The following is a 57671-nucleotide window of genomic DNA, read 5'->3' on the forward strand; positions in this document are numbered from 1 at the left end:
TGTATGTTTTTAACGATCCGGGAAGCCAAAATCTCTTTCAACTTCCAAACTTCGCTGCGATCAGCGAAGCCTTGAATTATGACACGTTTTTTAAAGACCTGTCAAACTTTGTGGTCTTTCGACCCCCGCCAACTTCGCAAACCACCATCTCTCGACAACAGTCCGCCTCCGCCAGCGAAGCCTTGAAGTATACATCGGTTTTGAACCTCCTGACTACTCCAGGCAAGGAAATTTCTTTCCTTCTCGCCGCAGCCATCAAGTCCCGGCTGGGAACTGGCTTTCGCTGCAGCAAGCCCGCAAGTATAGCGGAAAAATCCCTCATGTTTGGCTCGCCGGCCCTCTTTTCAGAACGAAGGACTTACCAGCGCCATTTTTCCACCAGCTTGTCCGGCGTCAGGCTGTCGTAGCCTTCGAAAGGCTGATGGATCCATGGGTTGGTAGGCAGGAACTCCACGGAGTAGTCCGGAGTGAAGGTCGACAGCCCCTTGGTCCAGATCACGGCACTGCGCAGTTCGGTGATGGGCGCGTAGTTGCTCCTGAGCATGCGGACCACGGCGTTCAGCGTGTGCCCCGAGTCCGCCAGGTCATCCACCAACAGCACTCGCCCGGCGATTTCCCCCTTGGGCGTGGTGATGAAGCGCGCAAGGTCCAGATGCCCCTGCACGGTGCCCGCCTCTGCCCTGTAGGAACTGGTGGACATGATGGCAAGAGGCTTGTCGAAAATGCGGCTCAGGATGTCGCCAGGACGCAAGCCTCCGCGAGCCAAGCACAGGATGGTGTCGAACTCCCAGCCGGACTGGTACACCTTCAATGCCAGTTTTTCGATGAGGCTGTGGTACTCGTCATAGCTCACATAGAGATGCTTACCGTCTTCTGTCAGCATTCATTGCTCCTCAGTTGATAGCTATCGACGCTTTATACGCATGCACCATGGCCATATTTCTTCGGATTTCCTTATGCTGCGGCATAGGGGTTGTGCATCAGGATGGTGTGATCGCGGTCGGGACTGGTCGAGACCATGGCAATGGGCACGCCCGTCACCTGCTCGATACGCTCCAGATAGCGGCGGGCGTTGGCCGGCAGGTCGTCATAGCACGTCACCCCGACCGTGGACTGCGTCCATCCGCCCATCTTTTCGTAGATGGGCTGGCAGCGGGCGATCTCCTCGGCGCCCATGGGCAGCAGGTCCAGGCGCTCGCCATCGAGCTCATAGCCCACGCACAACCACAGTTCCGGCAGGCCATCGAGCACATCCAGCTTGGTGATGCACAGCCCCGACAGGCCGTTGACCTGCGCACTGCGCTTGAGCAGGGCCGCGTCGAACCAGCCACAGCGCCGGCTGCGACCCGTGGTCACGCCTTTTTCGGCCCCCACGGTGCTCATGTGATAGCCCGGCGTGCCCGGCGTTTCCCAGTCCAGCTCCGTGGGGAACGGGCCGCCACCGACGCGCGTGCAATAAGCCTTGGTGATGCCCAGGATGTAGTGCAGTAGGCCGGGGCCCACGCCCGAGCCCGCGGCGGCATTGCCCGCCACGCAGTTGCTCGACGTCACATAGGGATAGGTGCCGTGGTCCACATCCAGCAGCGTGCCCTGGGCGCCTTCGAACAGCAGGTTGGCACTGGCCGCGTGGGCTTCGTTGAGTTCGCGCGACACGTCGGCCATCATCGGCTTGAGCATTTCGGCATGGCGCATGGCTTCGGCAAAGACCGGCTCGAACTGCACCTGCCCGTCCTTGATGTAGGGCGTGAGCGCATCGCTGAACTGGAAGCCGCCCGAGCCCAGGAAGGTGGTCAGCACATGGTTGTGCAAGGCCAGCAGTTCACGCAGCTTGGCCGCGAAGCGCTCCGGATACTTGAGGTCCTGCACGCGCAGCGCGCGGCGTGCAATCTTGTCCTCGTAGGCCGGGCCGATGCCGCGTCCGGTGGTGCCGATCTTCTCGACGCCGCCGTGCTCGCGCGCGGCCTCGCGGGCTACGTCGAGCGCCGCATGGAACGGCAGGATCAGGGGGCAGGCCTCGGAAATGCGCAGGCGCGGGCGCACCTCGACGCCGGCCTTTTCCAGCCCCTCGATTTCCTCGAACAGCTTGGCCGCCGACAGCACCACGCCATTGCCGATATAGCACTTCACGCCGGGGCGCATGATGCCGCTGGGGATCAGGTGCAGCGCCGTCTTGACGCCGTTGATGACCAGCGTGTGGCCCGCGTTGTGCCCGCCCTGGAAGCGCACGACGCCCTGCGCGCTTTCGGTCAGCCAGTCCACCAGTTTGCCCTTGCCCTCGTCGCCCCACTGGGTGCCGACCACGACGACGTTGCGACCCTTGCTTGCTTTCATGTCAAACCCGATTCAAATGCAGAAAAATTCAAAGGGCCCGGACGACCCAACGCCCTCCCACCTGGACCAATTCACGGTCGCAGTGGAATTCATCGACCTCGCTGCCATGACCCGGCAGCATGCACACCACGGTCTCGCCCTGCTGGCGCAAGGCAGCGATCGCGGCATTGACATCCTGGGCCTCTCCCCAGGGCGCCCGGATGGCGGCCTTGAGCGGACGCGGCGAGACCACGCCGACCAGTTGCTTGACGTCCAGGCTGAAGCCCGCCGCCGGACGGTTGCGCCCGAAAACCGCGCCCACCTCGTCATAGCGCCCGCCACGCACGAGGGCATCGCTCGCCCCCTGGGCATAGACTGCAAAGCGCGCGCCACTGTAGTACGCATACCCGCGCAGATCGGCCAGATCGAACGTCACCCGTGCGCTTTGCACGCGTGCCGCAATGGATCTCAAATCCGATAGCGCCTGGCGCACGCCAGATATGGATTTGAGTGCGATTTCAGCCTCATCCAGCACGGAGGCGTCGCCATACAGCTGCAGCAGGGCGAGCAGCCCCTCGCGCGCGTTCGCGGGGAAGTCGCGCGCGAGGGTGGCCAGTTCGCTGGCGTCCTTGGCAGCCAGCGCCGCATGCACCCTGGCCAGTGTCTGAAGGCCTACCGGCAGACCGGCGAGCAGGCTGCGCACGATGCGCACGTCGGCCAGATCCACGCTGACGTCCTGCACATTCGCGCTGCGCAGGCACTCCAGCGACAGCAGAACGGCCTCGATATCGGCCTCGATGCCCGGGTGCCCGTAGATTTCCGCGCCGAACTGCAGCGGCTCACGCGTCGCGTGGGGGCGGTCCGGCCGCGTGTGCAGCACAGGGCCGCAATAGCACAGCCGCGTCACGCCGCGCCGGTTCAGCAGATGGGCGTCGATGCGCGCCACCTGCTGCGTGGTATCCGCACGCAAGCCCAGAGAGCGGCCCGAGAGCTGGTCCACCAATTTGAAGGTCTGCAGGTCCAGCGCCTCGCCGGTACCGGTCAGCAGCGAGTCCAGATGCTCCAGCAAGGGAGGCATGACCAACTCGTATCCGTAACTGCAGGCCGTATCCAGCAGCCCGCGGCGAAGTTCTTCGATGTGCCGCGCCTCGGAGGGCAAAACATCGGCAATGTGATCCGGCAGGACCCAGGCAGACATGGGAGGGGGGAGGCTGTTAAAAAGACGATTCTACCGGCTCGGTGAAGGGCATCCCTGCCGGATGACGCAACGGCTACAGGAGCAGAAGCACCAGGCCACCCGCGGCGATGCTCAGCAGCGCGCAGAAGCGGATCTGCCCGTCGCGCAACTGCAGGATCTGCGTGAACATGCGCCGCCAGCCCGCGGGGGATATGAAGGGGAAGACCCCCTCGATCACCAGAACCAGGCCCAGGGCCGCCCAAAAGCTGGCTTCCCAATCCATGGGTGCTTCCGCCCAGCCTCAGCGCAATCAGGGCTTGCGCGGCGCTGCAGGCGCAGTTGCTCCGGCCCCCGCACCGCGGAAGGCCTTGAAGAACTCGGTGGACGACGGATCGAGCACCACCAGGTCGCTCTTGCGATTGAAGCTCGCCTTGTAGGCCTCGAGGCTGCGGTAGAACTGCGCGAACTGGGGGTCGCGGCCGAAGGCCTGGGCATACAGCCGCGAGGTTTCGGCATCGCCTTCGCCCTTGACCTTCTGCGCATCGCGGTAGGCATTGGCGATGATGATTTCGCGCTGACGGTCGGCATCGGCGCGGATCTTCTCGCCCTCGGCGGCACCGGTGGAGCGCAATTCATTGGCCACGCGCTTGCGCTCGGCCTCCATGCGGCGGTACACCGACTCGGTGATCGCCTCCACATAGTCCACGCGGGTGATGCGCACGTCCACCACGTCCACGCCCCAGGGCTTGGCGCCGCGCACGGCCTCCAGCACCTCGCGCTTGACGTCGGACATGAGCGCATCGCGTTTGACCGACAGCAGTTCCTTGACGGTGCGGCGGTTGACCTCTTCCTGGAACGCGTTGCGCACCACGCGGTTGAGCTGCAGGGCGCCGGCGTTCTCGTCCAGCCCCACGTTGCGGATGTATTCCGACGGCTCGCTGATGCGCCAGCGCACATACCAGTCGATCACCACGCGCTGCTTCTCCGCCGTCAGCATGGACTCGGTATCCGAGCTGTCCAGCGTCAGCAGGCGCTTGTCGATGTAGCGCACGTTCTGGAACGGGGGCGGCAGCTTGAAGTACAGGCCCGGCTCGGTGAGCACGTCCTTGATCTGGCCCAGGGCATACACCACGCCGAACTGCCGCTGGTCCACCACGAACATCATGGAGCTGGCCAGCGCCAGCAGCACGAGAAGGGTCGAGGCAATGAATCCGATTCTGTTCACACGGATCTCCTATCGGGACTCGCGCTCGCGCGAGCGGCTGGCGTCGCGCGAACGGGTGTCGCCCTGGAATTGGGAAGACGATGCCGGCGGCACGCTGCCGGAGCCGGCTGCCGGCGGTGCTTCGTGCGCCGCGGCGGGCGGCGTCTGCGACACGCTCTGCATGATCTTGTCGAGCGGCAGATACAGCAGGTTCGAACCCTGGCGCGACTCCACCAGGACCTTGGTGACGTTGCTGTAGATCTGCTGCATGGTTTCGATATACATGCGGTCGCGGGTCACCTGCTGCGCCTTCTGGTATTCGGTCAGGATGTCGCTGAAACGCTGCGTATCGCCTTGCGCCTGTGCCACGACACGGGCCTTGTAAGCGGCGGCCTCTTCCGCGAGCCGCGATGCCGTGCCGGCCGCGCGCGGAACCACATCGTTCGCATAGGCCTGCGCTTCGTTCTTGGCACGCTCGCGCTCCTGGCCGGCCTTGAGCACATCGTCGAATGCCGCCTGGACCTGCTCGGGCGGGCGCACGCCGCCCTGCTGCAGGTTGATGCCGACCACCTCCACGCCGATCTTGTAGCGGTCCAGGATGGTCTGCATCAGATTGCGCACGCGCGGGGCGATCTGGTCGCGCTCCTCGGCGAGCGCCGTGTCCATCCGCATCTTGCCCACGACTTCGCGCACCGCCGTTTCGGCCACCTGCACCACGGCATCGGCCGGGTTGCGGCTCTCGAACAGCCACGCGCGCGCGTCATTCAGGCGGTACTGCACGGCGAACTTGATCTCGACGATGTTCTCGTCCTCCGTCAGCATGGCGGATTCGCGCAGCCCCGTGCTCTTGATGATGGTGTCACGCCCCACGTCCACCGAGCGGATCTGGGTCACGAACACCAGCTCGTGGCGCTGGATGGGATAAGGCAGGCGCCAGTTGAAGCCGGCATTGACCGTGCTTTTGTATTTGCCGAACTGGGTGATCACGGCCTGCTGGCCTTCCTGCACGATGAAGAAGCCCGTGCCCAGCCAGATCAGGACGGCAATGACGGCGATCAGGCCCACGCCCACGCCGGCGTTCTTCATGTCGGGCTGAAAGCCGCCGCCATTGCCGCCGCCCGGTGCCGACCCGCGGCCACCGCCATTGCGCCCGCCAAAAAGGCCGCCCAGCTTGCGGTTCAGGTCCTGCCAGAGCTCGTCGAGGTCGGGCGGCTGGCCCGAGGAGTTCTGCCCACGCCCTCGGCCACCCTGCGGCTGGTCCGTGGAAGGGCGCTCCGGCTCCGGGCGTTGGCCCCCTTCGCCCTTGTCGTCCCCACGGCCCCAGCGCGGGTCGTTGAGGTTGAACATCCCCCGGATGCGCTCGGGCAGCAATGCCCAGCGGGAGGCGCGGTTATGAAGGTTCATGCGCAAGTTCTCTTGTTCTCTGTACACCTGTAACGTCCGGCATTGTGCCCAATCAGTCCGGAGGGCCTGGTAATTCAGCAGTCTCGCCAGGGGTCATGTCGCGCGCCGCGGCTTCCTGGGCCATGTGGGCCAGCAGTTCGCGCAGTGCCGGGATTCCCTCGCCCTGGCGGGCGCTCACGAAGATGCGCGGCACCTGGCGCCCGTCGAGTTCATACATGTCCTGCAGCCGTGCGGGCCTGGTCTCGGCGGGCATGGCATCGAACTTGTTGAACACGAGCAGCTGCGGAATCTCCGCCGCGCCGATCTCGGCCAGCACCCGCTGCACCTGCGCGATCTGCTCGGGGTAGCCGGGGTTGGCGGCATCCACCACATGCAGCAGCAGATCGGCATCGACCGCCTCCTGGAGCGTGGCCTGGAAGGCATCCACCAGGCCATGGGGCAGATCGCGGATGAAGCCCACCGTATCGGACAGGGACACCGATCCCACGGCCTCGCCCAGGTAGAGCTGGCGCGTCGTGGTATCGAGCGTGGCGAACAGCTGGTCGGCGGCATACGCCCGGGCCTTCACCAGGGCGTTGAACAGCGTGGACTTGCCGGCATTGGTGTAGCCGACCAGCGATATGTTGAACGTGTCACGGCGCTCGCGCTGGCGGCGCTGCGTGGCCCGCTGGCGCTTGACCTTGACGAGCCGCTCGCGGGTGCGCTTGATGGCCTCGCCGATCATGCGGCGGTCGAGTTCGATTTGCGTCTCGCCCGGGCCGCCACGCGTGCCGATACCGCCGCGCTGGCGCTCCAGGTGCGACCAGCGCCGCACCAGCCGCGTGCTCAGGTACTGCAGCCGCGCCAGTTCCACCTGCAGCTTGCCCTCATGGCTGCGGGCGCGCTGGGCAAAGATTTCCAGGATGAGCAACGTCCGGTCGTTGACCGGCATCTGCAGATGGCGCTCGAGGTTGCGCTGCTGTGCCGGGCTCAGGGCCTGGTCGAACAGCACCTCCTTGGCGCCATGCATTTGCGCCAGGGTCTGGATCTCGCCGGCCTTGCCGCTGCCCACGAACAGGGCGGCGTCGGGGGCCTTGCGCTTGCAGGTCAGGCGCGCCACCGGCTTCAGGCCCGCCGTCTGGGCCAGCAGCCCCAGTTCCTGCAACTCGGCGTCGAAATGGGGAAGGCCGAAATCCACGCCGACCAGGAGGACCGGCGTGAAATCGGTATCGGGCGATGGGTTGGAACTCAAGGCTGCAGGCCCTTGCATGCGAAGCGCTTGCGCCCCGGTTGCAGCCTCGGGCTGCGGCGCGGGCTTATTGGCCGTCCCCGTCGGCGGCCTCGGCCGTCGAGAAGTTGACGGCGCGGCCCGGAACGATCGTGGAGATGGCGTGCTTGTAGACCATCTGGGTCACCGTGTTGCGCAGCAGCACCACGTACTGGTCGAAGGATTCGATCTGACCCTGCAGCTTGATGCCGTTCACCAGGTAGATGGATACCGGCACATGCTCGCGACGCAGCGCGTTCAGGAAGGGATCTTGAAGAAGCTGACCTTTATTGCTCACGATATTCTCCGTGTTCAAGAGTGTTGTTGTAAACCGGCACCTTACCACAGTCAGGGTGCCGTACGCGGCTCAGGGGATCAGGATTCGTGCTTGTCGGCGTACGGATTGCTGGAGCTCTTGAGCTCTATGCGCAGCGGCGTCCCGACGAGGTCGAACTCCTTGCGGAACCGTCCTTCGAGAAAGCGCTTGTAGGCGTCCGTGACATGCTCCAGGGAGTTTCCGTGGATCACGATCACCGGAGGATTCATGCCGCCCTGGTGCGCATAGCGCAGCTTGGGCCGGAACATGCCGGAGCGCTTGGGGCTCTGGAACTGCACAGCCTCCTGGAGCAGCCGGGTCAGCACCGGCGTGGGCATCTTGCGGTTGGCGGACTTGTAGGCCTGCACGATGGAGGCCCACAGCGGCCCTATGCCCTGGCGCTTCATGGCCGAGATGAAGTGCAGCGGGGCGAACTTGAGGAAGGACAGGCGCGTTTCTATGGAACGTTCGAGCTGCTGGCGGCCATAGTCGTCCACCGCGTCCCATTTGTTCACGGCGATGACCACGGCGCGGCCGCTCTCCAGGATGTAGCCCGCGATGTGCGCATCCTGGTCCGTCACGCCCTGGGTCGCATCGAGCAGCAGCAGCACCACGTTGGCCGACTCGATGGCCTGCAGGGTCTTGACGACAGAGAACTTCTCTATCGCCTCGAACACCTTGCCCTTGCGGCGCAGGCCTGCGGTGTCGATCAGCTCGAATTTCTGGCCATTGCGCTCGAAGGGCACCGAGATGGCGTCGCGCGTGGTGCCCGGCATGTCGAAGGCCACCAGGCGTTCTTCGCCGAGCCAGGTGTTGATCAGCGTGGACTTGCCCACGTTGGGGCGCCCCGCCACGGCAAGGCGTATGACGTTGGCCTCGGCGACGGCGTCGCCCTCGTCCATCTCGGGCAGGGCCAGGGGCTTGAGCGCCAGTTCCACCAGGCTGCGCACGCCCTGGCCATGCGCGGCCGAGACGGGGTGCACCTCGCCCAGGCCCAGCTCGTAGAACTCGGCCAGGTGGGCGCTGTCCTGCATGCCCTCGGCCTTGTTGCCGGCCAGCACGCAGGGCTTGCCCAGGCGGCGCAGGTACTTGGCGATGTCGTGGTCCTGCGCCGAGAGGCCGCCGCGCACGTCCACGACGAAGATCACCACATCGGCCTCGGCCACGGCCTGCTGGGTCTGCTTGGCCATCTCGCGGTAGATGCCACTGGATGCGTCGGGCTCGAAGCCTCCCGTGTCGATGACGATGAATTCGTGCTTACCCTGGCGGCCGTTGCCATAGTGGCGGTCGCGCGTGAGGCCGGCGAAGTCGGCCACGATGGCGTCGCGCGACTTGGTCAGGCGGTTGAACAGGGTGGATTTGCCCACGTTGGGCCGCCCCACCAGGGCGATGACCGGTTTCATCCCAGCGTCCTATATCGATCAGTCCGGGCGGAAGCCGTAGACACCGCCCTTGCGCGTCACCACCACCAGGGTGTCGCCGGCGGCCACAGGCGACGCCGCGATGGCCGAGCCATCCGTCGTCAGCCGGTTGAGCGGCGCGGCGTCCTCGCGCGACAGCAGATGCACCAGCCCCGTGTCGTCGCCGATGACCACCGAGCGGCCGAGCAGCAAAGGCGCCGTCAACTTGCGGAACTGCAGCCTCTCGGACGTCCATGCGCGCACGCCATCGGCGCGGCGCCAAGCGGCGACCGTGCCATTGCTCTCCGTGCCGAACAACATGCTGCCGTCCCCGTCGATGCCCTCGCTGCCGCTGGCGGGCTGGGTCCACAGGACCGTGCCGCGCCCGGCATCGATGCAGCCCACGGTGGCCTGGAAGGCCCGCGCGCACACGCCGTCGCCGACACGGCTGGTGCGGCCCACGATCTCGACCAGGCGCTCCACGTCGTTGGTGCCGCGCGGGCTCGCCAGGGGCGCCTCCCAGCGCACCACGCCGTTGTCCGGATTGAAGCCCACCAGGCGCCCCGACAGGCCGGCCACCAGGGTGTCGCCCACCGCCATCAGGACGCCGCCCTCGCGCAGGATCAGCGGCTCGCCCGGGCGCTGCTGGCGCCACAGCTGGTAGCCGGTGGCCGCATCGAAGGCGGTGATGGAGCGGTCGGCGGCCAGCACGAACACGCGATGGCCCGCCACCAGCGGCGCCGTATAGGCCTGCGCCTGCAGGGGCTTGCGCCAGATTTCGCGCGCGCCGTCGAGGACCACGACCTGGGCGTTCCTGGACACCACGGCGCTCCACCGGCCGTCGCTGCCCACGCCCGATGCCAGCGGCAGGTTGAGCTGGGTGCGCCAGACGTCGCCGCCCGTGCGTGCGTCGATCGCGGCGATCTCGCCATTGGCGGACGCCAGCGTGACCACGCTGCCGTTCACGTGGACGTCGAGCGATACCCCCTCCACGGCGCCGATCCGGGCCGTCCAGGCCTGGCGCACGCCGAGCACGGGGACGTTGGGGCCGAGTTCGGCGGGCTTGGGCTTCGAGGAGCCGCCCCACAGCGAACAGCCGCTCACGCCGAGCAGGCCCGCCAGCGCGAGCGCGCCCCACAGGGCCCGGCAGCTCCTGCGCGCCGCGCTCACTGCGCACCTCCCGCGGGTGCGGCCGAGGCCACCGCCTCGGCCTGCGCGCCCAGGGCGTTGAGCTTGGCCTCCACCAGGCGCCGGTATTCGATGCCCGCGTCGAGGGCCTGGTAGGCGCGCCGGTATTCGGCGATCGCCTCCTGCTTCTTGTCCTGCAGCGCGAGCACGTCGCCCTTGCGGTCGGCGACGGTGCCGGCGAACTCGGACGGGAAACGCGCCGACAGCTGGGCCAGCGCCTCGTCGTAGGCCTTCTCCTCGATCAGCACCCCTGCCAGGCGCAGCCTGGCCAGGGCCATGTAGCCCTCGTCGGAAGCCTTTTCCGCCACCCAGGCCAGCACGCCCTTGGCGGCGTCCCATTTGCCGGCATCGGCCAGGGCCTTGGCCGCCAGCAGGCCCGCCTGGCCGGCCTGGATGGTGCCGCCGTAGCCGGACTTCAGGTCGCCGAAGGCCTGCTCCACGCGCGCCAGGTCGCCCGACTGCGCGGCCAGTTCCACGGCCTCCACCAGGGCCGTGGCCTGCTGGGCCTGGCGGCTCTGCCACAGCTGGTAGCCATTCCACGCGGCGAACCCGCCCATGACGAGGACCAGCACCCAGGTGATGGGCGTGCCCCAGGTGTTCCAGAAGTGCTTGAGCTCGTCGAGCTGTTCTTGTTCTTGAAGGTCGAAGTTGTTGGCCATGTTGGGGGTTTCCGTTCAGCGCGGCGATTGTAGGCTGGCGGCCCAGTCCGCCAGGGCGGCCAGCGGGCGCTCGACCTGCTCGCCGCCGTCGCGCAGGGGCTTGATGGTGACGGCGCCGCGCGCCATCTCGTCGGCGCCGAAGACCAGGGCGAAGCGGCTGCCGCTGGCGTCGGCCTTCTTGAACTGCGACTTCATGCTGCCCATGCCCTCGCCCGCCGCCGTGGAGCTGTGCATCTGCACCGACACGCCCAGCGCGCGCAGCCGCTGCAGGGCCGCCATGACCGCGGGCAGCGCGGACGCGTCGGGCACGATGGCATAGGCATCGGCCGCGGGCCGGGGCGCCTGCGCCTCCTGCTCCTTGATGAGTTCCAGCACGCGCTCCACGCCCAGGGCCCAGCCCACGGCGGGTGCCGGCTTGCCGCCGATCTGCTCGATCAGGTAGTCATAGCGGCCGCCGCCGCAGATCGTGCCCTGCGAGCCGAGCTGGTCGGTGACGAACTCGAACACCGTGAGGTTGTAGTAGTCCATGCCGCGCACCAGGCGCGGGTTGAGGCTCCAGGCCACGCCATTGGCGTCCAGGATGGCCTTGACGGTCTCGAAATGCTTCAGCGACGCCTCGCCCAGGAAGTCGATGAGCCGCGGCGCGGCCTCCACGACGGCCTGCATGGCGGGGTTCTTGGTGTCCAGGATGCGCAGCGGGTTGCTGTGCAGGCGCCGGCGCGCGTCCTCGTCGAGCACGTCCTGGTGCTGCTCCAGGTGCGCGATCAGCGCCGCGCGGTGGGCGCGGCGCTCGTCGGGCTGGCCCAGGCTGTTGAGCTCCAGGCGCACGTCCTTCAGGCCCAGCTCGGCCCACAGCGCGTGGGCGAGCAGGATGATCTCGGCATCGGCCTCGGCGCCCGGGAAGCCCAGGGCCTCGGCGCCGATCTGGTGGAACTGGCGGTAGCGCCCGCGCTGGGGCCGCTCGTGGCGGAACATGGGGCCCATGTAGTACAGACGCTTGCCGCCGTCGTACAGCATGGAATGCTCGACCACGGCGCGCACCACGCCGGCCGTGGCCTCGGGGCGCAGCGTGAGCTGCTCGCCGTTCAGGCGGTCCTCGAAGGAGTACATCTCCTTCTCGACGATGTCGGTCACCTCGCCCAGGCCGCGCACGAACAGCGGCGTGGGCTCGACGATGGGGGTGCGGATGTTGCGGTAGGCGTAGCGCGCCATCAGCGTGCGCACCGTGTCCTCCAGCCATTCCCAGCGCGCCGACTCGGGCGGCAGGATGTCGTTCATGCCCTTGATGGCAACCAGCTTCTGCATCTTGTGTAGATCTTCTATTTGAATGAAATTGGCCTCCAGCGCTTATCCAGCAAGCGCCAGAAGCTATTGTTTTTATTGCACTGCTACGCGTCGGCGCCCGCCCCGAAGCGCTTGGCGATGTAGTCGTTGACGATGTCCTGGAACTCCCGGGCGATGTTGTCCCCGCGCAGGGTCAGCGCCTTCTCGCCGTCGATGAACACCGGCGCCGCGGGCGCCTCGCCGGTGCCCGGCAGGCTGATGCCGATGTCGGCGTGCTTGCTCTCGCCCGGGCCGTTGACGATGCAGCCCATGACCGCCACCTTGAGCCGCTCCACGCCGGGGTAGCGCATGCGCCACACGGGCATCTGCGCGCGCAGGTAGTCGTCGATCTGCTTGGCCAGTTCCTGGAAGGTGGTGCTGGTGGTGCGGCCGCACCCGGGGCAGGCGGTCACGCTGGGCACGAAGGCGCGCAGCCCCAGCGACTGCAGGATCTCGGAGGCCACGACCACCTCCTGGGTGCGCGCCTCGCCGGGCTGGGGCGTGAGCGACACGCGGATCGTGTCGCCTATGCCCTCCTGCAGCAGGATGGACAGCGCCGTGGTCGAGGCCACGATGCCCTTGGTGCCCATGCCGGCCTCGGTCAGGCCCAGGTGCAACGCGTAGTCGCAGCGCCGGGCCAGCTCGCGGTACACGGCGATCAGGTCCTGTACGCCGCTGACCTTGCACGAGAGGATGATCTGCTCGCCCGCGAGGCCCATGGCCTCGGCGCGGCGCGCCGATTCGATGGCCGAGGTGATCAGCGCCTCGTACATGACCTGGCGCGCATCCCAGGGCTCGGCCCGCCGGCTGTTGGCGTCCATCAGATGGGCCAGCAGCTCCTGGTCCAGGCTGCCCCAGTTGACGCCGATGCGCACGGCCTTGTCCCAGCGCATCGCCGCCTCGATCATCTGGCCGAACTGCTTGTCGCGCTTGTCGCCCTTACCCACGTTGCCGGGGTTGATGCGGTACTTGGACAGCGCCTGCGCGCAGTCCGGGAACTCGGTCAGCAGGCGATGGCCGTTGTAGTGGAAGTCGCCCACCAGGGGCACGCTCTCGCCCATGCGGTCGAGCTGCTCGCGGATGTAGGGCACGGCCGCGGCGGCCTCCGGCGTGTTCACCGTGATGCGCACGAACTCGGAGCCGGCCTGCGCCAGCTCCTTGACCTGGATGGCCGTGCCGATCGCGTCCACCGTGTCGGTATTGGTCATGGACTGCACGCGCACCGGCGCGTCGCCGCCCACCGTGACGACGCGGCTGCCCCAGGCGATGCGCGCCTGGCGCGAGCGGCGCGCAAGGGGCGCCACCATGGCAATGGGTACCGCTGTGTCGGACATGCTCATTCACTCCACCTCGAAACGCGCCACGTTCTCGCGCGCAATGGCCTTCAGGTCCATGGGCTGGCCGCGCACGACGACGTCGGTCGCATCGGCCCTGCCGACCACCACGCTCCATGGCGGGGAACCCTCGGCGGAATAGCTCTCGCCGGCGGCCAGGGCCTTCTGCAGCACCACGCGGCCGGCGCCATTGCGCACCTGCACCCAGGACTCGGCGCGTGCATGGATGACGAGCACGTCCCCGGGCGCCGGCGCCTGCTGGGCGGCGGGCGCCTCATCGGCAGCGGGTGCAGCGCGCGCAGGCGCGGGCGCGGGCACCGCCGGTGTTTGCGCGGCCGGCGCCGGCACCTCCTGCGCCGCGGCCGGGCCGGGCTGCCCGGCTGCCGTGTCCACGGGCTCCCGGGCCTCCGGCGCCACCGGCTGCTGCGCGGCGGGTGCGGCCTCGCCGCTCTCGTCGCCCGGGCCAAGGGGCAGGAAGGCCATGGCCAGTGCAGCTGCGAGCAGCGCCAGCGCGGCAATGCCCACCAGGCGCGACCTGGGCTGCTCCAGGGAGCCGCCCTTGCCCCCCCGGCGAACCGGATCCTTGAACGAGGTATTGATGCCCTTGTCCGGCGGAAGCTGGGCAGGTCCGCCCTGGGGCAGCCGCGCCAGGACGGGGGCGGCATCGGCCTTCAGCGTCCGGCACACGCTCGATGCCAGCGCACGCATGAAAACGACGTCGGGAAACGCGTCCTGGTCGTCGGCCTCCAGCGCCTGCAGCTTGGCCACGGGCACCTTCAGGGCCCCGGCCAGCGCACCGATGTGCACGCCCGCGGATTCGCGCACTCGCCGCAGCAGGACCCCGGCCGACTCGCCGGCCGCCGGCGCCGCGGCGCCCTGCGCCGAATGGTCGGCGTCATGTGTCGCCATCGACTCACTCATGGAATGCCCCTCTGTCGAATGCCGATGTTTCCCTGGCATCGGGGAAGCGCTTGTGCAGCTGATCGCCCAATTGCCGCATGGCCACCGAGTCGCCAAGCGCACGCTCGACCTTGATGCCCAGCCAGAGGGACTGCGCATTGGCGAACTCGCCGTTGTTGACGCGGCGGATGTAGAACTGCGCCCGCTTGGCCTCTGCGCGCGCCAGCATGATGGAGGCCAGGTGGTAGCCCACCACCGGATTGCCGGCATCGATCTCGTATGCGCGCAGCAGGGTCTGTTCGGCGTCGGCCGTGCGGCCGGCGCGCTGGTGGCACAGGCCCTGGGACATCAGGGTCTTGCTGCGCGCGGCATAAGTGGGCGTGGCCAGGGCGCGCTCGAACAGCTGGTTGGCCTGCTCATACTGCTGGCGCTGGCACTGCAGCCAGCCGTAGTTGTGCATGATGTCCGGGTCGGCCGGCTTCATGGACTGGGCGCGCTTGAGACTGTCCTCGGCAAGCGCCAGGTCCCCCATGCTCATGTACACCAACCCGCGCAGGTGGTAGGCATCGGCGTAGCCGGGGTCCGTGACAAGGGCCTGGCGCACCTCGTCCAGCGCGACCGCCGTCTGCCCCATCTGCATGTAGTTGGCGGCCAGCTCCAGCCGGATGCGCGCGCGCCGCCGCACGTCCGTCTCGCCGGAGCCCGCCACCGGCTCCGCAGCCCCGGGGTCCGCCGCCTGATGGGCGCAACCCGCCAGAGCGGCCAGTGCGGCCGCCGCAACGCAGGCGGCCAACAGCCAACGCCCTGCCCGACCTCGATCCGTGCGCCACACCGTCATGAATTGCCTCTCTTCGTTGAACCGAGCCTCAGGTAACGGGCTTGATCTCTATGGTCCGCAGCCTGGCCATGCGCTCGCCGACCCGCGTCCGGTCCTTGACGTCGCCGGCCAGTTGGCCGCAGGCCGCATCGATATCGTCGCCGCGGGTCTTGCGCACCGTGGTGACGATGCCGGCATCGGAGAGCAGCTTGGCAAATGCCGACACCGCCGCCGCAGGAGAGCGGCGCAGGCCCGATGCGGGAAACGGGTTGAACGGAATCAGGTTGAACTTGCAGGACACGCCGCCGTCTGCCGCCTTGCGGTCCACGAGCGCTATCAATTCGCGCGCATGCTCGGGCTGGTCGTTCACGCCGTCGAGCATGCAGTATTCGAAGGTGATGAAGTCACGCGGCGCGTGCTCCAGATAGCGCCGGCAGGCCGCCAGCAACTCCCGCAGCGGGTACTTGCGGTTGAGCGGCACCAGGTTGTCGCGCAACTCGTCATTGGGCGCATGCAGGGACACGGCCAGCGCCACGGGGCAATCCCGGCCCAGGCGGTCCATCATGGGCACCACGCCCGAGGTGGACACGGTCACCCTGCGGCGCGACAGGCCGTAGCCATGGTCGTCCAGCATGATGCGCAGCGCCGGCACCAGGGCCGAGTAGTTCTGCAGCGGCTCGCCCATGCCCATCATCACGACGTTGGAGATCACGCGCTCGCCATCGCCGCGGCGCTGGCGCAGCACATGCTCGGCATGCCAGAGCTGGGCGACGATCTCGCCCGTGGTGAGGTTGCGGCTGAACCCCTGGTGCCCCGTGGAGCAGAAGCGGCAGCCGACGGCGCAGCCCGCCTGCGAGGAGATGCACAGGGTGCCGCGGTCGTCCTCGGGGATGAAGACCGTCTCCACGGCATTGCCGCCGCCCACGTCGAACAGCCACTTCACCGTGCCGTCCGCCGAGGCATGCTCGCTGATGGCCTGCAGGCCCGACACATGGGCGCAGCCCTTGAGTTTCTCGCGCAGGGACTTGGCCAGATCGCTCATCTGGTCGAAATCGCGCGCGCCACGCTGGTGGATCCAGCGGAACAGTTGCGTGGCCCGGAAACGCTTTTCCCCCAGCCGCTCGCAAAAGGCGGCCATGGCGTCCAGGTCCAGGTCCAGAAGGTTCGTGGTCATAACGTCATCGCATGTCCACGCCCACATGGTGCGCCCCGCGCGCGGCAAGGCCGGCCACGGCCCTGCCCTGCGCACGGAGCCACTGCATCAGCGCGCGTAGACGTTCAGGCCGGGGAAGAAGAAGGCCACTTCGACCTGTGCGGTCTCCGCGGCGTCGGAGCCATGCACTGCGTTGGCGTCGATGCTGTCGGCGAAATCGGCGCGGATCGTGCCGGCCTCGGCCTTCTTGGGGTCCGTCGCGCCCATGAGTTCGCGGTTCTTCAGGACGGCGTTCTCGCCCTCCAGCACCTGCACCATCACGGGACCGGAGATCATGAAGTCCACCAGGTCCTTGAAGAAAGGGCGCTCCTTGTGCACGGCATAGAACTGCTCGGCCTCGGCGCGCGAGAGGTGGATCATGCGGGCAGCGGCGATCTTCAGGCCGGCGGCCTCGAAACGGGCGTAGATCTGGCCGATCACGTTCTTGGCGACTGCGTCGGGCTTGATGATGGAAAGAGTGCGTTCGATAGCCATTGGGTTTTCCTAGAGAGGGTGTTGCGGTATTTTTTGCCCCGCGGGCAAAACCGCTCATTTTAGCGTGCCGCCAAGCCCCTAGCGCCCGCCGCGGCGCGAGCCACCGCCGCCGCGTTGCTGCTGCTGGCGATGACGCGAGAAGCTGTCGGCGCCGATGTATCCCACCGAGGTCTTCATCGGATCGGGCTGGGCGCTGCCGGACGAGCGCCCTGCGCGCCCCGCGGCCTTGCCGCGCCCCTCCCCCTGCGTCTTCGCGCCCATGGGCTGGCGCTCGCCGCGGCGGCCATTCCTGCCCGCGCGCGCACCGCCCCCTGCGTCGGCCGGGACGCCTGCGGCCTGCATCAGGGCGCGGATGTCGTGCTCGTCGAGCTCCAGCCAGGCTCCGCGCTTGAGTCCGCGCGGCAGCATCATGGCGCCATAGCGGATGCGGATCAGCCGGCTCACCGCATGCCCCACGGCTTCGAACATGCGCCGCACCTCGCGGTTGCGCCCCTCGGAGATCGTGACCCGGTACCAGCAGTTGGCGCCTTCGCCGCCACCATCCTCGATGGAGCCGAAGGCGGCCACGCCATCCTCCAGCGACACGCCGTCGAGCAGGCGCTGCCGCTCCTCGTCGCTCAGGGCGCCCAGGACGCGCACGGCGTACTCGCGCTCCAGCCCGAAGCGGGGGTGCATGAGATTGTTGGCCAGTTCGCCGGAACTGGTGAACAGCAGCAGGCCCTCGGTATTGAGGTCCAGGCGCCCCACCGATTGCCACTTGCCCTGCTGCAGCCGCGGCAGCTTGCGGAACACCGTGGGGCGGTTCTGCGGATCGTCGTGCGTCACGACCTCGCCGACCGGCTTGTGGTAGGCGATCACCCGCGTGGGCGGGGGCGCGATCCGGAACCGGATCGGCTTGCCGTTGACCTTGATCTGGTCGCCGAACTGCACGCGCTGCCCGATATGGGCCGGCTCGTTGTTGACGGAGATGCGCCCTTCGAGAATGAGCTGCTCCATTTCGAGCCGCGATCCCATGCCCGCCTGGGCCAGCACCTTGTGCAGCTTGGGGCTCTCCGGCTGGGGCAGCAGCACCCGCTTGTGCGGCACCACCTCGGTGTCGTCCTCGTCCTGGTCGAGCTTTCCCGACACCACGTCGGCGAAGCGGTAGCCATCGCCGCGCGGCGCCGGCTTGCCGTCACGCCTGCCGTGCTTGCGCGCAGCATCGCGGTGCTCCGGCCGCTGCGGCCTGTCCACCGTTTCCGCAGGCGCGGGCGGCGCGTCGGCCTGCGCCAACGGTTCCTGCTGCTGCTGCGCATCCGCCCCATGGCCTGCGGAGGCCTCCGTCCCGGCAGGCTTGCGCGTGCGTGGCCTGCGTGTCTTGGGCCCCTCGGCGGAAGCGGGCACCTGTGCCTCGGCTGGCGCCTGGGCCGCCTCGAGATCCTTGTTCGAATCGTTCATGTCAACTTCCTGCGACGCCGTCGCCGCCGTCCTCATCCATCACACCCGCAGCCAAGGCAGGCGCGTCCGCAATCTCTCCACCGCCCTGCACGGCCATCTCCTCGCCCGGCTGCGGCGCATCTGCCGCAGCCCCCAGCGCATCCAGCACATTGGCCTGCACGCCGGGGTCTTCCAGCATGGGCAATTGATCCAGCGCCTGCAGCCCCAGGTCGTCCAGGAACTGCCGCGTGGTGGCCAGCAGGGCCGGCCGCCCCACCGTGTCGCGGTGGCCAATCACCTCGACCCAACCCCGGTCTTCCAGCTGCTTGATGATCAGGCTGTTGACCGTGACGCCCCGGATGTCCTCGATGTCGCCGCGCGTCACCGGCTGGCGGTAGGCAATGATGGCCAGGGTCTCCAATGTGGCACGCGTGTACCTGGGCGGTTTCTCCGGGTGCAGGCGATCGAGGTATTCGCGCATCTCGGGGCGGCTTTGGAATCGCCATCCCGTCGCCACCTGCACCAGCTCCACGCCACGCAGCGCCCAATCCTGCTGCAACTCCAGCAGCAGCGCCTTCACCGTATCCGAGCCCAGCGCATCGTCGAACAGGGTGCGCAGCTCGCGTACCGATACGGGCTGCGGCGCGCAGATCAGCGCAGTTTCGAGAACCCGTTTGGCTTCCACCGAATTCATGGTCCAACAGTTCCAAAAAGGGCGGCCACGCGCCATGGCGGGACGCTTACCTGGGGTTGGAGAATATTTGTACTTGCGACGCCGGAGTTGCGGCGAATGGCGCCGCACCCGCACCGGGCCGGCATGGCATCAACGGCATGAGGCCACAGCGCCGGCGGCAGGGCCGCCGTTCCCGCTAATTGTAGCGCAAGCCCCAGAAATCAAGGGCCTGGCGCATGTCCTCGGGCAGCGGGGCGTGAAACTCCATGGCCTTGCCGGTCACGGGGTGGACGAAGGCGAGGCGGAAGGCGTGCAGGGCCTGCCGCCGCATGGGGCCGCCCACGGCCCCGCCATACAGGGCGTCGGCCACCAGGGGATGGCGGATGGACGCCATGTGCACGCGTATCTGGTGCGTCCTGCCCGTGTGCAGCGTGCATCGGACGAGGCACACCTCGTCGCCGGTCGCGAGCAGGTCGAAGTCGGTGCGCGCCTCCTTGCCGGCATGCTGGCCGAGGTCCACCACCGCCATGCGCAGGCGGTTGCGCGGGTCGCGCCCTATCGGCGCCTGGATGCGGCGCTGCGCCGGGCCCGACCACGCGCCCCAGGCCAGCGCCAGGTACTGGCGGCTCACCTCGCGCGCCGCGATCATGCGCACCAGGGCATCCATGGCCGCCCGATTGCGCGCCACCACCATGAGGCCGCTCGTGTCCTTGTCCAGCCGGTGCACGATGCCGGCGCGCGGCACCTGCATGGCCTGCGCGTCGCGCCCGAGCAGGGCATTGAGGAGCGTCCCGCTCCAGTTGCCCGGCGCCGGATGCACCACCAGGCCCGCCGGCTTGTTGACGACGAGCAGATGCTCGTCCTCATGGATCACGTCCAGCGGCAGGCGCTCGGGCTTGAAGGCCTGGCTCTGCTGCGTGGGGCGCATCCGCACCACCACCTGGTCGCCGGCCCTGACCTTGTGGGCAGGCTTGGCGGCGGGCTGGCCATTGAGGCGCACGTCGCCCTGCGCAAGCAGCTGCTGCAGGTAGCTGCGGGAGAATTCCGGGACCAGTTCCGCCAGGGCCTTGTCCAGGCGCGCCTGGTGCTGCGCGGCGGGCACGGCCACCTCGCGCAGCTCGGCGTCCGCCTCGTCGGCGCTTTCGCCCGGGGGCTGCGGGTCGGACTCCTCGTCCGGCCAAGGCAGCCCGTCGCCTGCCACCTGCCTGCTCAACGCGTGGGCAGGTAGCGTGCGGGGTCCACCGGCTTGCCCTGGCGGCGGATCTCGAAATGGAGCTTCACGCGATCGGCATCGGTGCTGCCCATTTCCGCGATCTTCTGGCCACGGCGCACGTTCTGGTCCTCCTTCACGAGCAGCGTCTGGTTGTGCGCATAGGCCGTGAGGAAGGTGTTGTTGTGCTTCAGGATCACCAGGTTGCCGTAGCCGCGCAGGCCTGCGCCGGCATACACCACGCGGCCGTCGGCGGCGGCCAGCACCGGGTCTCCGGCCTTGCCCGCGATGTCGTAGCCCTTGTTGCGCACCTCGTCGAAACCGGCCAGCAAGCTCCCCGAGGAAGGCCAGATGAAGTGCATGTCGTCGGCGCCACCGGCCGCAGCGGGTGCCTGAGCCGGCGCCGGCTCGGGAGCCGACGCAGTTGCCGCCGAGGCAGGGGCGGCCGGCGCAGAAGCGGCCGATGCGGCGGGCTTGGGCGCACTCGCAGACGATGCGGACGCCAGGGGCGACGAGACGACCGGCCGCGTCACGACACCCGTGTCGGATGCCACCGATGCCGCGGACGCCCCGGGCGGGATCACCCGCAGCACCTGCCCCACCTCGATCAGGTTGGCGTTCTCCAGATTGTTCCAGCGCGCGATGTCCTTCCAGCTCTGCCCGTTTTCCAGGCCGATGCGAATCAGGGTGTCTCCGGGCTTGACGGTGTAATAACCAGGCTTGCCGGCGTTTTCGGCACCCGGCAGCGGCTTCACCTCGGGGGCCGTGCCCGCCGGGGTTGCGCCGCCATTGGCAAAGGTGCCGCGGTCCACCACCGGAGCCCTGTTCACGGGGGCGCTGCAGCCGGCCAGCAAACCGCCACCCGCCAGCACGACGACCCCCAAAGCCACAAGACCACGCGATACGAACATAAGCAATTCCTTCAAACGACCCCCGATTTTAGAGGGACGAAATGCACGGCTTCGAGCACCGTCTGCTCCAAGCCCTGCGGTGTTTTGTCAACCACGAGCAACATCTGGCGCCCGTCCACCCCCGCCATGGGCGCCACGAGGCGGCCTCCCACCGCAAGCTGCGCGCACCACTGCGGCGGAAGGCTGTCGCCGCCCGCCGCGGAAATGATGCCTGCATAGGGTGCGCCGCCGGCATAGCCCAGCATGCCGTCGCCCAGGATCAGGTGCACGTTTGCCAGGCGCAGGGGGCGCAGGTTCTCGCGCGCCTTTTCATGCAACGCACGCAGGCGCTCTATGGTGTACACCTCGCGTGCCAGCCGCGCCAGCACGGCCGCCTGGTAGCCGCAGCCGGTGCCGATCTCCAGCACCCGGCCCAGGCCGCCCGCGCGTGCGCATTGCGCGCCCAGCAGCAGCTCGGTCATGCGCGCCACCACGCTGGGCTTGGAGATGGTCTGGCCCAGCCCTATGGGCAGGCTGGTGTCCTCATAGGCCTGATTGGCCAGGGCCGTATCGACGAAGCGGTGCCGCTCCACGCTCCCCATGGCCTGCAGCACCGGCGCCGCCATGATGCCCGCCACCGCCAGCCGCTGCACCATGCGCGCCCGTACCGCGGCCGAATCCAGGCCCACGCCCTGGGGCGTGGGCGGCGGCGCATCGCGCCGGGCTCGGGCCGGCGCGGGAGAGGGAGTGGGCGCTGCGTCCTTTTGCCAGTCGATGCGCGCGGGGAATCCGGGACGGCGCTGCATCAGCCGCCCCCGTCCTGCACGCGCTGCGGCACCAGGCGCGCGGCGGTCTGCGCCCAATAGCCCAGGCCGTCGTGGTCGGTCAGATCCACCTTCAGGGGCGTCATGGACACATGGCCGTGCGCCGTGGCATGGAAGTCCGTGCCCTCGCTCGCGTCCTTGGCCGGCCCCGCGCCGCCAATCCAGTACATCAGCTCGCCGCGCGGGCTTTGCTGCTCGATGACGCGCTCGGCCGCGTGGCGCCGCCCCAGGCGGCACAGGCGCAGGGGGCGCAGCGCATCGAACGGCATGTTGGGAATATTGATGTTCAGCAGCCACGGCGCCCCGCCCACCAGCCTGTGCCGCTGCATCTGCTCCACGATCTCGCGCGCCTTGCGCGCCGCGGAGTCGAGCTCCCCCCAACCCTTGTCCACCTGGGAAAAGGCCATGGACGGAATGCCGAACAGGTAGCCTTCCATGGCCGCGCCCACGGTGCCGGAATAGATGGTGTCATCGCCCATGTTGGCGCCATTGTTGATGCCCGAGACCACGAGGTCGGGCCGGTAGCCCAGGACACCGGTCAGCGCGATATGCACGCAGTCGGCCGGCGTGCCGTTCACATAGCGAAAGCCATTGGCCGCGCGGTGCACGTACAGCGGCGAATGCAGCGTCAAGGCATTGGATTTGGCACTGTTGTTGTGCTCGGGGGCCACCACCTCGACGTCGGCGATGGCCTTGAGTGCGTCATGCAGGGCCACGATGCCCGGCGCCTGGTAGCCATCATCGTTGGAAATGAGGATTTTCATGGTCACGGTGACTGAATGCAACGCATTGTAGGAGGCCATGCCCGCAACCGCCGGAGCCGAGCGGCGCAGCATGGACGCACCACCGGCTATTCAATGAAGCCGTGCTCTGTCACACTTCGCACTCTTTGCATCTTCCTGCCCATCCTGCAGATGGACTCCGCCAAATCTCCTTCCGAAGTCGCGCGTGAAACCCTCAAGCTGCTGGCTGCACGCCGCCTCCCCCCCACCCCCGACAACTACCAGGCCCTGTACGAAGAGGTGTCGGGCACTCGCTCCACGCCGAACTTCCCCACCGCACAGCTGCGCCATATCCTGCATGTGATGCCGGGGCAGACCCCCGGACAGAAACGCCTGCTGGGTCAGATGGAGAACGCCGTTGAGCAGCAGGACTGGTCCATGCTGAAAAGCGTGTTGGTGGGCTATGCCAACCTGGCCCTGTCGCCGGCTTCCACGCCGCCGCCCGCCAGCGCCAGCATCGCCCATCTGCCCTCCACGCTGGCGCAGAACCTGGCACGCCTGGTGGGCAACACCTTGCCGGCCCTGGGCGACGACGACCCCCGCGTGCATGAGCTGGCCGCGCAGCTGTGCGCCTTTCTGCGCGAGCCCGAGCGCCCCATCGCCACGGCCGACTTGATGCTGGGCGACTTCAGCTACCGCCTGTCCTTCGCCGCGGAGGACCAGGCCGCCATACGGCAGGGCCTGCTCGGGCTGCTGCGCCTGGTGTTCGAGAACATCGCCGCGCTGAGCATCGACGAGCCATGGCTGCATGGCCAGGCCGAGGCACTGCTGGCCGCATCCACGCCGCCGCTCACGCTGCGCCGGCTCGACGATGTGCACAAGCGCCTCAAGGACGTGATCTTCAAGCAGTCCGAGGCCAAGGACCGCACGGTCCAGGCGCAGACGCAGATGCGCGAGCTGCTGGCCACCTTCATCGAGCGCCTGGCGCAGATGGACGAATCGAGCAGCACCTACAACGAAACCATGGAAAGCTGCGCCGAACGCATCGGCCGTGCAACGCAGCTGCAGGACATCACGCCGCTGCTCGAGGAGGTCATGGCCGCCGCCCGCGCCATGGCGCTGAACAGCCGCGTGACGCGGGCCGAGCTGCAGGATCTGCGCGAGCGCACCGAGGCCACGCATGCCGAGATCAACCAGCTGCGCCGCGACCTGGACCACGCCAGCGCCCAGGCCCGCCACGACCCGCTGACCGGAGCCCTGAACCGCAAGGGATTGGACGAAGCCATGGAGCGCGAGATCGCGCGCGCGCTCCGCCTGGATGCTCCGCTGTGCGTGGCCCTGCTCGACGTGGACAACTTCAAGGCCATCAACGACCGCCTGGGCCATGCCGGGGGGGATGAGGCGCTGATGCACCTGGTCCGGATCACGCGCGAAGTCATGCGGCCCCAGGACCAGCTGGCGCGCCACGGCGGCGAGGAGTTCGTGCTGATCCTGCCCAACACCCAGCTTGCCGACGGCGTGAAAGCCATGGAGCGCCTGCAGCGCGAGCTGACCAAGCGCTACTTCCTGAAGGAGCAGGAGCGCCTGCTCATCACCTTCAGCGCCGGCGTGGCGCAGGTGGAGGGCAAGCAGGGCAGCGCCGACGCCATCCGCCGCGCCGACGAGGGCATGTACCTGGCCAAGCGCTCCGGCAAGAACCGCGTGGTGGCTGCGTAACGGCGGAGCGGCATGGCCACGCCACCCGATGCCATGCACCGCCGCCGGCTTCTGCGGCAGGCGGCCTGGGCCGCCACGGCCACGCAGCTGCCGCGCTGGGCCTGGGCCCGGCAGGCCCTGCGGCACGATCCCTTCGGCCTGGGCGTGGCCAGCGGCGAGCCCTTGCCCGGCGGCGTGGTGCTCTGGACCCGCCTGCTGCCGCCGGACCCGGCCGACGCCGCCGCGCCCTGGGCCGGCCCGCTCACCGTGCGCTGGGAAATCGCCGACGACGCGCAGTTCCGCCGCATCGTGCAGCACGGCAGCGCCACCGCCCTGCCCGATCTGGCGCACAGCGTGCACGTGGAGGTGGCCGGCCTGCAGCCGGGCCGCTGGTACCACTACCGCTTCATGCTGGGCGATGCCGTCAGCGCCGTGGGCCGCACGCGCACGGCCCCCGCACCCGATGCACTGGAGCCGCGCCTGCGCGTGGTCCATGCCTCGTGCCAGCGCTGGGAGCACGGCTACTACGCGGCCTGGCGCCACGCCTGCGCCGACCAACCCGACCTGGTGCTGTTCCTGGGCGACTACATCTACGAATACGCCAGCCCCAAAGATGCGAGCGGACTGGCGCGTACGCACGGCCTGCGCCTGCCGCGCAGCCTGGCCGACTACCGCGAGCGCTACGCGCTGCACAAGAGCGACCCGGACCTGCAGGCCGCCCACGCCTGCGCGCCCTGGGTCGTGACCTGGGACGACCACGAGGTGCAGAACGACTACGCAGGCAGCCACGGCCGGGGCGACGCCGCCGACTGGCTGCCCCTGCGCACGGCGGCGTGGCAGGCCTTCTATGAGCACATGCCGCTGCGCGCATCGGCGCTCAATGCCCCGGCCTTCCACGGCCTGCAGATCTACCGGCGCCTGCACTGGGGGCGCCTGGCACGGCTGCATGTGCTCGATGCACGGCAATACCGCGACCTGCAGGCCTGCCGCAAGCCGGGCGGCAGCTCGGCCGGCGCGGTCCGCCCCGAGGCCTGCCCCGAACTCGCGGCCCCGCAGCGCAGCTTTCTGGGCTGGCAGCAGGAGCAATGGCTGCAGGCCGGCCTGGCGCAGGATGCGCGCGACCGGGCCGCGCACTGGAGCGTGCTGGCGCAGCAGACGCTGTTCGCGCCGCGCCACTACCCCTCGGGCCTGCAGTCCACCGACAGCTGGGACGGCTACCCCGCCGCACGCGAGCGCCTGCTGCAGGGATTGGCGCAGCACCCGCCGCGCAACACCGTCCTGCTGGGCGGGGACATCCACCAGAACTACGTCTGCAACGTGCCTGCGCCCCCCGGGGCCGGCGGCGCGGCGCGCATCCTGGCCAGCGAGTTCTGCGGCACGTCGATCAGCTCGCGCGCCGGCACCACGCAGGACAAGGTGGACGCCATCCGCCGCATCAACCCCCACGTGCTGCTGGCGCGCTGCGACGAGCGCGGCTACGGCCTGTGCGACATCACGCCCACGCTCTGGACGACCCGGCTGCGCGCCATCCGCGACCCGCTGGACGCGGGCAGCGACGCGTACACTCTGGCTCGCTTCGTGGTGGAAGACGGCCGCCCCGGCCCCCAGCCGGCTTGAGCGCCGGCCCGGTCCCGGCGCCACGCCGCGCGCCACCACCCGCGCCCCCGCTACCCAAGGAATACCCAAGCAGATGACCCGGAAACCCGCGCCCGCACCGCGCCCCACCGAGGCCGACTTCTCGAACCACACCCCCATGATGGCGCAGTACCTGGCCCTGAAAAGCCAGCACCCGGACACGCTGCTGCTGTACCGCATGGGGGACTTCTACGAGCTGTTCTACGCCGACGCCGAGAAGGCCGCGCGGCTGCTGGACATCACCCTGACGCAGCGCGGCCAGTCGGGCGGCCAGCCGGTGACCATGGCGGGCGTGCCCTTCCATGCGCTGGAGAACTACCTGGGGCGCCTGATCAAGATGGGCGAGTCCGTGGCCATTGCCGAGCAGGTGGGCGAGGTGGGCGCGGCCAAGGGCCCCGTGGAGCGCAAGGTGGTGCGCGTGGTCACGCCCGGCACGCTGACCGACAGCGAGTTGCTGCCCGACAAGAGCGAGGCCATGCTGCTGGCCGTGCACCAGGGCGCGCGCGCGCGCTGCGGGCTGGCCTGGCTGTCGGTCACGCAGGGCGTGGTGCACCTGGCCGAATGCGCGCTGGACGAGCTGGGCGCGTGGCTGGCGCGCATAGCGCCCAGCGAGCTGCTCTACAGCGCCGGCGTCACGCAGCGCTTCGAGGAACAGCTGGCCCAGCTGCGCCAGGGCGGCGCCTTCGCCTGCCCCTTGAGCCTGCGCCCGGACTGGCAGTTCGATGCAGCGCTGGGCGAGCGCAAGCTGCTGGAGCAGCTGGGCGCGGCCAGCCTGCAGGCCTGGAACGCCACCGGCCTGCCCCACGCGCACGCGGCCGCCGCGGCGCTGCTGCAGTACGCCGAGCACACGCAGGGCCGCAGCCTGACCCACATCCACAAGGTGAGCGTGCAGCAAGGCGACGCGCTGATCCACCTGCCCGCGGCCACGCGGCGCAACCTGGAACTGGTCAAGACCTTGCGCGGCGAGGACGGGCCCACGCTGTTTTCGCTGCTCGACACCTGCATGACCGGCATGGGCAGCCGCCTGCTCAAAAGCTGGCTGCTGGAGCCCGCGCGCGAGCGCACCGCGGCGCGCCAGCGCCTGGCCGCCACGCAGGCGCTGCGCGGCGCCGGCAGCGGCCAGGGGCCGTGGCAGGTGCTGCGCGGCGCGCTCAAGGGCGTGAGCGACGCGGAGCGCATCACGGCCCGCATCGCGCTGCGCCAGGTGCGCCCGCGCGAGCTGGTGGCGCTGCGCATAACGCTACAAAAAGCGCAGCTGCTAGCGCAGGATGCACAAGCGCCAGAGCCCTATCTGGCCGAAATATTCGGCCAGCTGCAGCCCCCCGGGGAATGCATGGCCCTGCTGGCCGCCGCTATTCCAGACGAGCCCGCCGCCCTGGTGCGCGACGGCGGCGTGATCGCCCCGGGCTTCGACGCCGAGCTCGACGAGCTGCGCGCCATACAGAACAACTGCGACGGCTTCCTGCTCGACCTGGAGACGCGCGAGAAGGCGCGCACCGGCATTCCCAACCTGCGCGTGCAGTTCAACAAGGTGCACGGCTTCTACATCGAGGTCACCAGCAGCCACGTGGACAAGGTGCCCGGCGACTACCGCCGCCGCCAGACGCTGAAGAACGCCGAGCGCTTCATCACGCCCGAGCTGAAAAGCTTCGAGGACAAGGCCCTGTCGGCGCAGGAGCGCGGCCTGGCGCGCGAGAAGTGGCTCTACGAGCAGGTGCTGGACCAGCTCCAGCCCCACGTGCCGCAGCTCACGCGCCTGGCCCAGGCCCTGGCCGCGCTGGACGTGCTGTGCTGCCTGGCCGAGCGCTCGCTCACGCTCGGCTGGTGCGCGCCGCAGTTCGCGGCCGAGCCCTGCATCGACATCGAGGCCGGGCGCCACCCGGTGGTCGAGGCGCGCCTGGCCGAAACGTCCAGCGGCGCCTTCATCCCCAACCACACGCGCCTGAACGCCAACACACGCATGCAGATCATCACCGGCCCCAACATGGGCGGCAAATCGACCTACATGCGGCAGGTAGCGCTCATCGTGCTGCTGGCCAGCATGGGCAGCCACGTGCCGGCCACGGCCTGCCGCCTGGGGCCGATCGACGCCATCCACACCCGGATCGGCGCGGCGGACGACCTGGCCAACGCCCAGTCCACCTTCATGCTGGAGATGACCGAGGCCGCGCAGATCCTGCACGGCGCCACGCCGCACAGCCTGGTGCTCATGGACGAGATCGGCCGCGGCACCAGCACCTTCGACGGCCTGGCGCTGGCCAGCGGCATCGCCACGCACCTGCACGACCGCACGAAGGCGTTCACGCTGTTCGCCACGCACTACTTCGAGCTCACCGAACTATCGGCGCGCCACCAGCACGCGGTGAACGTGCACGTGGGCGCCACCGAGTCGGGGCACGACATCGTCTTCCTGCACGAGATCCAGCCCGGCCCGGCCAGCCGCAGCTACGGCATCCAGGTGGCCAAGCTGGCCGGCGTGCCCGCCGCCGTGCTGCACCACGCGCGCCACACCCTCGCCGCGCTGGAAGAGCGCGCGGGCGAGGACGACCTGCAGGTGGACCTGTTCGCCCCGCCGCCCGCGCCCGAGGTGCAGGCGGCAAGCCCCGTGGAGGCGGCCCTCGCGCAGATCAACCCCGATGCGCTGAGCCCGCGCGAGGCGCTGGATGCGCTGTACCAGCTCAAGCGGCTGGCGCCGTAGCAGAAGCGGCCGCTATGGCGGGCCGTCCCACCGCCCCGCCACGTTCTTGAGCAGCGTGTTCACCGCCGCCAGCCGCCGGTTCTTCACGTCGATGAGCCCGCGCTGCGCGGACAGCACCGTGGTCTGGGCCGAGAGCACGTTGAGGTAGCCCACGGTGCCGGCCTTGTACTGGTTGGTGGCGATGGTGAGCGCCCTCTGCGCGGCGGCGACGGCCTCGGCCTGCACCTGTTCCTCTCGCGCCAGGGACGTGGCGGCGGCGAGGTTGTCCTCCACCTCCTGCAGCGCGGCGATGACGGCCTGGCGGTAGCCGGCCGCCGCCAGGTCGAGCGAGGCGCGGGCCGATTCCACGGCGGCCGAGCGCGCTCCGCCGTCGAACAGCGTGAGCGCGAGCGCCGGGCCCAGCGACCAGAACAGGTTGGGCGCGCCGACCAGGTCGCCCAGCGACGCACCGCGCCAGCCCCCCGCCGCCGAGAGCGTGAGCGCGGGAAAGAACGCCGACTGCGCCACGCCCACCTGGGCGTTGGCGGCCGCCACGCGGCGCTCGGCGGCGGCGATGTCGGGGCGGCGCTCCAGGAGCCGCGACGGCAGCTCGGCCGGCACCTCGGGCGGCGCGGGCAGGCGGGCCGTGGCGTCCAGGGTGAAGGCGGCGGGCGGCAGGCCGATGAGCGCGGCGAGCGCGTGCTCGATCTGCGCGCGGCTGGTCTCGGCTTCGAGCAGCTGGGCCTGCGTGCTCTTGTACTGCGCCTCGGCCTGGGCCACGTCGGCGGGCGATGCGACGCCCGCGCGCTCGCGGTTGCGCGTGAGCTGCCAGCTTTGCTCGTAGGCGGCGAGCGTGTCCCGCAGCAGCGCGCCTTGGGCCTCTGCGGCGCGCAGCGCGAAGTAGGTCTGCGCGGCGGTGGCCTGCAGCGACAGGCGCGCGGCGGCCAGGTCCGCGCCGCTGGCCTGGGCGCTGGCCTCCGCGGCGCTGGCGGCGCCCGAGAGGCGGCCCCACAGGTCGATCTCCCAGCCCGCGTTCAGGCCCAGCGAGTAGCTGGTGGCGGGGCCGGCCGTGTTCGCGGCACTGGCGCCGCGCGCGCGCGTGGCGCTGCTGCTGGCGCCCAGCGTGGGCAGCAGCGCGGCGCGGCTGCCGGCCACGGCCGCCTGCGCCGCGCGCAGGCGCGCCACGGCCTGGGCAATGCCGGGGTTGGCTACGGCGGCGCGCTGCTGCAGGTCGTCGAGCACGGGATCGCCGTACAGGCGCCACCACGCTTCGGGCGGCGCGGCGTCCCGCGGCTGCGCGGGGCGCCAGATGCCGGCCTGCGCGGCGGCGGGCGTGGCCTCCTTGAACTGCGCGGGCAGCTCGATCGCGGGGCGCTGGTACGCGGGCTGCGTGGAGCAGCCCGCGGCGAGCAGCAAGGCGGTGGCGGCAAGGGCGGTATGCTTCATATTCAATAGCTGCCAGCGCTTGATGGACGGGCGCTAGAGCCGTTTTTCATTGAAAACCAGCGGTTCACGCGGCGGCGCAGCCGGTCGAGCTGCACGTAGACCACGGGCGTGGTGTAGAGCGTGAGCAGCTGGCTCACCAGCAGCCCGCCCACGATGGCCAGCCCCAGCGGCCGGCGCAGCTCGGCGCCTATGCCCTGCCCCAGGGCCAGGGGCAGCGCGCCCATGATGGCGGCCAGGCTGGTCATGAGGATGGGGCGCAGGCGCAGGTCGCAGGCGCGGTAGATGGCCTGGGCCGGCGTGACGTGGCCGCCGCGTTCGCGCGAGAGCGCGAAGTCGATCATCATGATGGCGTTCTTCTTGACGATGCCGATGAGCAGGATCACCCCGATGAAGGCAATCAGCGAGAACTCGGTCTTGAACAGCATCAGCGCGAGCAGCGCCCCCACGCCCGCCGAGGGTAGCGTGGACAGGATGGTCAGCGGGTGCACCAGGTCCTCGTACAGCACGCCCAGCACCAGGTAGATGGTGAGGATGGCCGCCAGGATCAGCACCGGCTGCCCGGCCAGCGACTGCTGGAACGCGCCCGCCGTGCCGCTGAAAGACCCGCGCACCGACACCGGCACGCCCAGCTGCGCCACGGCGGCGCGGATGGCGTCGCCCGCCTGCGACAGCGACACGCCCGGCGCCAGGCTGTAGCTGATGGTGCTGGCGGGCGTGCCGCCCTGGTGGCTCACGGCCAGCGGCGTGTTGGTGGTGGCGATGCGCGCGAACGCCGTGAGCGGCACCTGCTTGCCGCTGGCGTTGACGAAGAAGAAGCCGCGCAGCGTCTCGGGGCTCTGCAGGAAGCGCGGCGCGGCCTCCATCACCACGCGGTACTGGTTCAGCGGGTTGTAGATCACGCCCACCTGGCGCTGGCCGAAGGCGTCGTTCAGGGTGGCGTCGATCTGCGCCATGGACAGGCCCAGGCGCTTGATCGCGTCGCGGTCTATGACCAGCGATGTCTGCACGCCGTAGTCCTGCACGTCGCTGTTCACGTCCTCCAGCTCGGGCAGCTCGCTCATCACCTGGCGTATGCGCGGCTCCCAGGCGCGCAGCTCCTCCACGCCGTCGGACTGCAGCGTGTAGTCGTACGAGGCCATGCTCTGGCGCCCGCCGATGCGCACGTCGGTCTGCTTCATCATGAACAGGCGCGCGCCGGGCTCGTTCCTGAGCTTGTCGCGCAGCCGGTCGATGACCTCGTCGGACGACACCTTGCGCTCGGCCAGGGGCTTGAGCGTCATGAACATGTTGGCCGCGTTGATCTGCCCGCCGCCCGTGGAGCCCATCACGTACTCCACCGCCGGGTCCTGCTGCACGATGGCCAGGAACCGCTGTATGCGCTGCTGCATGGCCTGGAAGGAGCTGGCCTGGTCGGCGCGGATGAAGCCCATGATGCGGCCCGTGTCCTGCTCGGGCATGAAGCCCTTGTCGATGGCCACGTACAGGTGCACGTTCAGGGCCACCACCGCGGCCAGCGACAGCAGCACCAGCGGCTGGTGGCGCAGGCCCCAGGCCAGCGTGCGGCGGTACAGGCGCTGGCTGGCGCGCTCCAGTCGCCCGAGCCATGCCGCCACGCGCGCCCACGCCCCGCGCGGCGCCCCTTGCGCCTGCGGCGCGCGCAGCAGGTGCGCGCACATCATGGGCGTGGTGGTCAGCGACACCACCATGGACACCAGGATGGCCGAGGACATGACGACGGCGAACTCGCGGAAGAACCGCCCCACGATGCCGCCCATGAACAGGATGGGCACGAACACCGCAATCAGCGACAGGCTCATGGACACGACGGTGAAGCCGATCTCGCGCGCACCATGAAGCGCCGCCTGCAGCGCGCTCTTGCCGCGCTCCATGTGGCGCAGCACGTTCTCCAGCACCACGATGGCGTCGTCCACCACGAAGCCCGTCGCCACCGTGAGGGCCATGAGAGAGAGGTTGTCCAGCGTATAGCCCGCCAGGTACATCACGCCGAACGTGCCCGCCAGCGACGCGGGCACGGCCACGGCCGGCACCAGGGCGGCGCGGCCGTTGCGCAGGAACAGGAACACCACCAGGATCACCAGCGCCACGGCGAGCAGCAGGGCGCGCTCGACCTCCTGCACCGAGGCGCGCAGCGTGGGCGTGCGGTCGGACACCACGGTCAGGTCGATGGCGGCGGGGATCGAGGCCTTGAGCTGCGGCAGCAGGGTGCGCACCTTGTCCACCGCCTCCAGGATGTTGGCGCCCGGCTGCTTGTAGACCTGCAGCAGGATGGCCGGCTGGCCGTTGGCCACGCCGTAGTTGCGCACGTCCTGCACCGAGTCGAGCACGTCCGCCACGTCCGACAGGCGCACGGCCTGGCCGTTGTTCCAGCGCAGCACCAGCGGCGCGTACTCGGCCGCCACGCGCGCCTGGTCGTTGGCGGCCAGCTGCCAGTAGTGGTCCTCGCGCTCCACGGCGCCCAGCGGCCGGTTGGCGTTGTTGCTGGTGATGGCGCTGCGCACCTGCTCCAGCGATATGCCGTTGGCCGCCAGGCGCAGCGGGTCGAGCTCCACGCGCACGGCGGGCAGCGCGCCGCCGCTCACCGCGGCCTGTCCCACGCCCTCGACCTGCGAGAGCTTCTGCGCGATCACCGTGGAGGCGGCGTCGTACATCTGCCCGCGCGTGAGGCTGCCGGACGTCAGCGCCAGGATCATGATGGGCGCGTCCGCCGGATTGATCTTGCGGTAGGTGGGGTTGCTCGGCATGCCCGAGGGCAGCAGCGTGCGCGCCGCGTTGATGGCGGCCTGCACGTCGCGCGCGGCGCTGTCCACGGTGCGCGAGAGGTCGAACTGCAGCGTGATGCGCGTATTGCCCAGCGTGGAGCGCGAGGTGATCTCGTTGACCCCGGCGATCGCCCCCAGCGAGCGCTCCAGCGGCGTGGCCACCGTGGCGGCCATGGTGTCGGGGCTGGCGCCGGGCAGGCTGGCGGTGACGGAGATGGTGGGGTAGTCCACCTGCGGCAGCGGCGCCACGGGCAGAAGGAAGAACGACACGGCACCGGCCAGCGCCAGGCCGATGGTCAGGAGCATGGTGGCGATGGGGCGGTGGATGAAGGGGGTGGAGAGGCTCATGCTTTCCCTCCTTCCCTGCCATGTCCTTGCCGTGTGTTTTCATGTCGCTGGCCGGGATGTGCGCCCGGCGGCGCACCTACCTTTCTTTGCTTCGTCAAAGAAAGGTAGGCCAAAGAAAGACGACCCTGCTGTCCGTGTCCCTTCGCTTCGCTACGGGCAACCTGCGGTGCTCGCGCATGGGGTGTGCCGTGGAACTCACTGCGCGCCAAAGGCGCTCCGTTCGAACAACCACGGCAAGTCAGACCACGAAGCATAGGCGCTTCGACGCCCATGCCCACCCCATGCGCCGCGCTCCTCGGCACGGCCAGAAGGGAACCCGGCAACACGGGCCATCGCTGCGCTCGGCCTCGCACGGCGCAGGCGCTACGCGCCGCGCAAGGCCAGGCCGAGCGCAGCGATGACCCGTATGGCTGTTCCCCCTGTGGCTGCGCCTGTGGCGGGGTGCTTGCGGGGTGGCATGCGCGTCGGAGCGCGCATGCTTCGTTATCTAGCTCGCCGCGGTTGTTCGAACGGAGCGCGCCAGCGCGCAGTGAGTTCTGCGGCACACCCCGCAAGCACCCCGCCACAGGTTTGCCCCGAAGGGGTCGCAGACTTGGGGGCGTGTTCTTTGCTTCCTTTCTTGCACGAGCAAGAAAGGAAGTCGCCCGCCGGGGCGAGTCCCGGCCAGCGACATCAAAAAGAAGAGCTACCAGCGCCCAAAAACAAAGGGGTTCAGGCATTTTCAACCCCAACCCTGGCCCCACGCCACCTCTGCGCCCACCCCTCGAACGTGAGATAGATCACCGGCGTGGTGAACAGCGTGAGCAACTGGCTCAGTATCAGCCCCCCCACCATGGTCACCCCCAGCGGATGGCGCAGCTCACTCCCCACGCCCTGCCCAAGCATCAGCGGCAGCGCCCCCAGCAGCGCCGCCAGCGTGGTCATCAGGATCGGCCGGAAGCGCAGCAGGCAGGCCTGGTAGATCGCCTCGCGCGCGGACAGCCCCTGCTCGCGCTGCGCATCGAGCGCGAAGTCGATCATCATGATGGCGTTCTTCTTCACGATGCCGATCAGGAGCACGATGCCGATGACGGCGATGATGTCGATCTCCAGCCCCGCCATCCCCAGCGCCAGCAGCGCGCCCACCCCGGCCGAGGGCAGCGTGGACAGGATGGTCACGGGGTGGATGGTGCTCTCGTACAGCACCCCCAGCACGATGTACATGGTGACCACCGCCGCCAGGATCAGCAGCAGCGTGTTCGTCAGCGACGCCTGGAACGCCAGCGCCGCGCCCTGGAAGGCCATGTCCACCGAGATGGGCATCTGCCCCTGGGCGCGCAGGTCGTCGCGCGCGCGCTCGATGGCCTTGACGGCCTGGCCCAGCGACACACCCGGCACCGTGTTGAACGAGATCGTGCTGGCCGGCAGCTGCCCCACGTGGTTGACGGCCAGCGCCATGCTGCGCTCCTCCACCCGCGCCAGCGAGGACAGGGGCACGGGCGTGCCGCCGCTCGACGGCACGTAGATGCCGGCCAGCGCCTCGGGGCCGATCTTGAACTGCGGCGCCACCTCCAGCACCACGCGGTACTGGTTGGACTGCGTGAAGATGGTGGAGACGAGCCGCTGGCCAAAGGCGTTGTAGAGCGCCGTGTCGACGGCCGCCACCGTCACGCCCAGGCGGCTGGCCTGGGCGCGGTCGATCAGGACGTAGGCCTGGCGGCCCTGGCCCTGCAGGTCGCTGGCCACGTCCACCAGGCCGGGCGTGGCCAGCAGGCGCTCCAGCAGCGCCTGCGTGCTGCGCGCGAGCTGCTCCATGTCGGGCGAGGACAGCAGCAGCTGGTACTGCGTGCGCGCCACGCGGTCCTCGATGGTCAGGTCCTGCACGGGTTGCAGGTACAGGCGCATGCCGGGCATGCTGCCGGTGTCGTCGCTCAGGCGGCGCAGCACCACCGCCAGGCTGTCGCGCTGGCCATGGGGCTGCAGGTCGATCTGCATGCGCCCGCTGTTGAGCGTGGTGTTGCTGCCATCCACGCCGATGAAGGAGGACACGCTCTTGACGGCCGGGTCGCGCAGGATGCGCTCTGCCATCTGCTGCTGGCGTTCGGCCATGGCGGCGAAGGAGATGGACTGGTCGGCCACGGTGGTGGCCTGCAGCGTGCCCGTGTCCTGCACCGGGAAGAACCCCTTGGGCACCGCGAGGTACAGCAGCGCGGTGAGCGCCAGCGTCGCCAGGAACACCAGCCAGACCAGCACGCGGTGCTCCAGCACCACGCCCAGCGTGCGTCCGTAGAGCGCGATGGTGCGCTCGAAGAACCGCCCCGTGGCCTGGTACAGGCGGCCGTGGCTCTCCTCGGGCGTGTGGCGCAGCAGCCGCGCGCACAGCATGGGCGTGAAGGACAGCGAGATCACCGCCGAGATCAGTATCGACACCGCCATGGTGATGGCGAACTCGTGGAACAGCCGCCCCACCACGTCGCCCATGAACAGGAGCGGGATCAGCACCGCGATCAGCGAGATGGTCAGCGAGATGATGGTGAAGCCGATCTGCCTGGCGCCCTTGAGCGCGGCCGCGAGCGGCGGCTCGCCCGCCTCGACGTAGCGGGCGATGTTCTCGATCATGACGATGGCGTCGTCCACCACGAAGCCGGTCGAGATGGTGAGCGCCATCAGCGTCAGGTTGTTGATGGAGAAGCCCGCCAGGTACATCACCCCGAAGGTGCCGATGAGCGACAGCGGCACGGCGAAGCTGGGGATCAGCGTGGCCGTGCCGCTCCTCAGGAACACGAAGATCACCGCCACCACCAGCGCCACGGCCAGGAGCAGCTCGTGCTGCATGTCGCGCACCGATGCGCGGATGGTGACCGTGCGGTCGGTGAGCACGTGGACCTGCAGCGACGCGGGCAGCGTCTCCTCCAGCTGCGGCAGCAGCGCCTTCACGCGGTCCACCGTCTCGATCACGTTGGCGCCGGGCTGGCGCTTGATGTTGAGGATCACGGCCGCCTTGGAGCCATCGTCCGGCGTGCCCGCCCAGGCCGCCAGGCGCGTGTTCTCGGCGTCGTCCACGGTATCCGCCACGGCGGACAGGCGCACGGGGTTGCCGTTGCGGTAGGCGATGATCAGGTCGCGGTATTCCTGCGCCGACTGCAGCTGGTCGTTGGCGTCGATGGTCGTGGCGCGCAGCGGCCCGTCGAAGCCGCCCTTGGGCTGCTTGACGTTGGCCGCGGCTATCGCGCTGCGCAGGTCCTCCAGCGACAGCCCCACCGACGCCAGTGCCTGCGGGTTGGCCTGTATGCGCACCGCCGGCCTGCGCCCCCCGGCGATCGCCACCAGGCCCACGCCGCCGACCTGCGAGAGCTTGGGCGCGAGGCGGTTCTCCACCAGGTCGTTGATGCGGATCACGGGCAGGCTGGGCGAGGTGACGGCCAGCGTGAGGATGGGCGCGTCCGCCGGGTTGACCTTGCTGTACAGCGGCGGCATGGGCAGGTCGTTGGGTAACAGATTGGCGCCCGCGTTGATGGCCGCCTGCACCTGCTGCTCGGCCACGTCCAGGCCGTAGTCGAGCGCGAAGCGCAGCGTGATGACCGAGGCCCCGCCCGAGCTCGTGGACGACATCTGCGCCAGGCCCGGCATCTGGCCGAACTGGCGCTCCAGCGGCGCGGTGACGTTGGAGGTCATCACGTCCGGGCTGGCGCCGGGGTAGAGCGTGGTGACCTGGATGGTGGGGTAGTCCACCTCGGGCAGCGCGGAGATCGGCAGCAGCCGGTAGGCGAGCATGCCCGCGACCAGGATGGCCACCATCAGCAGCGAGGTGGCGATGGGGCGCAGGATGAAAAGGCGCGACAGGTTCATGGCGCTACGGCGGTGGATGGCGGCAACGGCCCGTCTTCAGCGCGCGGCAGGCGGCGGCGAAGCGGCCGGCGCCGTGGGCGCGGCGCCCTCGCGCTGCGCACGCAGGCCGCGCAGGAACGCCCTGCGCTCGTCGGGCGCCATCCTGGACAGCTTCTCGCGCTGCTCGGGCGTGAGGTTCCTGAGCATCTGCGCGCGCCTCTGGCCCGCGTCCTGCGCGGCCTGGTCGGCCTTGGCGGCGGCCTGGGCATCGATCACCATGACCCTGGCGCCCTCGCGCAGGCGGTCCAGCCCGTCGGTGACGACCTGCGCGCCCTCGGGCAGGTCCCCCTCCACGCTCACGCGGTCGCCGTCGGCCACGCCCACGCGCAGGCGCCGCTGCGTGACCGTGCCGTCGTCCTGCACCAGGTACACGTAGTTGTTCTGCACGGCCGCCGCGGGCACGGTCAGCGCGTCCTTGAACAGGTCCACCTGCAGCCTGACGTTCACGAACTGGTTGGGGAACAGCCTGCCGTCGGCATTGGCGAACGCCGCCTTGACCTTGAGGGTGTCGGTCGTGGGGTCGATGGCGTTGTCCAGCGCGCCCAGCCGCCCGCGCGCCAGCAGCTGCCGCTGCTCCCTGTCCCACAGCTCCACGGGCAGCTCGGCGCCCCGCGCCTGGCGCTCGCGGATCCGGTCCAGCTGCGCCTGGGGCACGGAGAACACCGCGTCGATGGGACGCAGCTGCGTGATGGTGACGATGCCGTTGGCGTCCGCCGGGTTGACCACGTTGCCCAGGTCCGCCTGGCGCAGCCCCAGGCGCCCGGCGATGGGCGCCGTCACGCGCGTGTACGACAGCTGCAGGCGCGCGGCATCGACCTGCGCCTGGTCGGCCGCCACCGTGCCCTCGTACTGGCGCACCAGCGCCGCCTGGGTATCCACCTGCTGGCTGGCGATCGAGTCCTGCGCCTTGAGCTCCTGGTAGCGCTGCAGGTCCAGCCGCGCGTTCCTGAGCAGGGCCTGGTCGCGCATCAGCGTGCCCTGTGCCTGGTCGAACGCGGCCTGGTAGCTGCGCGGGTCGATCCGGGCCAGCAGCTGCCCGGCCTTGACCTCGTCGCCCTCGTTGAAGTGCAGGGCCTTGAGCTCGCCGCCGACCTTGGTGCGCACCACGGCCGTGGCGCGCGACTGCAGCGTGCCGATGGCGCTGACCATCACGCGCATGTCGCGCCGCTCTACCCGCCCCACCGAGACCGGCTGCGCCTGGGCGCCTCCACCCCCGAAGCGCGGGCCGGCGGCCTGGCCCTGGCCCTGGGCCGGTGCCGCGCCGCGCTGCTGCCACCACCAGGCGCCGCCGGCCGCCAGCAGGGCGACGGCCGCCACGGCCGCGACCGCTCCAAGCCGCATGCGCCCCTTGCAGGCATATCCATGGGGGGCCACGGGCCCTTTGCAAGACTGGGGGTTGGACACGAGAGCTTCTCCGCGATAGATAAAGATCATAGCGGCCGGTGTCCCGATGGCGCGTGAAGAGCGGGTAAAGGTCGTGCGAAGATCGGCGCCACGACACTGCCCAACGCGCCATGGCCTCCATCCTCTTTTCCCACGCCAACAGTTTTCCCGCCAGCACCTACCGCGTGCTGTTCGATGCGCTGCGCAAGCGGGGCTTCAAGGTCAGCGCCGTGGAGCGCTACGGCCACGACGAACGCTACCCCGTCAGCAACAACTGGCCGCACCTGGTGCAGCAGCTGGCGGACTTCGCCGCCGAGCAGCAGCGGCGCACGGGAGAGCAGGCCTTCCTCGTGGGCCACTCGCTCGGCGGCTTCCTGAGCGTGATGGCCGCCGCGCGCCACCCCGAGCTCGCGCGCGGCGTGGTGCTGATCGACTCGCCCCTGATCGGCGGCTGGCGCGCCGGGGCGCTGGGCATGGCCAAGCAGGCCCAGGTGGTGGGTGCCGTCTCGCCCGGGCGCATCAGCCGCGCGCGCAGGAACAGCTGGGCCAGCACCGAGGAGGCGCTGGAGCACTTCCGCCGCAAGAAGGCCTTCGCGCACTGGGACCCGCGCGTGCTGCAGGACTACGTGGCCCACGGGCTGCAGGACCAGGACGGCAGGCGCGTGCTGAGCTTCGACCGCGCGATCGAGACCCAGATCTACAACACCCTGCCGCACAACCTGGGGCGGCTCCTGCAGACGCACCCGCTCAAGTGCCCGGCCGCCTTCATCGGCGGGCGCGACTCGGCCGAGATGCGCCAGGTGGGCATGGCCATGACCCGGCGCATCACCCAGGGCCGCGTGATGATGCTGGACGGCAGCCACCTGTTCCCCATGGAGCAGCCCCTGGCCACGGCTGCGGCCATCGAGGCATCGCTGCTCAACCTGGAACGGCTGGCGGGTTAGAAAATCAGTCTGCCCAGGTCACCACGCCCGTCCAGGCCGTGACCAGCACCACCACCCCGAACACGATGCGGTAGTAGGCGAACGGCACAAAGCTGTGCGTGCTGATGTAGCGCAGCAGCCAGCGCACGCACAGCCAGGCGCTGACGAAGGAGAACACCAGCCCCACGGCGAACAGCGGCACGTCGGCCATCGAGAGCAGCGCCCGCTCCTTGTACAGGCTGTACGCGCCGGCGCCGATCAGCGTGGGGATGGCCAGGAAGAACGAGTAGTCCGTCGCCGCCTTGCGCGACAGGCCCAGCAGCATGCCGCCGATGATGGTGGCGCCGCTGCGGCTCGTGCCCGGCACCATGGCAAGGCACTGCGCCAAGCCGACCTTGAGCGCGTCCCACGGCCCCATGTCGTCCACCGAATGGATGCGCACGGCCCGCTGCTGGCGCCGCTCGGCCCACAGGATGATGAAGCCGCCCACGATGAAGGTGGACGCCACCACCACGGGCGTGAACAGGTGCGCCTTGATGGCCTTGCCCAGCAGCAGCCCCAGCAGCACCGCCGGGAAGAAGCCGATCAGCACGTTGAGCGCGAAGCGCCGGGCCTGGCGCTGGCTGGGCAGCGCCACCAGCGTATCGCGTATGCGCTGCCAGTACACGAGGATGACGGCGAAGATGGCGCCGGTCTGGATGGCGATGTCGAAGACCTTGGCCTTGGCATCGTCGAAGCCCAGCAGCGAGCCCGCGAGGATCAGGTGGCCAGTGGATGAGATCGGGAGGAATTCGGTCAGCCCTTCGACCACGCCCATGACGGCGGCCTTGAGCAGCAAGAGAGAGTCCACGCAAGCGTCCTGACGAAAAAAGCAAAACGCGGATTATCCGCGCCGGGCGCGGGCGCGCCGCCGCCATTCACGCCGCCGGCGCCGCATCTCGCGCCGCGGCACCTGCCATCCGTCGCACGGCCGTGGCGGGCGCGGGCGCCGGCGCGCACAGTGCGCTCCATCCCGTCACCGCACAAGGAGCCCTCCATGCATGCCGAAACCCCTGCCGCCATCGGCGGCGACCCCGCCGGGCGCGGCCGCCGCCCCCTCCCTAGAATGACCGACATGATCCCCGACGACGACATCGAACGGCTGGCGCGCAAGCGCGCGGGCGCCAAGCTCGGCTGGTACGCGCACGCGCTGGTCTACGTGGCGGTCAACCTGGCGCTGTTCGCCTTCTCGCGCTACGGCTGGGGCCAGCGGCCCTGGTCGGTGTTCCCGCTGCTGGGCTGGGGGCTGGGGCTGGCGCTGCACGGCGTGTCGGTCTTCGTGCTGGGCGCGGGCAGCGGCCTGCGCGAGCGCATGGTGCGGCGCGAGCGCGAACGCCTGCAACGCGAGCGCCAGGAGCGCTGAGGCACCCCATGCCCATCGACTGGATCGACAAGCTGCGGAACCTGCTGCAGACCCTGGCCTTCTGCCTGGCGGTCGCGGCCATCCAGTACGCCTTCCGGCCCGAGCAGCCCTACGGCGTGCCGCTCGCGTACTCGCTGTGCATCGGCGTGCTGTGCTGGGCGTTCATCGACATCGGGCGCCACCTGTTCGCGTCGAGCGCCGGCACCGGCTGGCCCGCCGGCTGGCGCGGCATGGCGCTGCCCGCCTGCGGCATCGCCCTGGGCTTCGTGCTGGGCTCGCTGCTGGCCGACGCATGGACGGGCCATTCCACCTGGAGCGGCGCGCACCTGCGCGCCTCCATCGGCATCACGCTGCTCGCGGGCACGGCGGCCACCTACTGGTTCCACACCCGGGGAAAGAGCGCCTGGCTGCAGGCGCGCATGGCCGAGGAGCAAGGCCGAGCCGCCGAGGCGCGCCTGAAGCTGCTGGAAACGCAGTTGGAGCCGCACATGCTGTTCAACACGCTGGCCAACCTGCGCGTGCTCGTCGCCAGCGACCCGGCGCGCGCCCAGGCCATGCTGGACCACCTGATCGCCTACCTGCGCGCCACGCTGGGCGCATCGCGCAGCGCGCTGCACCCGCTGTCGGAGGAGTTCGCGCGCCTGGCCGACTACCTCGCGCTGATCGCCGTGCGCATGGGGCCGCGCCTGCAGTACCGGCTGGACCTGCCCGATGCGCTGCGCGACGTGCCGGTGCCGCCGCTGCTGCTGCAGCCGCTGGTGGAGAACGCCATCCGCCACGGCCTGGAGCCGCAGGTGGCGGGCGGCAGCGTGACCGTGCAGGCCCGGCTGCTGGAGGGCGGCGCGCGCCTGCAGCTGAGCGTGCACGACACGGGCGCCGGCCCCGGCGCCGCGGCGCAGACCGCCGGCACCCGGTTCGGCCTGCGGCAGGTGCGCGAGCGCCTGGCCACGCTGTACGGCAGCGAGGCGACTCTTGAATTGATAGCTGCCAGCGCAGGCGGGACAAGCGCTATCGCCACTTTTCCCTTGAAACATGCAACCGACCGCCCTGATCGCCGAGGATGAGCCGCTGCTGGCCGCCGCGCTGCAGCAGGAGCTGGCCCGCGCCTGGCCCGGGCTCGCCATCGCCGCCACGGTGGGCGACGGCCTGTCGGCCGTGCGCGAGGCGCTGCGCCTCATGCCCGACGTGCTGTTCTTCGACATCCGCATGCCGGGCCAGAGCGGCCTGGACGCCGCCGTGGAGCTGGCCGACGCCTGGGACACCGGCGCGCGGCCCTTCCCCGCGCTGGTCTTCGTCACCGCCTACGACCAGTACGCCGTGCAGGCCTTCGAGGCGCAGGCCGTGGACTACCTGCTCAAGCCCGTGCAGCCCGGGCGGCTGGACAGGACGGTGCACAAGCTGCGCCAGGCGCTGCAGCAGCGCGCATCGCCCGCGCTGGAGCAGACGCTGGCCCAGCTGCGCGAGCTGGTGCAGGCGCCGGGCCTGGGGGGCGCCGCGCCCTCGCCCGCGGCCCCGCGCCTGGACGTGATCCAGGCCGGCAGCGGCGCGCAGATCCACTTCGTGCCCGTGGCCGAGGTGCTGTACTTCGAGGCCGCCGACAAGTACGTGCGCGTGCTCACCGCCGAGCGCGAATACCTGATCCGCACCCCGCTCAAGGAACTGGCCGCGCAGCTCGACCCCGCCGCGTTCTGGCAGGTGCACCGCGGCACGCTGGTGCGCGCCGACGCCATCGCCGCCGCCATGCGCGACGAGGCCGGCCGCCTGCACCTGCAGCTGCGCGGACGGCCCGAGCGGCTGGCCGTGAGCCGGCTGTATGCGCACCGGTTCAAGGGGATGTAGAGCCCGAAAATACCCCGATCGGCGCCGGCCGTGGGAAACTCGCACCGGATACCACCGCCCCCTCGGCATGAGGGGCTTGCCAGAACCTCTATAAAAAAATGACAAGCACCACTACCACGCCCATGGGCGACATCTCCGCCGTGCTGCCCGAGAAGGTCCAGAGCGGCAACATCTGGCGCCTGTCCGTCGCCCAGGCACTGGCGGGCGCGAACTCGGTGGTGGTCTACGCCACGGGCGCCATCGTCGGCAACATGCTGGCCCCCACGCCGATGCTGGCCACGCTGCCCGTCTCCATCTTCGTGGTGGGCATGGCCGCGTGCACCCTGCCCGTGGGCGCCATCGCCCGGCGGTTCGGGCGGCGCACCGCCTTCCTGGCGGGCACCGGCGCGGGCGTGCTCACCGGCCTGCTGGCCATGCTGGCCATCATCCAGGGCTGGTTCTGGCTGTTCTGCCTGGCCACCTTCTTCGGCGGCAGCTACGCGGCCGTGGTGCTGTCGTTCCGCTTCGCGGCGGCCGACGGCGTGGCGCCGGCCCGACGGCCCCGGGCGCTGTCGCTCGTGATGGCCGGGGGCGTGGCCGCCGGCGTGGTGGGGCCGCAGCTGGTGACCTGGACCATGGACCTGTGGCCGCCCCACATGTTCGCGGCCACCTTCCTCGTGCAGGCGGCGGTGGCGGCGGTCTCGGCCCTCGTCCTGCTGGGCGTGCACCTGCCGATGCCGACCGCGCAGGAGATCGCCGGCGGCCGGCCGCTGGCCGAGATCGCGCGCCAGCCGCGCTTCGTCGCCGCGGCCATCGGCGGTGCCGTGTCCTATCTGCTGATGAACTTCCTGATGACGTCCGCGCCACTGGCGATGCGCATCTGCGGGCATTCGCAGGAATCCGCCAACCTGGGCCTGCAGTGGCACGTGATCGCGATGTACGCGCCCAGCTTCTTCACGGGCCACCTGATTGCGCGCTTCGGCGCGGGGCGCATGGCCATCGTGGGCCTGCTGCTGACCGGGCTTTCCGCCGCTGTCGGGCTGGGAGGCATCGACGTGGCGCATTTCTGGGCCACGCTGGTCCTGCTGGGGCTGGGCTGGAACTTCGGGTTCCTCGGCGCGTCCGCGCTGGTGCTGGAGTGCCACCGGCCCGAGGAAAGGACGCGCGTGCAGTCGCTCAACGACTTCATCGTGTTCGGCCTGATGGCCATCGGCTCGTTCCTGTCCGGCAGCCTGCTGTCGGCCTATGGCTGGAACGCGGTGCTCTGGGTCTCTTTCGTCCCGCTCGTCCTGGCCGTCGTGGCGCTGGCAGCGGCGATGGCGAGGAGCGCGGCCCAGGCCCGCGCGTGACCCGCGTTCAGGTAGTCTTGCGGGCATGACGTCCGCCCCCGATGCCCCCGCCCTTGCGCCGCGCGCGGCGCTGGCGATGCTGGTGGCGCTGACCTCGGGCTTCGCGCTCAGCTCGGCGTTCCGCACCGTGGCCGCCATCCTGGCGGCGCCGCTGCAGGCGGACTTCGCGCTCTCGCCCCAGGCGCTGGGGGTGTTCGCGGCGACCTTCCATTTCACCTTCGGGGCCATGCAGCTCTTCATGGGCATAGGCATAGACCTGTACGGCGTGCGCCGCACGATCCTGGCCGCGTTTCCGCTGTGCATCGCGGGCGCGCTGCTGTCGGCGCTGGCGCCGGGCCTGGGCCTGCTGGTGCTGGGGCAGGCGCTGATCGGCGTGGGCTGCGCGCCCGCCTTCCTGGTGTGCACGGTGTTCATCGCGCGGCATTTCGCGCCGCAGCGCTTCGCGGCCATGTCGGGCATGGCCATGGCGCTGGGCACGCTGGGCATGCTGTTCACGGGCACGCCGCTGGCGTGGCTGGTGCAGCAGTGGTCGTGGCGCGCGGGCTTCGCGGTGCTGGCGCTCATGGCGCTGCTGGCCTGGCTGTGGATGTGGCGCAGCGTGCGCGAGCCCGCGCGCAGCCCCGCGCACGACGCGCCGCGCGAATCCGTGCGCGAGGCGGTGCTGCGCTTCGCCGCGCTGTTCACGCTGGCGCACACCTGGGGCATCGTGGCGCTGGGCGCCGTGACCTATGCGGCCCTGATCTCCCTGCGCGGGCTCTGGCTGGGGCCCATGCTGATCGCGCGCCACGGCTTCTCGCTGGTGCAAAGCGGCAACGTGGCGCTGCTGCTGTCGGTAGTGGCGCTGTGCGGGCCCATGCTGTTCGGCCGCATAGACCCCGGCCCGGCCGCGCGGCGGCGCTGGATACTGGCCTGCACGCTGCTGCTGGCGCTGCCCTTCGCGGCCATGGCGCTGCTGCATTCGGCCTGGGTGGACGTGGCGTGCATGCTGCTCACCGGCCTGCTGTCGGGCTTCATCGTGCTGCAGTACGCCGACGTGCGCGCGGCCTACCCGGCGGCGCTCACGGGCCGGGCCATGGCGGTGTTCACCATGGCCATGTTCCTGGGCGTGGCCGCCATGCAGTGGTTCACGGGGCTGGTGGCGTCGCTGGCCCAGGAGCGCGGCATGGACCCGTTCGTGGCGGTGCTGGGATGCATCGCGGCGCTGCTGGTGCTGGGGGCGGGCGCGTTCAAGGCACTGCCGAATCCGCCCGCGAACGGGGCTTGAAGCAAAATCGGCCTCCAGCGCCCGTCCAGCAAGCGCTGCCAGCTATCGAAATCAAAGCAGGCTGGCACTCGACCCGTCGCCGCGGTAGAGCCAGGGCACGTCCAGCAGGCGCTCGCCCAGCAGGCGCAGCGCCAGGTCGCGCCCCCAGCGCACGGGGCCCGTGGCGTGGAAGATGCGGCCGTTGCGGCGCGAGCGCTCCTGCACGCGCGCGTTGCGCTGCCAGCGGTTGAGCGCGTAGCGGGTGAGGCGCAGCGGCACCTCCAGGTCGTGCATGGCCAGGGCGCGCTGCAGCTCGGCCGCGTCCTCGATGGCCATGCCGGCGCCTTGCGCCAGGTAGGGCCGCATGGGGTGGGCCGCGTCGCCCAGCAGCGCGATCAGGCCGCGCGCCATCTCGTGCGGGCCGGCGACGGGCGCTCGGTCGAGCAGCGGCCACAGGCGCCAGCCGCCGCCGGCCTGGGGCACGGCGCGGACCAGGTCCTGCAGCGGCGCGCAGGTGCGGGCCAGCGCGGCCTCCAGGTCGACGGCGTTGGCGCCGTGGTCCCAGGATTCGAGGTCGGCCGGCGGGCGGCCGTGGCGTATGGCCACCACGTTGAGCAGTTCGCCACGGCGCAGCGGGTACTGCACCACGTGCAGGCGCGGGCCCAGCCAGGCCGTGACGTCGCCCGAGCGCAGCGCCTGGGGCAACTGGTCCTGGCGCACCACGGCGCGGTAGGCCAGGTGGCCCGAGGCGCGCGTGGGCGCCTCGCCCAGCAGGCGCGCGCGCGTGCCGCTGCGCAGCCCGTCGGCGCCTATCAGGGCGTCGCCCTCCACCTCGACGAGCCGGCCGTCGCCATGCGCCAGGCGCACGGTGACGGCGCCGCCCTCCTGCGCATGCTCCTGCACGGACAGCCCCAGGTTCAGGTGCACCCCGGGCAGCTCGCGCACGGCGGCCAGCAGCAGGCCGTGCAGGTCGGCCCGGTGGATGGTGGCGTAGGCCGCGCCGTAGCGCTCTATGGCGCGCGCGCCCAGGGGCAGCGCGGCCAGCTCGGCGCCGGTCAGCGCGCTGCGCACCCGCAGCCGCCCGGGGAAGGCCGCCACCGCCTGCAGCGCGCCCTGCAGGCCCCAGGCCTGCAGGCGCCGCACCACGTTGGGGCCGATCTGCACGCCCGCGCCGATCTCGGTGAACGCGCTTGCGCGCTCGAACAGCCGCACCTCCCAGCCCGCGCGCGCGCTGCCCAGCGCCGCGGCCAGCCCCCCGATGCCGCCGCCGGCAATCAAGACTTGTTTTTGCATGCCCCGATTGTCGGCCCACGCGCGAGAGTGGGCACGCATCCGGGCCCCAACTCAGCGCCTATGAGGCTTGCCCCGTTCGCCACGCATGACACTGGCGCGACCGAGGCGAGGGCCGCCGCGCAAGGGCCGCCCCGCCGCGCTGGCGGCGTCCCCCTTTCAGGGGGAAGGCGCGATAGCGCCACAGGGGGTCACCCCAAAAGCTGGCGCAGCACGAAGGGCAGGATGCCGCCGGCGCGGTAGTAGTCCACCTCGATGGGCGTGTCGATGCGCAGCGTGGCCGCCACCTCGCGCCGCGAGCCGTCGGCGCGGTGGATCACGATCCGCGCCTCGCTCTGCGGCGTGAGGGCGGCGTCGGGCAGCACGTCGATGACCTCGTCGCCCCTGAGCCCCAGGCTCTCCCACGAGTCGCCCGCGCGCAGCTGCAGCGGCAGCACGCCCATGCCGACGAGGTTGGAGCGGTGGATGCGCTCGAAGCTCTTGGCCACCACGGCCTTGATGCCCAGGAGCTGCGTGCCCTTGGCCGCCCAGTCGCGGCTGGAGCCGGTGCCGTATTCCTCGCCCGCGAAGATCACCGTGGGCGTCCCGCCCGCCACGTACTGCATGGCGGCGTCGAAGATGGGCATCTTGCTGCCGCGCTGCGGCCCCTCGCCCTGGTACAGGGTCAGGCCGCCCTCCTCGCGCGAGCCGTCGGCCAGCGGCGGGATCATGAGGTTCTTGATGCGCACGTTGGCGAAGGTGCCGCGCATCATCACCTCGTGGTTGCCGCGGCGCGCGCCGTAGCTGTTGAAGTCGGGCTTGGCCACGCCGTGCTGCAGCAGCCACTGGCCGGCGGGCGAGCTTTCCTTGATCGAGCCGGCGGGCGAGATGTGGTCCGTGGTGATCGAGTCGCCGAACAGGGCCATGATGCGTGCGCCGTGCACGGCCACATCGCCATTTTGGCCTCCAGCACCCGCCCCGCCTGCGCCTGCAGCTCCCTTATCGAGAGCAAAATCGGCGAAAAACGGCGGCTCGGCGATGTAGGTGCTGGGCGGCCAGGCGTAGACGTTGCCGCTCACGCCGTGCACCTTGTCCCACAGCGCGCCCGGCTCGGTCCTGACCTTGGCGTAGTTCTCGCGGAAGGCCTTGCCGTTCATGGCGTGCCGCATGAGGGCGTGGATCTCCTCGGCACCGGGCCAGATGTCGCCCAGGTACACGTCGCGCCCGCCCTTGCCCTTGCCCACGGGCTCGGTCATCAGGTCCGTGAGCACGGTGCCCGCGATGGCGTAGGCCACCACCAGCGGCGGGCTGGCCAGGAAGTTGGCCTTGATGTTGGGGTGGATGCGCGCCTCGAAGTTGCGGTTGCCCGAGAGCACGGCCGCGCACACCAGGTCGTTCTTCGTGATCGCCTCGTTGAGCTCGGCCGTCAGGTCGCCCGCGTTGCCGATGCAGGTAGTGCAGCCGTAGCCGGCGACGGCGAAGCCGAGCTTCTCCAGGTAGGGCAAGAGGCCCGTCTCGGTGAGGTATTCGGTCACGATGCGCGAGCCCGGCGCGAGCGATGTCTTGATGTGCGGCTGCACCTTCAGCCCCGCCTCGACGGCCTTCTTGGCCAGCAGGCCCGCGGCCAGCAGCACGCTGGGGTTGGAAGTGTTGGTGCAGCTCGTGATGGCCGCGATCAGCACGTCGCCGCTGCCCACCGTGGGGCTTTCGCCATCGGGCGCGTGGTGCATGGGCGCGTCCACGTGCTGGACCGCGAGCCGGGGCTTGTTGTGCACCATCTCGGCCTCGAAGCGCGGCGTGCCTTCGGGCGCCGGGGGCTCGTCGGGAACGGCCTGGTCGGCGCGGCGCGGCAGGGCGTGGCGCTCGTGCAGGCGCCCCGCCGGCAGGTTGAAGCCCGACTCCGACACGGGCTTGGAGAACAGGCTGGTGAACTGCTGCTTGACCTTGCCCAGGTCGATGCGGTCCTGCGGGCGCTTGGGGCCGGCCAGGCTGGGCGTGACGTCGCCCAGGTCCAGGCGCACGACCTGCGAGTAGTCGATCTCGCCCGCGCGCGGGATGCCGAACAGGCCCTGCGCCTTGAAGTACGCCTCCAGGGCCTCGATCTCGGCCTCGCTGCGCCCCGTGCCGCGCAGGTAGTCGATGGTCTTCTCATCGACCGTGAAGAAGCCCATGGTGGCGCCGTACTCGGGCGCCATGTTGCCGATGGTGGCGCGGTCGGGCACCGACAGCGTGCGCGTGCCCTCGCCGAAGAACTCCACGAACTTGCCCACCACCTTGGCCTTGCGCAGCAGCTCGGTCACGGTGAGCACCAGGTCGGTGGCCGTCACGCCCTCGCGCAGCCGGCCCGAGAGCTCCAGCCCCACCACGTCCGGCGTGAGGAAGTACACCGGCTGGCCCAGCATCGCCGCCTCGGCCTCGATGCCGCCCACGCCCCAGCCCACCACGCCGATGCCGTTGATCATGGTCGTGTGGCTGTCGGTGCCCACCAGCGTGTCGGGGTAGTACACGCCGTCCGCGCCCTGGTGCACGCCGCGCGCTAGGTACTCCAGGTTCACCTGGTGCACGATGCCGAAGCCCGGCGGCACGACGCCGAAAGTGTCGAAGGCCTGCATGCCCCATTTCATGAACTCGTAGCGCTCGCGGTTGCGCTGGAATTCGAGCTTCATGTTGAGTTGAAGCGCCTGCTTGCTGCCGTAGTAGTCCACCATGATGGAGTGGTCCACCACCAGGTCCACGGGCACCAGGGGCTCGACCTTCTTCGGGTCGCGGCCCAGGCGCTCGGCCACGCTGCGCATGGCGGCCAGGTCGGCCAGCAGCGGCACGCCCGTGAAATCCTGCAGCACCACGCGCGCGACCACGAACGGAATCTCGTCCTTGCGCGGCGCCGTGGCGCCCCAGTTGGCCAGCTGCGCCACATGCTCGGCCGTGACCTTGCGCCCGTCGCAGTTGCGCAGCACGGATTCGAGCACGATGCGAATGGACACCGGCAGACGGCCCACCCCCGGGTACTTGCGCGCCAGCGCCGGCAGCGAATAGAACTTGCCCTTTTTGCCCGAGGCCATGGTGAAGGTCTTGAGCGTGGAAGCAAAGGCATGAACTCTGGTGGTGGAAGCGGTCATACAGCGACTCCAGTGAGTGGGGCGACAAAGGCCCATTCTGGCAGTCCCTCCGCGATAACGCCAATGCCCGGGCAATACCTTCCACCCGTGCCGAGGTCATCGCGGGTTCACCCGCCCGCCGTTCAAAGGATATTGCGGCGCACGCCATACCCGCCCATGCATTCGCCAGGGTTTGCAGCGGCCAGCAAAAAGCCCGCCGGAGCGGGCCTTGCGTGATCTGGGCGATCACTGCGCTCTATACCGGCCGCGGCGCGGGCCGATAATGGCGCCGTTCAAATAGCGAACTTCTCGCGGTCCTCGTTTTGAATCCACTTGGGCGCCTTGCCGCGGCCCGTCCACGTCTGGCCCGTCACGGGATCGCGGTATTTGGGCGCCACCTTCACGCCGCTGGTAGCGGACGTGCGGCCGCCGCGCCCCGTGGGAAACACGTCCTGCTGCGTCAAACCATACTCGGCCACCAGTTCGCGCACCTGCGCAACGGCCGTCGCCAGTTCGCGGCGGCGGGCCTCGTTGATCTGCTGTTCAAGGGCCTCGCGTTGCTTCAGCAATTCTTTGTAGCTTGCGTTCATAGCGGTATATGGTGTGATTGGAAATTAATGGGCAGCACCATTATAAGGAAACAATCGAATCTCCGTTACAAGCCCATGCGCAATTCATGGAGCCGCCTTGTAACAGACTACAGTTCCCGATCCCGGTCCGCTCCCGGATTTTTCACCCTGCTTCACCGGCATCTCCGAAAACACCGTGAATCGACGTGCCTGATTCAATTTGTTACTAATGAAAACCCGCTGCGGCGGGGGCTGCCGGATTCACGCGGCAGGCGCCAGGACCGGGCGCGGCGCGAGACAATAGCGGTTTTCCACCACCACTACCAACGACAAAAACATGGCTCTTTATTGCGTGGGCGATATCCAGGGCTGCGACGAAGCCTTCGGGCGCCTGCTTTCCACCATCGGTTTCTCTCCCAGCCGCGACACCGTCTACCTGCTGGGCGACCTGGTCAACCGCGGCCCCGGCTCGGCCGCGGTGCTGCGCCGCTGCATGCGGCTGGGCGACAGCGTGCGCGCGCTGCTGGGCAACCACGACCTGCACCTGCTGGCCACGGCCCATGGCGTGCGTTCGCCCTCGCGCCGCGACACGCTGCAAGACGTCCTGCAGGCGCCCGACAGGCAGGCCCTGCTCGACTGGCTGCGCCAGCAACCCCTGGCGCGGCGCGTGCGCCACGGCGGCGCCGACCTGCTGATGGTGCATGCGGGCGTTCTACCGCAATGGTCCGCGGACGACGTGCTGGCGCTTGCGGACGAGGTGCACGCCATGCTGCGCGGCCCGGCGCTCCCGGACTTCCTGCGGCAGATGTACGGCAACAGCCCGGACCAGTGGGACGCGGGCCTGCAGGGGGCGAACCGCCTGCGCATCATCGTCAACGCGCTCACGCGGCTGCGCTTCTGCACGCCCGAGGGACGCATGGACTTCGAGAGCGCCGAGAGCGCCGCGCAGGCGCCCGCCGGGCTGCTGCCCTGGTTCGACGCGCCGGGCCGGCGCACCAGCGGCACGCTGATCGCCTTCGGCCACTGGTCCACGCTGGGCTGGATCAGCCGGCCCGACATACAGGGGCTGGACACGGGCTGCGTCTGGGGCGGCGCCTTGAGCGCCGTGCGCTTCGGCGCCACGCTGGCCGAGCGCGAGCACTGCAAGGTGCAGTGCGCGCAGCAGCAGCGGCCCGGGGAATAGGCCGCTATCAAAAGCAAAGCTGCCAGCGCTTGCCACGGGCCGATTCCATGGCGAAAACCACCTGAAACCGGCTCACAGCAAGCGCTGGCAGCTATTGTTTTCTAGATGCTGACGGGCTTGAGCGCCTTTGCCATGGCGTCCGATTGCCACAGCGCGCCATCAACGCCGGCGGCCAGCACGGCCGCGCCGGGGTGGCGCGCGCTCCAGGCCGGCACGGCCGCCATGCCCTGCACCATGAGCGCCGTGCCCCAGCCGTTGACGACCTGCACGTCGCGCGCGAGCAGCGCCACGCCGTGCACGCCCGTGGTGGGCCAGCCGGTGTGGGGATCGAGCACGTGGTGCAGGCGCCGGCCCTGGTGCACGAAGCCGCGCTCGTAGTCGCCCGAGGACGCGACCACGCCGAAGCCCTCGACCTCGATGGCGCCCAGCAGCCTGCCGGGCGCGCGCGGATCGCGCACCCCCACGCGCCAGGGGCGGCCCTGCAGGCGGCCGCTGGCGAGCACGTCGCCGCCGCCATTGACGAGGGCGTTGGCGACGCCCTCGCGTTCGAGCACGCGCAGGCCCGCCGCCAGGATAGGCAGCTTGGCGATGCCGCCCAGGTCGAGCGCCATGCCGCGCCCGGCCAGGTAGGCCGTGCCCGCGCGTTCATCGAGCCGCAGCTGGCGCGCGTCCACGTGGCGCAGCGCCGCGGCGATCTCGTCCGCCGCGGGCATGGCCTGCCGGCCGGGCTCGAAATGCCAGCCCGCCAGCGCGCCCACGGTGGGGTCGAACGCACCCGCGCTCTCGCGCCAGACCCGCTGGGCGGTTGCCAGCACGTCCATGACCTCCAGCGACACGGCCACCGGGTGGCGCCCGGCCGCCTGTCCGATGCGCCGCACCACGCTGTCCTCGCGGTAGCGGCTCAGCGATGCCTCCAGGCGCTGCATCTCCTCGAAGGCCAGGCCGATCGCGGCCTGCAGCTGCCGGGCATCACTGCCGTCGGCGACGATGTCCACGCGCGTGCCCATGAGGTTGCGGCTCGCGCGTTGCGGCCCCGTGGCCCGCGCCATGCCCGGAGCGGCCCAGGCCACGGCGCCCAGCAGGGGCAGCGCCAGGGCGAAGCGCCGCCGCGACAGCCGCCCGCCTTGCCATCCGTTGTTCATGGCACGCTCCCGATGCATTACACCGACTGGTCGGCCATGAAGTCCACGGCGGCCTTCACGTCTTCGTCGCTCATCGACGCATTGCCGCCGCGCGCGGGCATCTGGCCCTTGGCGCCGGTGAAGCCCTCGAGGGCGTGCTTGTAGAGCGTGTCCTTGCCCTGGGCGATGCGCGGGCCCCAGTCGGCCTTGTCGCCGGGCTTGGGCGCGCCGGCCACGCCGGCAGCGTGGCACATGGCGCAGGTCTTGCCGTACGCGCTCTTGCCGGCGGTGTTCTCCGCAACCGGCGCTGCGGGTGCCGGCGCAGGGGCCGGTGCCTCCGCCGCCGGAGCGGGTGCGGGTGCCGGCGCGGATGCGGGCGCCTCGCTCTTGCCGCAAGCGGCAAGCACCAGGGCGGCGGCGGCCAGCGCCATCGTGAGGGATGTCTTGTTCATCGAGAAAGCCTTTCTTGTGTAGTCCAGACGTCCAAAACCAGGGGCATCGCAGCCTGCGCTCCATGCGACGGGCCTGCCCTCTGGCATGGGGCGCCAGTTTGGTAGTTTCCAGAATAGCTTGGTTGATGTAAATCAACATCCAAAGAAACATTTAACGTGAACATTTGCCTGTCTTCGCCAAGGGGCGATCCGCATCCACACAACACCAGAACCCATACCGCTGCCATGGACACCCTGCGATCCCTGAACCGCCTGCGCTGGTGGATCGTTGCGTGGTTCATCCTCAGCCTGGGCACGACGCTGGCCTCCTCGCTGGTGCAGCCCCGCAGCATGGAGCTGGTCTGCTCCGCCAGCAACGGCGCCACCCTGGTGGTGCATGCCAAGACCGGCAACGCCGTGCTCGACGCGCGGGGCATGGACTGCGCTCTGTGCCTGCTGGGCAGCGCACCGCCACAGCCCGCCGCACATACCCGACCGGTCCTGCCGGTCATCCATTCCCTGCCCGTGCTGCCGCCCGAGATGCAGGCCATCGCCCCCATGGCCGCACCGCCGCCGGCACGCGGCCCTCCTGCCTTTTCCGTTTAACACACCCTGAAAGAGGACCTCATGAGCAAGAAAGAAGACCTGGGCACCGAAACCGTCGGCATGGGCCGGCGCCGTTTCATCAACACCGCCGCGCTGGCGGGCCTGACGGTAGGCGTCGCCGCTTGCAACGACAAGCCCGCCGCAGCCCCTGCGGCATCCGCTCCGGCGCCCGCACCCGCGCCTGCCGCCGCCAGCGGCGCCGCCAGCATCCACCTCAAGCCCGGCGAGCTCGACACCTACTACGGCCTGTGGAGCGGCGGCCACAACGGCGACGTGCGCGTGCTGGGCCTGCCTTCGGGCCGCGAGATCCACCGCATTCCCTGCTTCGTGCCCGACGCGCTCGTGGGCTGGGGCATCACCAACGAATCCAAGGCCGTCATGGGCACCAGGCCCGACGGCCACCTGCGCTACACGGTGGCCGACACCCACCACCTGCACGCCTCGTACAAGGACGGCAACTACGACGGCCGCTACGCCTGGGTCAACGACAAGATCAACGCCCGCATCGCGCGCATCCGCCTGGACTACTTCGTCTGCGACAAGATCACCGACCTGCCCAACGTGCAGGGCTTCCACGGCATCTTCCCCGACAAGGCCGACCCGGTCGATCCCGCGATCAACTACACGACGCGCGTGTTCTGCGGCGGCGAGTTCGCCATTCCCCTGCCCAACGACGGCAAGGACGTGAACGCTCCCGAGAAGTACCGCTCGCTGTTCACCTGCGTGGACGCCGAGACCATGGAAGTGCGCTGGCAGGTGCTGATCGACGGCAACTGCGACCTGGTCGCCACCTCGTACGACGGCAAGCTCGCGGCCACCAACCAGTACAACACCGAGAACGGCATCCACTACGAGGACATGATGTCCGCCGAGCGCGACGCCTGCCTGTTCTTCAACGTGGCGCGCATCGAGGAGGCCGTGAAGGCCGGCAAGTTCAAGACCTACGGCAACAAGGTGCCCGTGGTGGACGGCACGCACGAGGCCAACAAGGACCCCAAGACGGCCCTGGTCGCCTACGTCAGCGTCCCGAAGAACCCCCACGGCGTGAACGCCAGCCCCGACGGCAAGTACTTCATCTGCGCGGGCAAGCTCTCGCCCACCACCACCACCATCGAGCTCACCAAGGTGCTCGACTGGTTCGACGGCAAGATGGAGAAGCTCGACGACGCCATCGTCGCCGAAGTCGAAGTGGGCCTGGGCCCGCTGCACACCGCCTTCGACGGCCGCGGCAACGCCTACACCACGCTGTTCCTGGACAGCCAGATCGTCAAGTGGAACGTCGAGAAGGCCATTGCCTTCCACAAGGGCGACAAGAACGCCAAGTACGTGGTGGACCGCATCGACGTGCACTACCAGCCCGGCCACATCAACGCATCGCAGTCCGAGACCAAGGCCGCCGACGGCAAGTACCTGGCCGTGGGCTGCAAGTTCTCCAAGGACCGCTTCCTGCCCGTGGGCCCGCTGCACCCCGAGAACGAGCAGCTGATCGACATCTCGGGCGAGAAGATGGTGCTGCTGGCCGACCACCCGGTGCGCGGCGAGCCGCACGACTTCATCATCTTCAAGCGCGACATCCTCAAGCCCAAGCAGGTGTACGACCTGGATGAGTTCCCGCTGGCCGTCAAGGACGCCAAGGAATCGGGCGTGTTCCGCAACGGCAAGAAGGTCACCGTCAAGCTCACCTCGCAGGCACCGGCCTTCAGCATGCGCGAGTTCACCGTGAAGAAGGGCGACGAGGTCACGCTGATCCTGACCAACCTGGACAAGATCGAGGACCTGACCCACGGCTTCGCCCTGCCCAAGTACAACATCCAGTTCGTCATCAACCCGCTGGAGACCAAGTCGGTCACCTTCGTGGCCGACAAGCCGGGCGTGTTCTGGGCCTACTGCTCCACGTTCTGCCATGCGCTGCACCTTGAGATGCGTACGCGCATGATCGTCGAGGCCTGACGGCCCCCTGCAGCAGGCGCCGTGCTCACGCATGGCGCCTGCTATTCATTGGATAGTGTGATGATTCCCCTGGGTCAACGGTTCGTAGCCTTTCTTTCCGTCTTCTTCGTGGCGCTGGCACTGCTGGCGCCCCCTGCCGCCCGCGCCGGGGCCTATGAGGCCGAGCTGCCCGCCAACCTGGCAAGCACGCCCGACATGTGCTCGCTGCTGCCGTGCACCGAGGTCTTTCCGGGCGCAGCGCATTTCTCCGAGCGCAAGGGCCAGCCGCCCTACGTCGAGGCCTACGACAACGACTCCGCCCAGAAGAAGCTGCTGGGCTACGTGATGCTGTCCACCGACATCACCGACACGCCCGCCTACTCGGGCAAGCCGGTGGTGACCCTCATCGGCATGGACACGAAAGGCCATTTCGTCGGCCTGAAGGTGCTCAAGCATTCCGAGCCCATCCTGCTGCTGGGCATTCCGGAATCGGCCCTCATCAACTTCAACAACCAGTACATCGGCAAGTCGGTGACCGACACCATCGAGGTCGGCCCCTCGCGCCCCGACGAGAACGTGACCGGCGTGGACGCCATCTCGGGCGCCACCGTCACCGTCGTCGCGCAGAACCAGGTGGTCATGACCTCGGGCGCCGCCGTCGCGCGCCAGACCGGCATCATCGCGCCCACGGTGCGCGAGAGCGCCAGGTTCGTCGCCACCGGCCAGAAATACGACTGGGCGCAGCTCGTGAAGATGGGCGCGGTGCAGCAGCTGCTCGTCAAGCCCGAGCAGGTCGGCCTGCCGCGCGGCCCCGAGCCCTTCATCGAGCTGTGGTTCGGCGACCTGAACCAGCCCGACATCGGCCGCAGCGTGCTGGGCGACAACGCGTTCGACAGCCTGCGCTCGCGCCTCAAGGAAGGCGAGAACGCGCTGTTCGTCATCAAGACCGCGGGCCAGGAGTCCTTCAAGGGCTCGGGCTTCGTGCGCGGCGGCATCTTCGACCGCGTGCAGGTCAAGCAGGGCGCGGACTCCTTCACCTTCCGCGACCTGGATTCGTACAACCTCTACGGCCTGGAGGCGGGCGGCGCGCCGCGCTACACCGAGTCGGCCATCTTCATCATCCGCTCGCCCTCGTTCTCCGCCGCCTATCCCTGGAAGCTGGCCTTCCTGGGCAACCGCGTGGACCGCGCCACGGGGCACCGCAGCTTCGCCGTGTTCGAGTCCAAGTACTGGCTGCCCGCCAGCAGCCTCGAAGGCGGCCGCCCCAAGGTCGAGGAGCCCGCCGCCCCCTGGGTGCGCATCTGGAAAGCGCAGGCCCTGCCGATCAGTCTGTTCGCCCTGCTGCTGATTGCCGTGACGGTGGTCTACGCGCTGCGCGAGAAGCTCACGCGCCTGTCCACGCACAAGAACAAGTGGCCGGTCAACGGCTTCAAGTACACGTTCTGGGCGCTCAGCATCTTCTGGATCGGCTTCGGCTACATGGCCCAGCCCTCCATCACCCAGGTGCTGACCTGGTTCCATTCGCTGCTGTTCCAGTGGACCTGGTCGCTGTTCCTGTCCGATCCGTTCATCTTCCTGTTCTGGATCTTCATCATCGTCACCGTGTTCCTGTTCGGCCGCGGCCTGTTCTGCGGCTGGATGTGCCCGTTCGGCTCGCTGCAGGAGGGCATCTACAAGATCGCCAAGGCCGTGGGCCTCAAGCGCTTCCAAACGGCACTGCCGCAGAAATGGCACGACCGCCTGAAGTGGGTCAAGTACGCCGTGTTCTTCTTCCTGCTCACGGTGTCCATGTTCTCCATGGGCCTGGCGGAGAAGCTGGCCGAGGTCGAGCCCTTCAAGACCACCTTCCTGGTCGGCGTGATGAACCGCGCCTGGCCCTACGGCCTGTTCGTGGCGGCCATCCTCGGCGTGTCCATCTTCATCGAGCGGCCGTACTGCAAGTACATCTGCCCGCTGGGCGCGTCGCTGGCCATGCCCAGCACCTTCCGCTGGTTCGGCCTCAAGCGCAAGCAGGATTGCAACAGCTGCAAGGCCTGCGCCGTGGGCTGCGGCGCCCAGGCCATCGACGCCGACGGCCGCATCGACCACCGCGAGTGCCTGCACTGCCTGGACTGCATGATCCTCTACACCGACACCAAGGGCTGCCCGCCCCTGGCCAAGGAGCGCAAGCGCCGCGAGAAGGACGGCCTGGAGATCACG

Annotated in this window: 47 protein-coding genes (1 of these 47 running past the window's edge); 14 read left to right on the top strand and 33 right to left on the bottom strand. The window is 69.5% G+C overall.

Going from position 1 to position 57671, the window contains the following annotated elements; genetic code table 11:
* Positions 1-407, top strand: a 407-nt coding sequence (locus ACX12L_RS16755; protein ID WP_459263591.1) for a hypothetical protein, incomplete at its 5' end; no start/stop codon positions are given.
* Here ACX12L_RS16755 and ACX12L_RS16760 read toward each other — a convergent pair.
* The 23 genes from ACX12L_RS16760 to surE all read right to left on the bottom strand — a co-directional run bounded on the left by ACX12L_RS16760 (position 359) and on the right by surE (position 22742).
* The gene (locus ACX12L_RS16760; RefSeq protein ID WP_459263592.1) at positions 359-883 is read right to left on the bottom strand and encodes a phosphoribosyltransferase; all 525 of its coding nucleotides are present in this window, start codon (positions 881-883) and stop codon (positions 359-361) included. The two genes, ACX12L_RS16755 and ACX12L_RS16760, sit on opposite strands and share 49 nt — an antisense overlap.
* Positions 884-954: 71 nt before the next feature.
* Positions 955-2331, bottom strand: coding sequence for an adenylosuccinate synthase (locus ACX12L_RS16765; RefSeq protein WP_459263593.1), 1377 nt, complete (start codon positions 2329-2331; stop codon positions 955-957).
* Positions 2332-2359: 28 nt separating this feature from the next.
* Positions 2360-3508, bottom strand: coding sequence for an ATP phosphoribosyltransferase regulatory subunit (locus ACX12L_RS16770; protein WP_459263594.1), 1149 nt, complete (start codon positions 3506-3508; stop codon positions 2360-2362).
* Between the two features lie 73 nt (positions 3509-3581).
* The gene (locus ACX12L_RS16775) at positions 3582-3770 is read right to left on the bottom strand and encodes a DUF2065 domain-containing protein (protein WP_459263595.1); all 189 of its coding nucleotides are present in this window, start codon (positions 3768-3770) and stop codon (positions 3582-3584) included.
* 27 nt (positions 3771-3797) lie between these two features.
* The gene (hflC, locus tag ACX12L_RS16780) at positions 3798-4712 is read right to left on the bottom strand and encodes a protease modulator HflC (protein ID WP_459263596.1); all 915 of its coding nucleotides are present in this window, start codon (positions 4710-4712) and stop codon (positions 3798-3800) included.
* 9 nt (positions 4713-4721) lie between these two features.
* Positions 4722-6095 carry an FtsH protease activity modulator HflK gene (gene hflK, locus ACX12L_RS16785; RefSeq protein ID WP_459263597.1) on the bottom strand — a complete coding sequence of 458 codons (1374 nt, stop codon included), beginning with the start codon at positions 6093-6095 and terminating at the stop codon, positions 4722-4724.
* A 52-nt stretch (positions 6096-6147) separates the two neighbouring features.
* Positions 6148-7344, bottom strand: a complete 1197-nt coding sequence (gene hflX, locus ACX12L_RS16790) for a GTPase HflX (RefSeq protein ID WP_459263598.1) — start codon at positions 7342-7344, stop codon at positions 6148-6150.
* 46 nt (positions 7345-7390) lie between these two features.
* Positions 7391-7639: an RNA chaperone Hfq gene (gene hfq, locus ACX12L_RS16795; protein WP_459263599.1), complete on the bottom strand. Its 249-nt coding sequence runs from the start codon at positions 7637-7639 to the stop codon at positions 7391-7393.
* 77 nt (positions 7640-7716) lie between these two features.
* Positions 7717-9060 carry a ribosome biogenesis GTPase Der gene (der, locus tag ACX12L_RS16800; RefSeq protein WP_459263600.1) on the bottom strand — a complete coding sequence of 448 codons (1344 nt, stop codon included), beginning with the start codon at positions 9058-9060 and terminating at the stop codon, positions 7717-7719.
* Between the two features lie 18 nt (positions 9061-9078).
* Positions 9079-10227 (bottom strand): outer membrane protein assembly factor BamB, encoded by a 1149-nt coding sequence (bamB, locus tag ACX12L_RS16805; RefSeq protein ID WP_459263601.1) that lies wholly within the window; start codon positions 10225-10227, stop codon positions 9079-9081.
* On the bottom strand, positions 10224-10904 hold the full coding sequence (locus ACX12L_RS16810; RefSeq protein WP_459263602.1) for a YfgM family protein: 681 nt from the start codon (positions 10902-10904) through the stop codon (positions 10224-10226). The genes bamB and ACX12L_RS16810 overlap by 4 nt, the downstream gene beginning before the upstream one ends.
* Positions 10905-10919: 15 nt before the next feature.
* A complete protein-coding gene (hisS, locus tag ACX12L_RS16815; protein ID WP_459263603.1) occupies positions 10920-12209 on the bottom strand; it encodes a histidine--tRNA ligase in 1290 nt (429 codons plus the stop codon).
* Between the two features lie 83 nt (positions 12210-12292).
* Positions 12293-13567 (bottom strand): flavodoxin-dependent (E)-4-hydroxy-3-methylbut-2-enyl-diphosphate synthase, encoded by a 1275-nt coding sequence (gene ispG / locus ACX12L_RS16820; RefSeq protein ID WP_459263604.1) that lies wholly within the window; start codon positions 13565-13567, stop codon positions 12293-12295.
* Positions 13568-14482: a helix-turn-helix domain-containing protein gene (locus ACX12L_RS16825; protein WP_459263605.1), complete on the bottom strand. Its 915-nt coding sequence runs from the start codon at positions 14480-14482 to the stop codon at positions 13568-13570.
* Entirely contained in the window at positions 14475-15299 is an 825-nt protein-coding gene (gene pilW, locus ACX12L_RS16830; protein ID WP_459263606.1) for a type IV pilus biogenesis/stability protein PilW, read from the bottom strand. Before pilW ends, ACX12L_RS16825 begins: the two co-directional genes overlap by 8 nt.
* Positions 15300-15327: 28 nt before the next feature.
* Positions 15328-16452, bottom strand: coding sequence for a 23S rRNA (adenine(2503)-C(2))-methyltransferase RlmN (gene rlmN, locus ACX12L_RS16835; RefSeq protein ID WP_459263607.1), 1125 nt, complete (start codon positions 16450-16452; stop codon positions 15328-15330).
* Between the two features lie 87 nt (positions 16453-16539).
* Positions 16540-16965 carry a nucleoside-diphosphate kinase gene (ndk, locus tag ACX12L_RS16840; protein WP_094437761.1) on the bottom strand — a complete coding sequence of 142 codons (426 nt, stop codon included), beginning with the start codon at positions 16963-16965 and terminating at the stop codon, positions 16540-16542.
* Between the two features lie 78 nt (positions 16966-17043).
* Positions 17044-18402 (bottom strand): pseudouridine synthase, encoded by a 1359-nt coding sequence (locus tag ACX12L_RS16845; RefSeq protein ID WP_459263608.1) that lies wholly within the window; start codon positions 18400-18402, stop codon positions 17044-17046.
* Position 18403: 1 nt separating this feature from the next.
* Positions 18404-19075, bottom strand: coding sequence for an SMC-Scp complex subunit ScpB (scpB, locus tag ACX12L_RS16850; RefSeq protein ID WP_459263609.1), 672 nt, complete (start codon positions 19073-19075; stop codon positions 18404-18406).
* A 175-nt stretch (positions 19076-19250) separates the two neighbouring features.
* A complete protein-coding gene (locus ACX12L_RS16855) occupies positions 19251-20255 on the bottom strand; it encodes an RluA family pseudouridine synthase (protein ID WP_459263610.1) in 1005 nt (334 codons plus the stop codon).
* Positions 20256-20263: 8 nt separating this feature from the next.
* The gene (locus tag ACX12L_RS16860) at positions 20264-21175 is read right to left on the bottom strand and encodes a peptidoglycan DD-metalloendopeptidase family protein (RefSeq protein ID WP_459263611.1); all 912 of its coding nucleotides are present in this window, start codon (positions 21173-21175) and stop codon (positions 20264-20266) included.
* Between the two features lie 11 nt (positions 21176-21186).
* Positions 21187-21960 carry a protein-L-isoaspartate(D-aspartate) O-methyltransferase gene (locus ACX12L_RS16865; RefSeq protein WP_459263612.1) on the bottom strand — a complete coding sequence of 258 codons (774 nt, stop codon included), beginning with the start codon at positions 21958-21960 and terminating at the stop codon, positions 21187-21189.
* Positions 21960-22742, bottom strand: a complete 783-nt coding sequence (gene surE, locus ACX12L_RS16870; protein WP_459263613.1) for a 5'/3'-nucleotidase SurE — start codon at positions 22740-22742, stop codon at positions 21960-21962. The genes ACX12L_RS16865 and surE overlap by 1 nt, the downstream gene beginning before the upstream one ends.
* A 150-nt stretch (positions 22743-22892) precedes the next feature.
* On the opposite strand from surE, the gene ACX12L_RS16875 reads away from it, so the two are divergent.
* From ACX12L_RS16875 to mutS, 3 genes are all read left to right on the top strand, one after another.
* On the top strand, positions 22893-24416 hold the full coding sequence (locus ACX12L_RS16875) for a GGDEF domain-containing protein (protein ID WP_459263614.1): 1524 nt from the start codon (positions 22893-22895) through the stop codon (positions 24414-24416).
* Between the two features lie 12 nt (positions 24417-24428).
* Positions 24429-26012 carry an alkaline phosphatase D family protein gene (locus tag ACX12L_RS16880; RefSeq protein WP_459263615.1) on the top strand — a complete coding sequence of 528 codons (1584 nt, stop codon included), beginning with the start codon at positions 24429-24431 and terminating at the stop codon, positions 26010-26012.
* 73 nt (positions 26013-26085) lie between these two features.
* Positions 26086-28728 carry a DNA mismatch repair protein MutS gene (mutS, locus tag ACX12L_RS16885; protein ID WP_459263616.1) on the top strand — a complete coding sequence of 881 codons (2643 nt, stop codon included), beginning with the start codon at positions 26086-26088 and terminating at the stop codon, positions 28726-28728.
* A gap of 12 nt (positions 28729-28740) precedes the next feature.
* Here the strand turns inward: mutS and ACX12L_RS16890 are convergent, their stop codons facing one another.
* The 4 genes from ACX12L_RS16890 to ACX12L_RS16905 form a co-directional block, all read right to left on the bottom strand.
* Positions 28741-30153: an efflux transporter outer membrane subunit gene (locus tag ACX12L_RS16890; protein WP_459263617.1), complete on the bottom strand. Its 1413-nt coding sequence runs from the start codon at positions 30151-30153 to the stop codon at positions 28741-28743.
* Positions 30154-30155: 2 nt separating this feature from the next.
* The gene (locus ACX12L_RS16895) at positions 30156-33281 is read right to left on the bottom strand and encodes an efflux RND transporter permease subunit (protein WP_459263618.1); all 3126 of its coding nucleotides are present in this window, start codon (positions 33279-33281) and stop codon (positions 30156-30158) included.
* Between the two features lie 711 nt (positions 33282-33992).
* Positions 33993-37109, bottom strand: a complete 3117-nt coding sequence (locus ACX12L_RS16900; RefSeq protein ID WP_459263619.1) for a multidrug efflux RND transporter permease subunit — start codon at positions 37107-37109, stop codon at positions 33993-33995.
* A gap of 36 nt (positions 37110-37145) precedes the next feature.
* On the bottom strand, positions 37146-38552 hold the full coding sequence (locus ACX12L_RS16905) for an MdtA/MuxA family multidrug efflux RND transporter periplasmic adaptor subunit (protein WP_459263620.1): 1407 nt from the start codon (positions 38550-38552) through the stop codon (positions 37146-37148).
* 110 nt (positions 38553-38662) lie between these two features.
* On the opposite strand from ACX12L_RS16905, the gene ACX12L_RS16910 reads away from it, so the two are divergent.
* Positions 38663-39475, top strand: a complete 813-nt coding sequence (locus ACX12L_RS16910; protein ID WP_459263621.1) for an alpha/beta fold hydrolase — start codon at positions 38663-38665, stop codon at positions 39473-39475.
* A gap of 4 nt (positions 39476-39479) precedes the next feature.
* Here the strand turns inward: ACX12L_RS16910 and ACX12L_RS16915 are convergent, their stop codons facing one another.
* A complete protein-coding gene (locus ACX12L_RS16915; protein WP_459263622.1) occupies positions 39480-40304 on the bottom strand; it encodes an undecaprenyl-diphosphate phosphatase in 825 nt (274 codons plus the stop codon).
* Positions 40305-40490: 186 nt separating this feature from the next.
* Here ACX12L_RS16915 and ACX12L_RS16920 point away from each other — a divergent pair, with 186 nt between their 5' ends.
* The 5 genes from ACX12L_RS16920 (at position 40491) to ACX12L_RS16940 (ending at position 45287) form a co-directional block, all read left to right on the top strand.
* Positions 40491-40856, top strand: a complete 366-nt coding sequence (locus tag ACX12L_RS16920; protein ID WP_459263623.1) for a 2TM domain-containing protein — start codon at positions 40491-40493, stop codon at positions 40854-40856.
* Between the two features lie 8 nt (positions 40857-40864).
* A complete protein-coding gene (locus ACX12L_RS16925; RefSeq protein ID WP_459263624.1) occupies positions 40865-41920 on the top strand; it encodes a sensor histidine kinase in 1056 nt (351 codons plus the stop codon).
* Positions 41889-42695, top strand: a complete 807-nt coding sequence (locus ACX12L_RS16930) for a LytR/AlgR family response regulator transcription factor (protein WP_459263625.1) — start codon at positions 41889-41891, stop codon at positions 42693-42695. The genes ACX12L_RS16925 and ACX12L_RS16930 overlap by 32 nt, the downstream gene beginning before the upstream one ends.
* 98 nt (positions 42696-42793) lie before the next feature.
* Positions 42794-44023 carry an MFS transporter gene (locus ACX12L_RS16935; RefSeq protein ID WP_459263626.1) on the top strand — a complete coding sequence of 410 codons (1230 nt, stop codon included), beginning with the start codon at positions 42794-42796 and terminating at the stop codon, positions 44021-44023.
* Positions 44024-44048: 25 nt separating this feature from the next.
* Positions 44049-45287 carry an MFS transporter gene (locus ACX12L_RS16940; RefSeq protein WP_459263627.1) on the top strand — a complete coding sequence of 413 codons (1239 nt, stop codon included), beginning with the start codon at positions 44049-44051 and terminating at the stop codon, positions 45285-45287.
* A gap of 51 nt (positions 45288-45338) precedes the next feature.
* Here the strand turns inward: ACX12L_RS16940 and ACX12L_RS16945 are convergent, their stop codons facing one another.
* From ACX12L_RS16945 to ACX12L_RS16955, 3 genes are all read right to left on the bottom strand, one after another.
* A complete protein-coding gene (locus ACX12L_RS16945) occupies positions 45339-46559 on the bottom strand; it encodes an FAD-dependent monooxygenase (protein ID WP_459263628.1) in 1221 nt (406 codons plus the stop codon).
* Between the two features lie 188 nt (positions 46560-46747).
* Entirely contained in the window at positions 46748-49654 is a 2907-nt protein-coding gene (locus ACX12L_RS16950) for an aconitate hydratase (protein ID WP_459263629.1), read from the bottom strand.
* Between the two features lie 272 nt (positions 49655-49926).
* Positions 49927-50223 carry an H-NS histone family protein gene (locus tag ACX12L_RS16955; protein WP_459263630.1) on the bottom strand — a complete coding sequence of 99 codons (297 nt, stop codon included), beginning with the start codon at positions 50221-50223 and terminating at the stop codon, positions 49927-49929.
* A gap of 316 nt (positions 50224-50539) precedes the next feature.
* Here ACX12L_RS16955 and ACX12L_RS16960 point away from each other — a divergent pair, with 316 nt between their 5' ends.
* Positions 50540-51385: a symmetrical bis(5'-nucleosyl)-tetraphosphatase gene (locus tag ACX12L_RS16960; RefSeq protein WP_459263631.1), complete on the top strand. Its 846-nt coding sequence runs from the start codon at positions 50540-50542 to the stop codon at positions 51383-51385.
* Positions 51386-51486: 101 nt separating this feature from the next.
* On the opposite strand, the gene ACX12L_RS16965 is transcribed toward ACX12L_RS16960, so the two are convergent.
* Both ACX12L_RS16965 and ACX12L_RS16970 read right to left on the bottom strand, forming a co-directional pair.
* Positions 51487-52527, bottom strand: coding sequence for an FAD:protein FMN transferase (locus ACX12L_RS16965; protein ID WP_459263632.1), 1041 nt, complete (start codon positions 52525-52527; stop codon positions 51487-51489).
* Between the two features lie 17 nt (positions 52528-52544).
* On the bottom strand, positions 52545-52958 hold the full coding sequence (locus ACX12L_RS16970; protein ID WP_459263633.1) for a c-type cytochrome: 414 nt from the start codon (positions 52956-52958) through the stop codon (positions 52545-52547).
* 225 nt (positions 52959-53183) lie between these two features.
* Between ACX12L_RS16970 and ACX12L_RS16975 the strand changes: the two genes are divergently transcribed.
* The 3 genes in view from ACX12L_RS16975 to ACX12L_RS16985 are tightly spaced (at most 60 nt apart) and all read left to right on the top strand, a layout consistent with a single transcriptional unit that may run on beyond the window.
* The gene (locus ACX12L_RS16975; protein WP_459263634.1) at positions 53184-53543 is read left to right on the top strand and encodes a hypothetical protein; all 360 of its coding nucleotides are present in this window, start codon (positions 53184-53186) and stop codon (positions 53541-53543) included.
* Between the two features lie 21 nt (positions 53544-53564).
* Positions 53565-55493, top strand: a complete 1929-nt coding sequence (gene nosZ, locus ACX12L_RS16980) for a TAT-dependent nitrous-oxide reductase (protein WP_459263635.1) — start codon at positions 53565-53567, stop codon at positions 55491-55493.
* 60 nt (positions 55494-55553) lie between these two features.
* Positions 55554-57671, top strand: partial view of a 4Fe-4S binding protein gene (locus ACX12L_RS16985; RefSeq protein ID WP_459263636.1) — the 5' portion only. It continues 507 nt past the right edge of the window; 2118 of the gene's 2625 nt are visible here — the first part of the coding sequence; its start codon is at positions 55554-55556; the stop codon falls past the right edge of the window.

The sequence above is a fragment of the Alicycliphilus sp. T452 genome (assembly GCF_054512775.1).

Bases quoted from the DNA above. Each gene is read 5' to 3' on its own strand.
- ACX12L_RS16760 (WP_459263592.1), bottom strand. From the start codon at position 883: ATGCTGACAGAAGACGGTAAGCATCTCTATGTGAGCTATGACGAGTAC.
- ACX12L_RS16765 (WP_459263593.1), bottom strand. From the start codon at position 2,331: ATGAAAGCAAGCAAGGGTCGCAACGTCGTCGTGGTCGGCACCCAGTGG.
- ACX12L_RS16770 (WP_459263594.1), bottom strand. From the start codon at position 3,508: ATGTCTGCCTGGGTCCTGCCGGATCACATTGCCGATGTTTTGCCCTCC.
- ACX12L_RS16775 (WP_459263595.1), bottom strand. From the start codon at position 3,770: ATGGATTGGGAAGCCAGCTTTTGGGCGGCCCTGGGCCTGGTTCTGGTG.
- hflK (WP_459263597.1), bottom strand. From the start codon at position 6,095: ATGAACCTTCATAACCGCGCCTCCCGCTGGGCATTGCTGCCCGAGCGC.
- hflX (WP_459263598.1), bottom strand. From the start codon at position 7,344: ATGCAAGGGCCTGCAGCCTTGAGTTCCAACCCATCGCCCGATACCGAT.
- der (WP_459263600.1), bottom strand. From the start codon at position 9,060: ATGAAACCGGTCATCGCCCTGGTGGGGCGGCCCAACGTGGGCAAATCC.
- ACX12L_RS16810 (WP_459263602.1), bottom strand. From the start codon at position 10,904: ATGGCCAACAACTTCGACCTTCAAGAACAAGAACAGCTCGACGAGCTC.
- hisS (WP_459263603.1), bottom strand. From the start codon at position 12,209: ATGCAGAAGCTGGTTGCCATCAAGGGCATGAACGACATCCTGCCGCCC.
- ispG (WP_459263604.1), bottom strand. From the start codon at position 13,567: ATGAGCATGTCCGACACAGCGGTACCCATTGCCATGGTGGCGCCCCTT.
- ACX12L_RS16825 (WP_459263605.1), bottom strand. From the start codon at position 14,482: ATGAGTGAGTCGATGGCGACACATGACGCCGACCATTCGGCGCAGGGC.
- pilW (WP_459263606.1), bottom strand. From the start codon at position 15,299: ATGACGGTGTGGCGCACGGATCGAGGTCGGGCAGGGCGTTGGCTGTTG.
- rlmN (WP_459263607.1), bottom strand. From the start codon at position 16,452: ATGACCACGAACCTTCTGGACCTGGACCTGGACGCCATGGCCGCCTTT.
- ndk (WP_094437761.1), bottom strand. From the start codon at position 16,965: ATGGCTATCGAACGCACTCTTTCCATCATCAAGCCCGACGCAGTCGCC.
- ACX12L_RS16845 (WP_459263608.1), bottom strand. From the start codon at position 18,402: ATGAACGATTCGAACAAGGATCTCGAGGCGGCCCAGGCGCCAGCCGAG.
- scpB (WP_459263609.1), bottom strand. From the start codon at position 19,075: ATGAATTCGGTGGAAGCCAAACGGGTTCTCGAAACTGCGCTGATCTGC.
- ACX12L_RS16860 (WP_459263611.1), bottom strand. From the start codon at position 21,175: ATGTTCGTATCGCGTGGTCTTGTGGCTTTGGGGGTCGTCGTGCTGGCG.
- ACX12L_RS16865 (WP_459263612.1), bottom strand. From the start codon at position 21,960: ATGCAGCGCCGTCCCGGATTCCCCGCGCGCATCGACTGGCAAAAGGAC.
- surE (WP_459263613.1), bottom strand. From the start codon at position 22,742: ATGAAAATCCTCATTTCCAACGATGATGGCTACCAGGCGCCGGGCATC.
- ACX12L_RS16875 (WP_459263614.1), top strand. From the start codon at position 22,893: ATGGACTCCGCCAAATCTCCTTCCGAAGTCGCGCGTGAAACCCTCAAG.
- ACX12L_RS16880 (WP_459263615.1), top strand. From the start codon at position 24,429: ATGGCCACGCCACCCGATGCCATGCACCGCCGCCGGCTTCTGCGGCAG.
- mutS (WP_459263616.1), top strand. From the start codon at position 26,086: ATGACCCGGAAACCCGCGCCCGCACCGCGCCCCACCGAGGCCGACTTC.
- ACX12L_RS16890 (WP_459263617.1), bottom strand. From the start codon at position 30,153: ATGAAGCATACCGCCCTTGCCGCCACCGCCTTGCTGCTCGCCGCGGGC.
- ACX12L_RS16895 (WP_459263618.1), bottom strand. From the start codon at position 33,281: ATGAGCCTCTCCACCCCCTTCATCCACCGCCCCATCGCCACCATGCTC.
- ACX12L_RS16900 (WP_459263619.1), bottom strand. From the start codon at position 37,109: ATGAACCTGTCGCGCCTTTTCATCCTGCGCCCCATCGCCACCTCGCTG.
- ACX12L_RS16910 (WP_459263621.1), top strand. From the start codon at position 38,663: ATGGCCTCCATCCTCTTTTCCCACGCCAACAGTTTTCCCGCCAGCACC.
- ACX12L_RS16920 (WP_459263623.1), top strand. From the start codon at position 40,491: ATGCATGCCGAAACCCCTGCCGCCATCGGCGGCGACCCCGCCGGGCGC.
- ACX12L_RS16925 (WP_459263624.1), top strand. From the start codon at position 40,865: ATGCCCATCGACTGGATCGACAAGCTGCGGAACCTGCTGCAGACCCTG.
- ACX12L_RS16930 (WP_459263625.1), top strand. From the start codon at position 41,889: ATGCAACCGACCGCCCTGATCGCCGAGGATGAGCCGCTGCTGGCCGCC.
- ACX12L_RS16935 (WP_459263626.1), top strand. From the start codon at position 42,794: ATGACAAGCACCACTACCACGCCCATGGGCGACATCTCCGCCGTGCTG.
- ACX12L_RS16940 (WP_459263627.1), top strand. From the start codon at position 44,049: ATGACGTCCGCCCCCGATGCCCCCGCCCTTGCGCCGCGCGCGGCGCTG.
- ACX12L_RS16945 (WP_459263628.1), bottom strand. From the start codon at position 46,559: ATGCAAAAACAAGTCTTGATTGCCGGCGGCGGCATCGGGGGGCTGGCC.
- ACX12L_RS16950 (WP_459263629.1), bottom strand. From the start codon at position 49,654: ATGACCGCTTCCACCACCAGAGTTCATGCCTTTGCTTCCACGCTCAAG.
- ACX12L_RS16955 (WP_459263630.1), bottom strand. From the start codon at position 50,223: ATGAACGCAAGCTACAAAGAATTGCTGAAGCAACGCGAGGCCCTTGAA.
- ACX12L_RS16960 (WP_459263631.1), top strand. From the start codon at position 50,540: ATGGCTCTTTATTGCGTGGGCGATATCCAGGGCTGCGACGAAGCCTTC.
- ACX12L_RS16965 (WP_459263632.1), bottom strand. From the start codon at position 52,527: ATGAACAACGGATGGCAAGGCGGGCGGCTGTCGCGGCGGCGCTTCGCC.
- ACX12L_RS16970 (WP_459263633.1), bottom strand. From the start codon at position 52,958: ATGAACAAGACATCCCTCACGATGGCGCTGGCCGCCGCCGCCCTGGTG.
- ACX12L_RS16975 (WP_459263634.1), top strand. From the start codon at position 53,184: ATGGACACCCTGCGATCCCTGAACCGCCTGCGCTGGTGGATCGTTGCG.
- nosZ (WP_459263635.1), top strand. From the start codon at position 53,565: ATGAGCAAGAAAGAAGACCTGGGCACCGAAACCGTCGGCATGGGCCGG.